55 protein-coding genes, 1 tRNA gene and 1 riboswitch (2 of these 57 only partly in view) are annotated in these 55,803 nt (G+C 72.5%); of the genes, 29 read left to right on the forward strand and 27 right to left on the reverse strand.

The genetic code is table 11. The features are described from left to right. The 4 genes from AB0H64_RS20245 to AB0H64_RS20260 form a co-directional block, all read left to right on the forward strand. Window positions 1–1,100, forward strand: the 3' portion of a protein-coding gene (locus tag AB0H64_RS20245) for an MFS transporter (RefSeq protein WP_357626453.1). Its footprint begins 511 nt before the window's first position; the window shows 1,100 of its 1,611 coding nt (coding positions 512–1,611); its start codon lies beyond the left edge, outside the window; the stop codon is at window positions 1,098–1,100. Window positions 1,101–1,204: 104 nt separating this feature from the next. Continuing rightward, on the forward strand, window positions 1,205–1,465 hold the full coding sequence (locus AB0H64_RS20250) for a DUF3039 domain-containing protein (RefSeq protein WP_310710620.1): 261 nt from the start codon (window positions 1,205–1,207) through the stop codon (window positions 1,463–1,465). 77 nt (window positions 1,466–1,542) lie between these two features. Next, window positions 1,543–2,526 carry a zinc metalloprotease gene (locus AB0H64_RS20255; protein ID WP_357626455.1) on the forward strand — a complete coding sequence of 328 codons (984 nt, stop codon included), beginning with the start codon at window positions 1,543–1,545 and terminating at the stop codon, window positions 2,524–2,526. A gap of 9 nt (window positions 2,527–2,535) precedes the next feature. Further along, window positions 2,536–3,927, forward strand: coding sequence for an MFS transporter (locus AB0H64_RS20260; protein ID WP_357626458.1), 1,392 nt, complete (start codon window positions 2,536–2,538; stop codon window positions 3,925–3,927). A 142-nt stretch (window positions 3,928–4,069) separates the two neighbouring features. On the opposite strand, the gene AB0H64_RS20265 is transcribed toward AB0H64_RS20260, so the two are convergent. Both AB0H64_RS20265 and AB0H64_RS20270 read right to left on the reverse strand, forming a co-directional pair. Beyond that, on the reverse strand, window positions 4,070–5,242 hold the full coding sequence (locus tag AB0H64_RS20265; RefSeq protein WP_357626461.1) for a transposase: 1,173 nt from the start codon (window positions 5,240–5,242) through the stop codon (window positions 4,070–4,072). Window positions 5,243–5,246: 4 nt separating this feature from the next. Beyond that, a complete protein-coding gene (locus AB0H64_RS20270) occupies window positions 5,247–5,396 on the reverse strand; it encodes a hypothetical protein (RefSeq protein ID WP_357626463.1) in 150 nt (49 codons plus the stop codon). A gap of 154 nt (window positions 5,397–5,550) precedes the next feature. On the opposite strand from AB0H64_RS20270, the gene AB0H64_RS20275 reads away from it, so the two are divergent. Both AB0H64_RS20275 and AB0H64_RS20280 read left to right on the forward strand, forming a co-directional pair. Next, on the forward strand, window positions 5,551–6,840 hold the full coding sequence (locus AB0H64_RS20275; protein ID WP_357626464.1) for a hypothetical protein: 1,290 nt from the start codon (window positions 5,551–5,553) through the stop codon (window positions 6,838–6,840). Window positions 6,841–6,985: 145 nt separating this feature from the next. Continuing rightward, window positions 6,986–8,737, forward strand: a complete 1,752-nt coding sequence (locus AB0H64_RS20280; protein WP_357626466.1) for a DEAD/DEAH box helicase — start codon at window positions 6,986–6,988, stop codon at window positions 8,735–8,737. Between the two features lie 126 nt (window positions 8,738–8,863). On the opposite strand, the gene AB0H64_RS20285 is transcribed toward AB0H64_RS20280, so the two are convergent. Beyond that, window positions 8,864–9,646 (reverse strand): hypothetical protein, encoded by a 783-nt coding sequence (locus tag AB0H64_RS20285; protein ID WP_357626469.1) that lies wholly within the window; start codon window positions 9,644–9,646, stop codon window positions 8,864–8,866. A gap of 156 nt (window positions 9,647–9,802) precedes the next feature. Between AB0H64_RS20285 and AB0H64_RS20290 the strand changes: the two genes are divergently transcribed. Then, window positions 9,803–10,048, forward strand: coding sequence for a hypothetical protein (locus AB0H64_RS20290; RefSeq protein WP_357626472.1), 246 nt, complete (start codon window positions 9,803–9,805; stop codon window positions 10,046–10,048). A 33-nt stretch (window positions 10,049–10,081) separates the two neighbouring features. Here the strand turns inward: AB0H64_RS20290 and AB0H64_RS20295 are convergent, their stop codons facing one another. Continuing rightward, window positions 10,082–10,651: an isochorismatase family protein gene (locus AB0H64_RS20295; protein WP_357626474.1), complete on the reverse strand. Its 570-nt coding sequence runs from the start codon at window positions 10,649–10,651 to the stop codon at window positions 10,082–10,084. Between the two features lie 14 nt (window positions 10,652–10,665). Next, window positions 10,666–11,955, reverse strand: coding sequence for a nicotinate phosphoribosyltransferase (locus tag AB0H64_RS20300; RefSeq protein WP_357626476.1), 1,290 nt, complete (start codon window positions 11,953–11,955; stop codon window positions 10,666–10,668). 40 nt (window positions 11,956–11,995) lie between these two features. Here AB0H64_RS20300 and clpS point away from each other — a divergent pair, with 40 nt between their 5' ends. The 5 genes from clpS (at window position 11,996) to AB0H64_RS20325 (ending at window position 14,594) form a co-directional block, all read left to right on the forward strand. Further along, window positions 11,996–12,289, forward strand: coding sequence for an ATP-dependent Clp protease adapter ClpS (gene clpS / locus AB0H64_RS20305; RefSeq protein ID WP_357626478.1), 294 nt, complete (start codon window positions 11,996–11,998; stop codon window positions 12,287–12,289). Between the two features lie 10 nt (window positions 12,290–12,299). Next, window positions 12,300–12,824 (forward strand): DUF2017 domain-containing protein, encoded by a 525-nt coding sequence (locus tag AB0H64_RS20310; protein ID WP_357626481.1) that lies wholly within the window; start codon window positions 12,300–12,302, stop codon window positions 12,822–12,824. 9 nt (window positions 12,825–12,833) lie between these two features. Beyond that, window positions 12,834–13,235 (forward strand): M67 family metallopeptidase, encoded by a 402-nt coding sequence (locus tag AB0H64_RS20315; protein WP_310710632.1) that lies wholly within the window; start codon window positions 12,834–12,836, stop codon window positions 13,233–13,235. Between the two features lie 137 nt (window positions 13,236–13,372). Beyond that, the gene (locus AB0H64_RS20320) at window positions 13,373–13,645 is read left to right on the forward strand and encodes a MoaD/ThiS family protein (protein WP_357626484.1); all 273 of its coding nucleotides are present in this window, start codon (window positions 13,373–13,375) and stop codon (window positions 13,643–13,645) included. Window position 13,646: 1 nt separating this feature from the next. Then, window positions 13,647–14,594 (forward strand): cysteine synthase, encoded by a 948-nt coding sequence (locus tag AB0H64_RS20325; RefSeq protein ID WP_357626486.1) that lies wholly within the window; start codon window positions 13,647–13,649, stop codon window positions 14,592–14,594. A 145-nt stretch (window positions 14,595–14,739) separates the two neighbouring features. On the opposite strand, the gene AB0H64_RS20330 is transcribed toward AB0H64_RS20325, so the two are convergent. Both AB0H64_RS20330 and AB0H64_RS20335 read right to left on the reverse strand, forming a co-directional pair. Then, entirely contained in the window at window positions 14,740–15,348 is a 609-nt protein-coding gene (locus AB0H64_RS20330; protein ID WP_357626489.1) for a hypothetical protein, read from the reverse strand. 238 nt (window positions 15,349–15,586) lie between these two features. Beyond that, the gene (locus AB0H64_RS20335) at window positions 15,587–17,563 is read right to left on the reverse strand and encodes a DUF3352 domain-containing protein (protein WP_357626669.1); all 1,977 of its coding nucleotides are present in this window, start codon (window positions 17,561–17,563) and stop codon (window positions 15,587–15,589) included. 233 nt (window positions 17,564–17,796) lie between these two features. On the opposite strand from AB0H64_RS20335, the gene AB0H64_RS20340 reads away from it, so the two are divergent. The 3 genes from AB0H64_RS20340 (at window position 17,797) to AB0H64_RS20350 (ending at window position 20,224) form a co-directional block, all read left to right on the forward strand. Further along, window positions 17,797–18,588, forward strand: a complete 792-nt coding sequence (locus AB0H64_RS20340) for a thioesterase family protein (RefSeq protein ID WP_357626492.1) — start codon at window positions 17,797–17,799, stop codon at window positions 18,586–18,588. A 63-nt stretch (window positions 18,589–18,651) separates the two neighbouring features. Beyond that, on the forward strand, window positions 18,652–19,503 hold the full coding sequence (gene murI, locus AB0H64_RS20345) for a glutamate racemase (RefSeq protein ID WP_357626493.1): 852 nt from the start codon (window positions 18,652–18,654) through the stop codon (window positions 19,501–19,503). Beyond that, a complete protein-coding gene (locus tag AB0H64_RS20350) occupies window positions 19,472–20,224 on the forward strand; it encodes an MBL fold metallo-hydrolase (protein ID WP_357626496.1) in 753 nt (250 codons plus the stop codon). The genes murI and AB0H64_RS20350 overlap by 32 nt, the downstream gene beginning before the upstream one ends. A gap of 19 nt (window positions 20,225–20,243) precedes the next feature. Here the strand turns inward: AB0H64_RS20350 and AB0H64_RS20355 are convergent, their stop codons facing one another. Beyond that, window positions 20,244–21,485, reverse strand: coding sequence for an MFS transporter (locus AB0H64_RS20355; RefSeq protein WP_357626499.1), 1,242 nt, complete (start codon window positions 21,483–21,485; stop codon window positions 20,244–20,246). Window positions 21,486–21,553: 68 nt separating this feature from the next. On the opposite strand from AB0H64_RS20355, the gene rph reads away from it, so the two are divergent. The 5 genes from rph (at window position 21,554) to AB0H64_RS20380 (ending at window position 26,694) form a co-directional block, all read left to right on the forward strand. Next, on the forward strand, window positions 21,554–22,273 hold the full coding sequence (gene rph, locus AB0H64_RS20360; protein ID WP_357626501.1) for a ribonuclease PH: 720 nt from the start codon (window positions 21,554–21,556) through the stop codon (window positions 22,271–22,273). Then, window positions 22,270–22,866, forward strand: coding sequence for an RdgB/HAM1 family non-canonical purine NTP pyrophosphatase (rdgB, locus tag AB0H64_RS20365; RefSeq protein ID WP_357626504.1), 597 nt, complete (start codon window positions 22,270–22,272; stop codon window positions 22,864–22,866). The genes rph and rdgB overlap by 4 nt, the downstream gene beginning before the upstream one ends. A gap of 191 nt (window positions 22,867–23,057) precedes the next feature. Beyond that, window positions 23,058–24,734 carry a molybdopterin-dependent oxidoreductase gene (locus AB0H64_RS20370; RefSeq protein ID WP_357626506.1) on the forward strand — a complete coding sequence of 559 codons (1,677 nt, stop codon included), beginning with the start codon at window positions 23,058–23,060 and terminating at the stop codon, window positions 24,732–24,734. 963 nt (window positions 24,735–25,697) lie between these two features. Continuing rightward, a complete protein-coding gene (locus tag AB0H64_RS20375) occupies window positions 25,698–26,399 on the forward strand; it encodes a toxin glutamine deamidase domain-containing protein (protein ID WP_357626509.1) in 702 nt (233 codons plus the stop codon). Between the two features lie 16 nt (window positions 26,400–26,415). Then, entirely contained in the window at window positions 26,416–26,694 is a 279-nt protein-coding gene (locus AB0H64_RS20380) for a hypothetical protein (RefSeq protein ID WP_357626512.1), read from the forward strand. A gap of 27 nt (window positions 26,695–26,721) precedes the next feature. Here AB0H64_RS20380 and AB0H64_RS20385 read toward each other — a convergent pair whose 3' ends face one another. The 4 genes from AB0H64_RS20385 to AB0H64_RS20400 form a co-directional block, all read right to left on the reverse strand. After that, window positions 26,722–29,232, reverse strand: coding sequence for an FtsX-like permease family protein (locus tag AB0H64_RS20385; protein WP_357626515.1), 2,511 nt, complete (start codon window positions 29,230–29,232; stop codon window positions 26,722–26,724). Window positions 29,233–29,289: 57 nt separating this feature from the next. Beyond that, entirely contained in the window at window positions 29,290–30,054 is a 765-nt protein-coding gene (locus AB0H64_RS20390; protein WP_357626517.1) for an ABC transporter ATP-binding protein, read from the reverse strand. A 133-nt stretch (window positions 30,055–30,187) separates the two neighbouring features. Further along, window positions 30,188–30,859 carry a response regulator transcription factor gene (locus tag AB0H64_RS20395; protein ID WP_357626520.1) on the reverse strand — a complete coding sequence of 224 codons (672 nt, stop codon included), beginning with the start codon at window positions 30,857–30,859 and terminating at the stop codon, window positions 30,188–30,190. Then, window positions 30,859–32,010 (reverse strand): sensor histidine kinase, encoded by a 1,152-nt coding sequence (locus AB0H64_RS20400; protein ID WP_357626522.1) that lies wholly within the window; start codon window positions 32,008–32,010, stop codon window positions 30,859–30,861. The genes AB0H64_RS20395 and AB0H64_RS20400 overlap by 1 nt, the downstream gene beginning before the upstream one ends. Before the next feature lie 193 nt (window positions 32,011–32,203). Here AB0H64_RS20400 and AB0H64_RS20405 point away from each other — a divergent pair, with 193 nt between their 5' ends. Together AB0H64_RS20405 and AB0H64_RS20410 are read left to right on the forward strand one after the other, a co-directional pair. Then, window positions 32,204–32,749 carry a hypothetical protein gene (locus tag AB0H64_RS20405; RefSeq protein WP_357626524.1) on the forward strand — a complete coding sequence of 182 codons (546 nt, stop codon included), beginning with the start codon at window positions 32,204–32,206 and terminating at the stop codon, window positions 32,747–32,749. A gap of 121 nt (window positions 32,750–32,870) precedes the next feature. Further along, on the forward strand, window positions 32,871–33,803 hold the full coding sequence (locus AB0H64_RS20410; protein WP_357626526.1) for an HNH endonuclease: 933 nt from the start codon (window positions 32,871–32,873) through the stop codon (window positions 33,801–33,803). 3 nt (window positions 33,804–33,806) lie between these two features. On the opposite strand, the gene AB0H64_RS20415 is transcribed toward AB0H64_RS20410, so the two are convergent. Further along, window positions 33,807–33,889 (reverse strand) — tRNA-Leu (locus tag AB0H64_RS20415). Window positions 33,890–34,019: 130 nt separating this feature from the next. Then, complete coding sequence (bcp, locus tag AB0H64_RS20420) at window positions 34,020–34,493, reverse strand: thioredoxin-dependent thiol peroxidase (protein ID WP_357626529.1); 474 nt, start codon at window positions 34,491–34,493, stop codon at window positions 34,020–34,022. A gap of 179 nt (window positions 34,494–34,672) precedes the next feature. On the opposite strand from bcp, the gene AB0H64_RS20425 reads away from it, so the two are divergent. Then, window positions 34,673–34,996, forward strand: coding sequence for a DUF3618 domain-containing protein (locus tag AB0H64_RS20425; RefSeq protein WP_357626531.1), 324 nt, complete (start codon window positions 34,673–34,675; stop codon window positions 34,994–34,996). Between the two features lie 85 nt (window positions 34,997–35,081). Here AB0H64_RS20425 and AB0H64_RS20430 read toward each other — a convergent pair whose 3' ends face one another. After that, window positions 35,082–36,275: an amino acid deaminase/aldolase gene (locus AB0H64_RS20430; protein WP_357626534.1), complete on the reverse strand. Its 1,194-nt coding sequence runs from the start codon at window positions 36,273–36,275 to the stop codon at window positions 35,082–35,084. Between the two features lie 139 nt (window positions 36,276–36,414). Here AB0H64_RS20430 and AB0H64_RS20435 point away from each other — a divergent pair, with 139 nt between their 5' ends. Then, the gene (locus AB0H64_RS20435; RefSeq protein WP_357626536.1) at window positions 36,415–37,014 is read left to right on the forward strand and encodes a DUF6286 domain-containing protein; all 600 of its coding nucleotides are present in this window, start codon (window positions 36,415–36,417) and stop codon (window positions 37,012–37,014) included. A 71-nt stretch (window positions 37,015–37,085) separates the two neighbouring features. Further along, the gene (locus tag AB0H64_RS20440; protein ID WP_357626539.1) at window positions 37,086–37,586 is read left to right on the forward strand and encodes a hypothetical protein; all 501 of its coding nucleotides are present in this window, start codon (window positions 37,086–37,088) and stop codon (window positions 37,584–37,586) included. Between the two features lie 69 nt (window positions 37,587–37,655). Here the strand turns inward: AB0H64_RS20440 and AB0H64_RS20445 are convergent, their stop codons facing one another. The 7 genes from AB0H64_RS20445 to AB0H64_RS20475 all read right to left on the reverse strand — a co-directional run bounded on the left by AB0H64_RS20445 (window position 37,656) and on the right by AB0H64_RS20475 (window position 45,034). Next, entirely contained in the window at window positions 37,656–39,032 is a 1,377-nt protein-coding gene (locus AB0H64_RS20445) for an L-serine ammonia-lyase (RefSeq protein ID WP_357626541.1), read from the reverse strand. A gap of 51 nt (window positions 39,033–39,083) precedes the next feature. Beyond that, the gene (gene gcvH, locus AB0H64_RS20450; RefSeq protein ID WP_357626543.1) at window positions 39,084–39,473 is read right to left on the reverse strand and encodes a glycine cleavage system protein GcvH; all 390 of its coding nucleotides are present in this window, start codon (window positions 39,471–39,473) and stop codon (window positions 39,084–39,086) included. Then, window positions 39,470–40,555, reverse strand: a complete 1,086-nt coding sequence (gene gcvT, locus AB0H64_RS20455) for a glycine cleavage system aminomethyltransferase GcvT (protein WP_357626545.1) — start codon at window positions 40,553–40,555, stop codon at window positions 39,470–39,472. Before gcvT ends, gcvH begins: the two co-directional genes overlap by 4 nt. A 128-nt stretch (window positions 40,556–40,683) precedes the next feature. Further along, window positions 40,684–40,781: riboswitch (glycine riboswitch) on the reverse strand. A 74-nt stretch (window positions 40,782–40,855) separates the two neighbouring features. Continuing rightward, complete coding sequence (locus tag AB0H64_RS20460; RefSeq protein ID WP_357626547.1) at window positions 40,856–41,545, reverse strand: gamma-glutamyl-gamma-aminobutyrate hydrolase family protein; 690 nt, start codon at window positions 41,543–41,545, stop codon at window positions 40,856–40,858. Window positions 41,546–41,559: 14 nt separating this feature from the next. Continuing rightward, complete coding sequence (locus AB0H64_RS20465) at window positions 41,560–42,324, reverse strand: 3-oxoacyl-ACP reductase (RefSeq protein WP_357626550.1); 765 nt, start codon at window positions 42,322–42,324, stop codon at window positions 41,560–41,562. A gap of 8 nt (window positions 42,325–42,332) precedes the next feature. Continuing rightward, on the reverse strand, window positions 42,333–43,676 hold the full coding sequence (locus AB0H64_RS20470; RefSeq protein ID WP_357626553.1) for an aldehyde dehydrogenase family protein: 1,344 nt from the start codon (window positions 43,674–43,676) through the stop codon (window positions 42,333–42,335). 20 nt (window positions 43,677–43,696) lie between these two features. Further along, complete coding sequence (locus tag AB0H64_RS20475) at window positions 43,697–45,034, reverse strand: glutamine synthetase family protein (RefSeq protein WP_357626672.1); 1,338 nt, start codon at window positions 45,032–45,034, stop codon at window positions 43,697–43,699. Window positions 45,035–45,221: 187 nt separating this feature from the next. Between AB0H64_RS20475 and AB0H64_RS20480 the strand changes: the two genes are divergently transcribed. Beyond that, window positions 45,222–45,926 (forward strand): FCD domain-containing protein, encoded by a 705-nt coding sequence (locus AB0H64_RS20480; RefSeq protein WP_357626555.1) that lies wholly within the window; start codon window positions 45,222–45,224, stop codon window positions 45,924–45,926. Between the two features lie 74 nt (window positions 45,927–46,000). Beyond that, entirely contained in the window at window positions 46,001–46,756 is a 756-nt protein-coding gene (locus tag AB0H64_RS20485; protein ID WP_357626557.1) for a hypothetical protein, read from the forward strand. A 230-nt stretch (window positions 46,757–46,986) separates the two neighbouring features. On the opposite strand, the gene AB0H64_RS20490 is transcribed toward AB0H64_RS20485, so the two are convergent. The 5 genes from AB0H64_RS20490 to AB0H64_RS20510 form a co-directional block, all read right to left on the reverse strand. Next, entirely contained in the window at window positions 46,987–47,793 is an 807-nt protein-coding gene (locus AB0H64_RS20490) for an SGNH/GDSL hydrolase family protein (RefSeq protein ID WP_357626560.1), read from the reverse strand. A 61-nt stretch (window positions 47,794–47,854) separates the two neighbouring features. Next, window positions 47,855–48,463: a PadR family transcriptional regulator gene (locus AB0H64_RS20495; RefSeq protein ID WP_357626563.1), complete on the reverse strand. Its 609-nt coding sequence runs from the start codon at window positions 48,461–48,463 to the stop codon at window positions 47,855–47,857. Window positions 48,464–48,549: 86 nt separating this feature from the next. Next, window positions 48,550–50,181 carry a High-affinity nickel-transporter gene (locus tag AB0H64_RS20500; RefSeq protein ID WP_357626566.1) on the reverse strand — a complete coding sequence of 544 codons (1,632 nt, stop codon included), beginning with the start codon at window positions 50,179–50,181 and terminating at the stop codon, window positions 48,550–48,552. After that, window positions 50,178–51,548, reverse strand: a complete 1,371-nt coding sequence (locus AB0H64_RS20505) for a hypothetical protein (RefSeq protein ID WP_357626569.1) — start codon at window positions 51,546–51,548, stop codon at window positions 50,178–50,180. Before AB0H64_RS20505 ends, AB0H64_RS20500 begins: the two co-directional genes overlap by 4 nt. A gap of 168 nt (window positions 51,549–51,716) precedes the next feature. Beyond that, window positions 51,717–53,093: a DUF4331 domain-containing protein gene (locus AB0H64_RS20510; protein WP_357626571.1), complete on the reverse strand. Its 1,377-nt coding sequence runs from the start codon at window positions 53,091–53,093 to the stop codon at window positions 51,717–51,719. A gap of 237 nt (window positions 53,094–53,330) precedes the next feature. Here AB0H64_RS20510 and AB0H64_RS20515 point away from each other — a divergent pair, with 237 nt between their 5' ends. Both AB0H64_RS20515 and hutU read left to right on the forward strand, forming a co-directional pair. Then, a complete protein-coding gene (locus AB0H64_RS20515; RefSeq protein WP_357626572.1) occupies window positions 53,331–55,052 on the forward strand; it encodes an ABC transporter ATP-binding protein in 1,722 nt (573 codons plus the stop codon). 53 nt (window positions 55,053–55,105) lie between these two features. After that, a protein-coding gene (gene hutU, locus AB0H64_RS20520; protein ID WP_357626575.1) for a urocanate hydratase crosses the window boundary here: on the forward strand, window positions 55,106–55,803 show its beginning. Its footprint extends 952 nt past the window's final position; only the first 698 of its 1,650 coding nucleotides appear in the window; it begins with the start codon at window positions 55,106–55,108; its stop codon lies off the right edge, out of view.

The following is a 55,803-nucleotide window of genomic DNA, read 5'->3' on the forward strand; positions in this document are numbered from 1 at the left end:
TGTCCAGCGCCGCCGGTCCGATCGTGGGCGGCGTGCTGGTCGAGAAGGTCAGCTGGGAGTCGGTGTTCTTCATCAACGCGCCGGTCGGCATCGTGGCGCTGCTGATGGGCCTGCTCATCATCAAGGAGAACCGCTCGCAGACCTTCGCCCGCATCGACTGGCTCGGCGTGGTCCTGCTGTCCGGCGCGATGTTCGCCCTCGTCTGGTCGATCATCAAGGCCCCCGAGTGGGGCTGGGGCGACACCAAGACCATCGGCTTCCTCGTCGGCTTCGCCGTGCTGGTCGCCGGGTTCATCTTCTGGCAGAGCAAGGCCAAGCAGCCGCTGGTCCCGCTCTCCCTGTTCCGCAACCTGTCGATCTCGATCGGCACCGTGCTCATGATGATGGTCGCGTTCGCCATGTTCGGCGCGATGTTCTTCCTGGGCTTCTTCTTCCAGGGCGTCCACGGCCTCAGCCCGCTCGACGCCGGCCTGCGCATGCTTCCGATGAGCGCCGGCATGATCGTCGCCTCGCCGCTGGCCGGCATGCTGATCGGCCGGCTCGGCGCGAAGATCACGATGGCCATCGGCCTGGTGATCACCGCGACGGCGATGTTCCTCATGTCGCAGCTCAGCATCGACGCATCGTTCATCGAGAGCGGCATCCCGTTCGTCCTGCTGGCGTTCGGCCTGTCGCCGGTCTTCGTCGGCGCCACGGAGATCATCGTGGGCAACGCCCCGATCGAGCTCAGCGGCGTCGCGGGCGGTCTGCAGCAGTCGGCCATGCAGGTGGGCGGCGCGCTCGGCACCGCCATCCTGGGCGCCGTCATGGCCGCCGAGATCTCCAGCAAGCTGCCCGGTTACCTCGGCCCGGCCGCCCAGCAGATCCCGGCCGAGCAGATGTCGCTGCTGGAGAAGGCCGCCGCGTTCGGCGGGCTCCCGCCGGGCGTGCCCGAGCAGGTCAGGCGGACGCTCGGGCCGGCCGTGCACAACGCGTTCATGGACGGCATGCACCTGGCGTTCCTCGTGAGCACCGGTGTCGCGCTGCTGACGGCGGTCCTCACGCTGTTCGTCAAGGCGGGCCGCAAGTCCGAGCAGGGCGCGCCGGTCCACATGGGCTGACGACGTCCCCGCCCGTCCCGTACGGCCCCCGCCAGGAGAACGGCTCCTGGCGGGGGCCGTACGGCTGCCCGGTGCAGGAGGACGCGGGGCATAGACTCGGTGGGGTGAGTACGAAGATCCTCCCTGAGCAGGAAACGACGCCGCGGACGTCGCACGGCGACGGCGATCATGAGCGGTTCTCGCACTACGCGGACAGAAACAAGATCACCGAGAGCATGGTGACCGGCACGCCGATCCGCGCCCTGTGCGGCAAGGTCTGGGTGCCCAGCCGCGACCCGAAGAAGTACCCGGTGTGCCCGGAGTGCAAGGAGATCTACGAGGGTCTCCCGCCGGGTGGCGGCCCGGGCGACGACAAGAACCAATGAGTGTTGCTCACGTGTGATCCTCTCCCGTCGAGTTACGGTCGGTAATCTGACCAACTCGATCGGTAACGGGGGATTGCATGGCCCGGCGCGCGACCGCCGTCACTTTGGCATGCCTGCTGGCGACCGGTCTGGCGCCCCCGCATCGCGGCGAGGCCGCGATCCGTCCCGCCCGGGCGCCGGACACCGGCGGCCAGGCGGGCTGCGAGCCCGCCGCCCGGCTCGGCCGTGACACCCCGCGCGGCCCCGAGCCGCGCCAGCCGCACCCCCAGGACGTCGGCCGCGTCCTCACCGAGCTGGACAAGGGCCTGGCCGGCTCCCGGGCGCCCGAGCACGTCACCGTGCCGGTCTGGGTGCACGTCCTCACCGACGGCGTCGCCCGGGCGTCCACCGCCGCCGTCAAGGCCCAGTTCGCCACGCTCAGGGACGCCTACTCCGGCCGGTTCGGCGGCGCGGACTCCGGCGTCACCTTCCGCCTGGCCGGGGCGCGGCTCGTGCGCAACGCCGACTGGTTCACCGACCCCACCACCCACGAGCAGGCCATGAAGCAGGCGCTGCGCAGGGGCGGCCCCGAGACGCTCAACCTCTACATCGCCCAGCTCGACCGGCAGGTCCTCGGCTTCTCCACGTATCCGTACTGGTACAAGGACAACCCCCAGATCGACGGCGTGGTCATCGACTGGCGCACGCTGCCCGGCGGCACGTTCGCCGACTACGACCGCGGCTACACCGCCGTCCACGAGATCGGCCACTGGCTCGGCCTCTTCCACACCTTCGAGAACGGCTGCGAGACCCCCGGCGACGGCATCGAGGACACCGCGCCGGAGGCCAGACCCACCGAGGGATGCCCCGAGTCGAAGGACACCTGCCAGCCCGACGGGCGGCCCGACCCGTTCCACAACTTCATGGACTACGCCAAGGACCCCTGCATGTGGGAGTTCACCCCGGGCCAGGCCGCGCGGATGCGCGAGATGTGGGCCGTCTACCGGGAGCCCGCGCCCGCCCAGGCGGCGGCCCGTGTGGGAAGCGGAGGCCGCCTCACCGGGCGATCGCCGCGCACTTAGGATGTCCCGGTGACAGGACCGAAGGCGCTCGACACTCCATACGACTCCCGCACCGGCATCCTCGGCGCCGCCTACCGCGCCGCGACCGTCGGCATCCTGCTCGTCGTCACGCTCGTCGCCTTCGAGGGCATGTCGGTCAGCGTCGTCATGCCGGAGGTCTCCCGCCAGCTCCAGGCGCTGGACCTGTACGGGCTGAGCTTCTCGGCCTTCCTCATCGCCAGCCTGTTCGCCAACGTGGTGTCCGGCCTGTGGTCGGACCGGCGCGGCTACACGGCGCCGTTCCTGCTCGGCCTCGTGCTGTTCGTCACCGGCATGGTGCTGGCCGGGACCGCGGACGGCAAGATGACGTTCCTGGTCGCCAGGGCCGTGCAGGGGCTCGGCGCGGGCTCCACGATCGTCGCCCTCTACGTGATGATCGCCCGGGTCTACCCGGCGGCGATGCGGCCCAAGGTCTTCGCGGCGCTGTCGGCCGCCTGGGTGGTGCCCGCCATGGTCGGCCCCGCCGTGGCGGGGTTCGTCGCCGGCCAGTGGGGCTGGCGGTGGGTGTTCTTCGGCATCGTCCCGCTCGTCGTGCCCGCCCTCGTCATGCTGATCCCCGCGCTGCGCCGGCGGAGCGCGGAGGAGGAGACCGCGCCGCCGGAGGGCCCGCGGTCGCGGCCGCTCCCCATGACGATCGCCGCCACCTCGGCCGCGGGCGGCGCCGGCGTTCTGCTGTACGGGGTCGACCGGCTGCACGTCACGCCGCTGCCCAGCGCGGTCGCGGCCGTCGCGGGCCTCGCCCTCCTCGCGTACGGGCTGAGCAGGCTGCTGCCGCCCGGCGCGCTGCGGTTCGGCCGGGGGCTGCCGACGACCATCATGATGCGCGGCATGTTCTCGGCGCCCTTCCTGGGCGTGAACGCCTTCATCCCGCTCGCCCTCCAGTCCGTCAAGGGCTTCGACGCGACGGCCGCGGGCATCGCGCTGACCACCGGCGCGCTCGGCTGGTCGGCCGGGTCGTTCCTGCAGAGCCGGCGCGCCGCCGAGCCGGACCGGCGGTTGCGGGTGGGCGCGGCCTGCGTCACGACCGGGGTGCTGCTGGCGCTGCTCGCGGCGCTGCCGGGCGTCACCGGGTGGGTCGCGGTGCCGGCGTGGGTGATCGCGGGATTCGGCATGGGCCTCGGGATGACCACGGTCAGCGTCACCGCGCTGAAGCAGTCGCCGGTCAACGAGCAGGGGGCCAACAGCGCCGCGCTGTCGGTGACCGACATGCTCGGGTCCGCGCTGTCGCTCGGGGTGGGCGGCGCGCTGATCAACGTGATCGGGCACAGCCCGGCGGAGATCGCGCGCGGGTACGTCGTCATCTGCTGCCTCATGGGCGCCCTCGCGCTCTGCGCCACCCTGCTCGCCTCCCGCGTCCGCTGACCCCGTCCTCCGACTCTTTCCGCCCCACCTGTCACAGCGGTCACGGTTCGCCAGATCTCGGGCGCGAGGAGTGATAGGACAGGAAGGACAGCGGCCAGGAGGTGTCGTGACTCCTCCGCTCCCTGGAGGGAGCGGCTTCTCGTTAAGCCGCTTCCGCGACGTCGCGAAGGGCAAGCCCTGCCCTGAGGATGTTTATTGCCGCGTTGACGTCGGCGTGCGCTGTATGAGCGCACCGCCGACAGTGGAACTCGGCTTGGGTGAGGCGGTTCTCTTTCGCGCAGTGCCCGCAATGCGAGCAGGTGCGGGAGGTGTTGGCGGGGTTCACCGCGATCAGCTCTCGACCGGCGCTTTCAGCCTTGTCCGCGAGGACCTGCAGGAACACCCCCCAACCCGCGTCCAGGATGCTGCGGTTCAGGCCGGACTTCTGAGCGACGTTCCGGCCGGGCGCCTCGGCTGTGCCGGACGCCGAGCGGGTCATGTTGGTGATCCTCAGGTCCTCGTGGGCAATGACGTCGTAGTCGCGGACCAGGCGCAGGGCCGCTTTGTGGGCGCCGTCGAGGCGCTGACGGCGCACCTTGCGGTGCAGGGCCGCGACCTTGACCGCAGCCTTGAGGCGCCGCTTCGAGCCGCGCTTGGTGCGGGCCAGGTCCCGCTGTACGGCAGCCAGCCGGTTCGCGGAGCTGGCCAGGTAACGCGGGTTGTTCAGGTGCTCGCCGTCGGAGGTGGTGACGAGCGACGCCACACCCATGTCGATTCCGGCGGCGGCGCCCGTAGCGGGCAGGGCTTCAGCGGGCACGTCATCGCACGACAGGATCACATACCAGCGCGAGCCCTCCCGCTTCACGCTGATCGTCTTGACGGTGCCGCGTACGGGGCGGTGCTGGTGGACCCGGACGTGGCCGACGCCCTGGAGGCGAACGTAGGTCGCTGGCGGGTGTTCGGGCTGGGAGTCCCAGCGGCAGCCATCACCGTCTTTCGGCCACTCGACGGTGTCGAACCAACCCCTGCCTTTGAAGCGGGGGGACCCCGGTGTGCGCCCGGCCCTGACCCGGGCGAAGAACGCGGCGAACGCCTTGTCGAGACGACGCAGCGTGGCCTGCTGGGAGGAGAACGACCACCGGCCTTGGCCGCCGGTGTCGTCGGCGCGGATGTGCTTGAGGTCAGCCGATTGGTCGCTGTAATTGATGCTCACGCCCGCTTTGGCGTAGGCGGTGCGGCGGTGCTCCAGCGCGGCGATGTACAGGGCGCGGTGGTCATCCAGGCACGAGGTCAGCGCGGCTGCCTGGCGGGCGGTGGGGCGCAGCAGGAACTTCAACGACCTACGCACGAGCACCCCCGCCCTTGGGGACGCGCTCGTAGGGGGTCTCGATGTAGCGCTGCACGGTATCGGCGGGCACCGCGCCGACCGTGGCCAGGAAGTATCCAAGGTCGTACGCCGGGCCGGAAGAGGTGTGCGCCTGACGAACCACACGATCATTACAACAGCACCATCCATCTAACGGGTGACGATCGGAGATCTTCAATGCGCAGACCTGATCGGCCAGGGCATGCTCGGGCCTTGACGGCCCTCCCGCTCCCGATTCCCCCGTCGCCAAAAGGCGACGGTCCCTTCGGGAGGATCTGATGGAGGACGACCACCTGGTCTGGCCGCCGAGCACGGGGGCCAGGCACCGCCGCACCCCTCCCCAGGACCGGACGGGCGCCCCGGCCCGGGGCCGCGCGGGCGAGCCGCCGTACCCTCCGGTGACGGGCGTGCCCGGCCCTCCCGGGGGCTCCGGGCGGAGCCGTGGCGCCCAGCCGCCGTACCCGCCCGTGAGAGCCGTACCGGACCCGCCCCGGGACCCTCTGTCCGACGCCGGGGACGAAGCGCCCGCTCCCCGGAAGGGCCAGCAGGACCGGCAGGACCGGCAGGACCGGAAGGACCGGCAGGACCGGAAGGACCGGCAGGGAATGTCCGCTGCCCGGAGAGACGTGCCCGCCGTCCGGGAGGAGGAGCCGGACGAGGAGTTCTGGGGCCCGGAGGACGACGACCCGGACCTGGAGCACGGAACCTGGGCCCCCGTCTTCCGCCGGAAGCCGGGAGCCGGTGACGACTCCACGGAGCGCCCGTGGAGCCCCAGGACGGTACGGCCCGCTGAGGACGCCCTCCCGGCCCCGGCCCGCGGCGGCCTCTCCCACTGGCTCACGGGCCGTCCCCGCCGCGAGGAGCCCCCCGAGACCGACGCCTGGGACGGCCCGGAAGACCTCGGCGACCAGGAGGACGTCTGGCAGGACCAGGGAAGGGACGACGGGCGCCGCCCGTGGGACTCCCTGCCGCCCTCCGCCCGCATGTACGGCGCGCCCGCCGACCCCGGGCTGCCCGGGAAGGCGAGCGGCCACCTCTGGCGGCGGGCCGGCACGGCGCTCGCGCTGCTGGCCACCGTCGCCGCCGTGGCCGTCCTCGGCGTGACCGCCCTGCGACGGACGGACGGCCCGGAGGCCCGGCAGGAGAGCCTGGCCGACGCCCGGGCCAAGGTCGTCATCCCGCTGCCCGACGGGTGGCACGCGGGGGCGGTGCCGCCGGTGACCGGATTCACCTCGGTCGCCCGCGACGGCGACGGCGGCCTCGTCATGGCCAGGCCGGTCGGCGAGCCGGTGGGCGACCCCAGGAAGGCCGCGGCCCAGGCCGCCGAGCTGTACTCCCGGCTCCTGCTCAAGGGCGACCGGGTCGGCGTCGTCGAGGACAGGAACCTCGCCGGCGGGCACACCCGCGCCCTGCGCGCCGAGTACCAGGACGTCGTGAACCGGCCCGCGTACCTGAGAGTGATCCTGCTCACCCGCGACGGCGGCGCGGTGCTCGTCGTCGGGCTGCTCCAACCCGAGGAACCCGCACGCAGACAGGCGCTGGACGCGCTGCTCGCGAGCGTGCGATAAGCCACCGGAAAGCCACCTGACGCCCATTAGCACGCAAGGACGACCTTGGCCAGGATCCGCGGTGCACGGCACGTCTTGTCGGTGTGCGCGATTACCCTTGGGTCACTGTGAGAGAGCGAAGCACACGAACCCCAGAGGTGATGCGGTGAGCACCTTCGCCGCGTCCCACCTATCGCCTTCCTATCCCGCCCGTGCCGCTTGGGGCACCGCCCAGAAGCTCCGGGCATGGCAGCAGGAGGCGTTCGACCTCTATTCCAGGCTTGAGCCGCGTGACTTCCTCACCGTGGCGACCCCGGGCGCGGGCAAGACGACCTACGCCCTGCGGATCGCCAGTGACCTGCTGGACCGGGGAGTGATCAAGGCGATCACCGTCGTCACCCCCACCGAGCACCTCAAGCGGCAGTGGGCCGACGCCGCGAGCCGGGTCGGCATCGGCATCGACCCCGAGTTCAAGAACAGCCAGGGCACCACCTCCCGCGACTACATCGGCGTGGCCGTCACCTACGCCCAGGTCGCCATGCATCCGGCCCTGCACCGCGCGCGGACCGAGGCCCGCAAGACCCTGGTCATCTTCGACGAGATCCACCACGCCGGCGACGCCAAGTCGTGGGGCGACGGCATCCGTGAGGCGTTCGAGCCGGCCACCCGGCGGCTCCAGCTCACCGGCACGCCGTTCCGCTCCGACGACAACCCCATCCCCTTCGTCGGCTACCAGGAGGACGCCGAGGGCCTCAAGCGCAGCGTCGCCGACTACTCCTACGGCTACGGCCCCGCCCTCGACGACGGCGTCGTCCGTCCCGTGATCTTCCTCGCGTACTCCGGCGAGATGAAGTGGCGCACCCGGGCCGGCGACGAGATCGCCGCCACGCTCGGCACGCCGCTCACCAAGGACCAGCTCTCGCAGGCGTGGCGGGCCGCGCTCGACCCCAAGGGCGACTGGATCAGGCAGGTCATGCAGGCCGCCGACCGGCGGCTGACCGAGGTGCGGCGCGGCGTGCCCGACGCCGGCGGCCTGGTCATCGCGACCGACCACGAGACGGCCCGCGCCTACGCCCGCCATCTGCGCGCCATCACCGGCGAGGGCGCCACGGTCGTGCTCTCCGACGATCCGGGCGCGTCCAAGAAGATCAAGGCGTTCGCCGCCTCGCAGGACCGCTGGCTGGTGGCGGTCCGCATGGTGTCGGAGGGCGTCGACATCCCGCGCCTGTGCGTCGGCGTCTACGCCACCTCCACCTCGACCCCGCTGTTCTTCGCCCAGGCGGTCGGGCGCTTCGTCCGGGCCCGCAAGCGCGGCGAGACCGCCTCGGTGTTCCTCCCCTCGGTGCCCACCCTCATGGGGCTGGCCAACGAGATGGAGGTGGAGCGCGACCACGTCCTCAACCGCCGCCCGCCCGAGGACGGCCTCGACGACAGCCTCCTGGAGCAAGCCAACCGCAAGCAGGACAACCCCGACGTCCTGGGCGACGAGCTGCCGTTCGAGACGATGGAGACGTCGGCGACGTTCGACAGGGTCCTGTTCGACGGCGGCGAGTTCGGCACGGGGGCTGCGGTCGGCTCCGCCGAGGAGGAGGACTTCCTCGGCCTGCCCGGGCTGCTGGAGCCCGATCAGGTGGCCACACTGCTGCGCAAGCGTCAGTCGGACCAGCAGGCGGCCAAGCGCCGCGAGCCCAAGGACGAGGGGCCGCCGGAGCTGGCGCCGCACGAGCGGATCGCGGAGCTGAGGCGGGAGCTGAACGGACTCGTGGGCGCCTGGAACCACCGCACGGGCCAGCCGCACGGCGTCATCCACTCGGAGCTGCGCCGCGCCTGCGGCGGCCCGCCGATCGCCCAGGCGACGGCGGAGCAGATCAAGGAACGCATCGACAAGATCCGCCACTGGGCCACCCAGCGCCGCTGACCTGCCCGGCCGCCCGCAGCCTCACGAGCGGCCTGTCCGCAGTCTCGCGTACGTACGGGTGGCCGCGCGTCCGGTGAACGGCGGCCCCGGCCGAGCGGGCCGGGCGCGTGGCGTCCGGCCCGGACCTCAGGTGGCGCGCCGGTGATCCGCGCCCGGGGCCTTCGAGACATCGGGGGCCTCATGGGCGCCGGAGGTCCTGTGGGTGGTGGTGGCGGTGTCGGGGGCGTTCAGGTCCGCGGAGCCGCCGGGGGCGGGGATGCGGTGGCCGGTCCGGCCGTCGATCAGGACGTAACGGTCGGCGTGCCCATGTCCGTGCCTCGCGTCGCCGGATGCCTGGGCGCGACGGACGCCCGCCGCCGCGAGCGGCACCCGCAGCGACGCCTCACCCTCCTCGACCCGCACAGGCACGGTCCGCCCACCCGCGCCCCCTGAGCCCGGGGCGCCTGAGACCGAGCCGCTCGCGCCGCGTGAGCCGCCTGGGCCACCCGGGCCCCTTGAGCCGGCGTCGCCGGTCGCGCCCGGAGCGGTCGCGCCCGGCGCGGGCCCCTCGTGGACCCACACCGTGAGCCGGCGTCCTTCGGCCCGCACCATCACGTCGGCCTTGGCGCACTCCCCGGCCGCCGCCGGCCAGGACAGGACGAGCCCGCCGCGCCGCCCCTCCACCCGGCCCGTCCGGGGCAGCGGCTCCCGCTCGGCGCAGTCCGCGCGGGTTCCAGGGGAGGCCGCCACGGCCCCGCCGTACGGATCGGGCACGGGGACGCGGACGGCGTTCGTGGCGATCGTCGCCACCTCCAGCATCGTCAGCGCCAGCACCGCGCCGGCCCGGGCCCAGACCCGGCCGGACACGAGTACCCACAGGCTGAACGGGCCGAGGACCAGCCAGGCCAGTCCGAGAGAGAAGGCGAGCATGAAGAGACCTCACACCGGGATGAGACACGTGACTCTCCGTGTTACTTCTCCCTCGGCCCGGCCGCTCCGGCTTGACGATCCCCTGAACGTTCCGTGCCTGATCGTGTACGTTGCGTCGCGACCGGCGTCGAAGGGACGCCGGGTTACCGTGCAGGGGTGCCTGAAGTGAGCCTGTACCTTCCGGAGGACATCCAGCAGCGGGTCGCGGAGGCGGCACGGGTGCACAGGATGACCGAAGAGGACTACATGCGCGACGCCATCCGGCGGGCGCTGGTGGAGGACGCCCTCGCTGAGCGCCCCCGGCCCAGGCTTCCGGTGTTCGAGCTCGGCGGCGAGACGCTCACGGCCGAACGCGTCGATGAGATCCTCACCGAGGGCTTCGGCGAGGACAGGCTCGCCTGATCCTGGCCCTCGCCACCAGCGGCGCGGCAGGGGTCAGCCGACCGCGGGGGCGCCCTCGAGGGTGATGCCGGCGGCGGCGAGTTCGGCCAGGGCCGCCTCCGTGGTGTGGCGGGCGACCCCGGCCGTCAGGTCCAGCCGCACCCGTACGGCCAGGCCGTTCTTGACCGCGTCCAGCGCCGTGGCGCGCACGCAGTGGTCCGTGGCGATGCCCACGATGTCCACCTCGTGCACCTGGTGCTCGGCCAGCCACGCTCCCAGGCTCACCCCGTCGCCCGAGGTGCCCTCGAAGCCGCTGTAGGCCGCCGCGCGGGCGCCCTTGCTGAACACCTCCTCGACCGCCGCCACGTCCAGTGCCGGGTGGAAGTCGGCGCCCGGTGTGCCGGCGACGCAGTGGCGGGGCCAGGTCGCGACGTAGTCGGGGTGGTCGGAGAAGTGGCCGCCCGGATCGACGTGGTAGTCGCGGGTGGCCACCACGTGGTCGTAGGGGTGGTCGGCCACGTGGCGGGTGATCGCCGCGGCCACCTGCGAGCCTCCCGCCACGGCGAGACTGCCGCCCTCGCAGAAGTCGTTCTGCACGTCAACGATGATCAACGCGGTGCCCATAAAAGCACGATACTTCAGGCGAATTCGGTGGGAATCGCCGCGTACCCGCGGCCGATCTGCAGCGCCTCCTGGGGCAGCGTCGCGACCGTCTCGGCGTGGCGCGCGCGGGCGTCCGCCAGCGGCTCCCTGCCGACGGGCTCGCCGCCGCGCACGAGCTGCCGCAGCAGCGGCACGCCGCCCTCCGGCGCCTCTCCCGAGGTGGTGATCAGCTCGGTCTCCGCCCGGCCCTGGCCGTCGAACAGCCGGTACGCGTGCTTGCGCCCCCCTCGCGACGGCTTGCCGACCGAACGCTTGGCGACCGGCTCCATCTCGCCCGCGGCCGTCTCGCGGGCCACCAGCTTGTAGACGAGCGCGGCCGTCGGCACGCCGGACCCGGTCACCAGGGACGTGCCGACCCCGTAGCCGTCCACGGGGGCGGCGGCGAGTGCGGCGATGGCGTACTCGTCGAGGTCGGAGGTGACCAGGATGCGCGTGTCGAAGGCGCCCAGCGCGTCGAGCTGCTCGCGGACCTCCTGCGCCGCGGCGGCGAGGTCGCCCGAGTCGATGCGGACCGCGCCCAGCTTGGTGCCGGCCAGCTCGACGGCGGTCCGCACGGCATCCGGCACGTCGTAGGTGTCGACGAGCAACGTGGTCTCGGGCCCCAGAGAGGCGATCTGCGCCTCGAACGCGGCCCGCTCCGAGTCGTGCAGCAGCGTGAACGCGTGCGCCGCCGTGCCGGCCGTGGGGATGCCGTACACGTGGCCGGCCATGAGGTTGGACGTGGAGGCGAACCCGGCGAGGTAGGCGGCGCGGGCCGAGGCGATCGCGGCGCGCTCGTGGGTGCGGCGCGAGCCCATCTCGATGAGCGGCCGCCCGCCCGCCGCGTTGCGCATGCGGGACGCGGCCGAGGCGATCGCGCAGTCGTGGTTGAGAATGGACAGGATCATGGTTTCGAGCAGCACGGCCTCGGCGAAGGTGCCCTCGACGACCATGATCGGGGAGGCCGGGAAGTAGAGATCGCCCTCGGCGTAGCCGCAGATGTCGCCCGTGAAGCGGTACCCCGCCAGGAACTCCAGGGTGGACGCGTCGACCACGCGGTTGTCCCGCAGGAAGGTGAGCTGTTCCTCGCCGAAACGGAAGTTCTCCAGCTCGTCCAGGACGCGGCCCGTCCCCGCGACGACCCCGTAACGCCTGCCCCCGGGGAGATGCCGGGCGAACACCTCGAAAACGGCGCGCCGGTGGGCGGCGCCGCTTCGCAGAGCCGCCTGCAACATCGTCAGCTCATAGTGATCGGTCAGCAACGCGGTGCTCATGCTCAATGTCACGACTCGAAGACTACGGCGGAGGTAGGGCAGGATGGTGAATGTGGGTAGCACCGCTCCAATCGCCGTCGAGCGTCCGTCATCGGACGTCCGGCCCGATCTGCCTTGGGTGACGATCGTCTGGAACGACCCCGTGAACCTCATGTCGTACGTGACGTACGTCTTCCAGACCGTCTTCGGCTACACCCGCGAGAAGGCCGAGAAGCTCATGCTGGACGTCCACCACAAGGGGAGGGCCGTCGTGTCCAGCGGCACGCGCGAGGAGATGGAACGAGACGTGCAGATCCTGCACTCCTACGGCCTGTGGGCGACGGTCCAGCCGGACTCGGTCAAGTGAGGCGGTACGGGTGAGCTCGGGGTTCTCGTCGAAGCGCGGCGTGGTCATCGCCCAGTTCGAGGCGCCGGAGGTGGCGATCCTCCGCTCGCTGGTGTCACAGGTCCTGGGCCTGGTCGAGCCGGGGGAGACCGGCGACGACCCGCTGGAGCGCGCCCTCGGCATCGGCGGCCGGGGCCAGGCGCCGTCGGACCCGGTGCTGGCGAGGCTGTTCCCCTCGGCGTACGAGGACGCGGGCGACGCGGCGGAGTTCCGCCGCTACACCGAGGCGACGCTGCGCGACGGCAAGCGCGCCGACGCGCGCACCATGCTCGACACGGCCCGGCCCGGACGCACCGAGCTGACGCCCGAGCAGGCCCAGGCGTGGCTGCGCGCGCTCAACGACGTGCGGCTGGCCCTCGGCACCAAGCTGGAGGTGACCGAGGAGATCCACGACGAGATCGCGACGATGTCCGAGGACGACCCCCGCTACCCGGCCTACGTGACCTACGACTGGCTCACCTACCTCCAGGACACCCTGGTCCGGGCCCTCTGGTAGCTTCCGGGCATGCTGACGATCTCGCAGGAACTGGTGGACAGGATCGTTGCCCACGCGCGGGCCGACCACCCCGACGAGGCGTGCGGTGTGATCGCGGGACGCGACGGTGTGCCGGAGCGGTTCGTCCCGATGGAGAACGCCGAGCGCTCGCCGACCTTCTACCGCTTCGACTCGATGGAGCAGTTCCGCGTCTGGCGTGAGATGGACGACCGTGACGAGGAGCCGGTCGTGATCTACCATTCGCACACGGCGACCGAGGCGTACCCGTCGCGCACCGACGTCTCCTACGCCTCCGAGCCCGGCGCCCACTACGTGCTCGTCTCGACCCGCGACGAGCAGGAGGTGGAGTTCCGCTCCTTCCGGATCGTCGACGGTGTCGTCACCGAGGAAGAGGTAAGGTTCATCCCATGATGGTCCGGCCGGTGCAGAGCTTTCTCTTCGCCCACACCCCGGCTGTCGTCGTCTACGACTGTCACTGACCTGGAATTCGCATCCAGCCGTCGGCGTTGCCGCCGATGGGACGACCTGACCTGAGGAGACTGAGCGAGATGGCCATCGAGGTTCGCATTCCGACCATCCTGCGTAACTACACCGGCGGCGCCAAGGCGGTCGCCGCCGAGGGCGCCACCCTCGACGAGCTGATCAGCAACCTGGAGTCCGCCCACCCCGGCATCAAGGAGCGCCTGGTCGACCAGGGCAACCTGCGCCGGTTCGTCAACGTGTACCTGAACGACGAGGACGTCCGCTTCCTCGGCGGGCTCGGCACCCCCGTCTCCGACGGCGACACGGTGACCGTCCTCCCGGCCGTCGCCGGCGGGTGACATGCGGTTCGATTCGCTGATCGAGTCGGTCGGCCGCACTCCTCTGGTCGGCCTGCCCCGGCTCTCGCCCGCGCCCGACGTCCGCGTCTGGGCGAAGCTGGAGGACCGCAACCCGACCGGCTCGATCAAGGACCGTCCGGCGCTGTGGATGATCCAGCAGGCCGAGAAGGACGGGCTGCTCACCCCGGGCTGCACGATCCTGGAGCCGACCAGCGGCAACACCGGCATCTCGCTGGCCATGTCGGCCAGGCTCAAGGGCTACCGGCTGATCTGCGTGATGCCGGAGAACACCTCCGAGGAGCGCCGCCAGCTCCTGCGCATGTGGGGCGCGGAGATCATCTCCTCGCCCGCCGCGGGCGGCTCCAACGAGGCCGTGCGCCGCGCCAAGGAGCTCGCCGCCGCCAACCCGTCGTGGGTGATGCTCTACCAGTACGGCAACCCGGCCAACTGGCGCTCCCACTACGAGACGACCGGCCCGGAGATCCTCGAGGACCTGCCCACGGTCACCCACTTCGTGGCCGGGCTCGGCACGACCGGCACCCTCATGGGCGTCGGCCGGTTCCTGCGGGAGCGGGTGCCCGGGGTGAGGATCGTGGCGGCCGAGCCGCGCTACGGCGAGCTGGTGTACGGCCTGCGCAACGTCGACGAGGGTTTCATCCCCGAGCTGTACGACGAGTCGGTGCTGACCACCCGCTACTCGGTGGGCTCGGCCGACGCGCTGCGCCGCACCCGCGAGCTGCTGGCCGCCGAGGGCATCTTCGCCGGCGTGTCCACCGGCGCCGCCCTGCACGCGGCGCTCGGGGTGGCGGCCAAGGCCGTCAAGGCGGGGGAGCGGGCCGACGTGGTGTTCGTGGTGGCCGACGGCGGGTGGAAGTACCTGTCGACGGGCGCGTACGAGGGCACGCTGGACGAGGCGGAGGAGCGGCTGGAAGGCCAGCTCTGGGCGTGACGCCCGCGTAACGAGGCTTGCGCTGTCGGATCGAGGCGACGGCGGATGGTCCGATGGCGCAGGGCTCGTACCGGTGACGCGAATCCCCGTGGTGCAGCAGCCGCGAAACCGGCAGGCCAGGTGGCCTGCCGGTCAGTGCGCTTCCTCATACCCCGGCCGGGATGGGCTCGGTAGCCGAGGGAACCGGACGGGAGGTGGTCGGGGTGGCTCGGTGGGAGATGGAGGCGAAGGAGACGAGCAGGAGGACGGCGCCGAGCGGGATGAGGTCCTTGTCGATGTTCGGCATGATGAGGTCGCACAGGACCAGGAAGGGCGTCCACACCTTGATCCGGCGCATGATGGCGAGCTGGACCACGAGGGCGAACTGGCCGACGTAGAACAGGTACGGGCCGACGTCGTAGGCCGCGAGGGTGACCCCCGGGGTGTCGCGGATCTCACGGATGAGAAGGCTCATGCTCAGGTTGTCGACGGACAGCAGTCCAGCCACGACGTCGATGGTGAACTGCGTGGTCAGAGCGAGGGCGCCGGCCGTGGCGATCACTGCGATCACAGTGGACAGGGCGTTGCCCCCGGCCATCCGGCGCATCTGCCAGAAGATGTACACGAACAGCCCCATCGCCGCGATGAAGGCCAGATGGCCGGAGGTCCAGGCGAGGCCGGGGCCGCGACTGCCGTCGAGCCCGTCAAGGATCCGGATCACGCCGTAGGCGAGGGTGAGCAGTGGGGCGGCGACGAAGGCGATGCGCGGGTTCATCCGGGGCTCCTAGGCGAGGGGTGCTTACGCCCTCAATCCTGGATTTTCACCCGCCGAAAGTAATCGCCGCCGGGAGCGATCTCTGCCATCCCTCTCACGGTGGATCAGGCATCCCTCCTGCCGGCGAGGTGTCCGGGTCCGACGCTCGATCACCTCAGGTCAAGGCACCAACACAAGCCGTACGCAAGAAGAAGGCGGCCGGCGTGGAGCCGGCCGCCTCTGTCACGTCCTGAGCCGATCAGTTGAACAGCAGCCGCAGCGAGAACGTGGCGTCCGAGTCGGTCTGGGTGCCGCTCAGGCCCACCGCGCGCAGCACCTGGGCGTTGGTCTTCTCCTCGCCGCTCAGGCTCTGCAGGTAGTACTTCTCCACCTTGTCCAGGTCGACGAAGACCGCGAACGTGGCCTTGTCGGCGTCCGGGACGGCCGTGGTGAAGGTCTCGCTGTCGCCCAGCGTGCCCTCCTCGGCTAGCTTCTTGGCGTACTCGTCGGTGGTGGCCAGCGTGAACGTGCCGTCACCGGCCACCTTGGCGACCTTGGGCGCGGGCTGGCCGCCGGCGGTCATGGCCTTCTGGACCTTGTCGAAGACGGCCTGCGCCTTGGCCGGGTCCGTGACGATGCGGACGCCGCCCTTGACCTGGTCGCTGTCGAGGCCCTCGCTGTCCACGGCCACCGTCAGGTTCTTGCCGAAGAACGTGGCCAGGTCGTCCGGAAGCTGGAGGCCGTAGGTCTGCTTGGCCTGGTCGATGAACTGCTTGAACTCACCGCCGCCGGCCGCCGTCATGGACTTCTCGACGTCGGCCCACTTCTTGGTGATCATCTGGTCGAGGCCGGAGACGGACAGCGCGCCGGCCGTCGAGGCGGGCAGCGTGCTCAGCTTCGCGCCCTCCAGGTCGCCGTCCACGAGGCCCTCCGCGCCGCGGACCACGCCGGCCAGCTCCGCGTACGCGCTGTCGAAGCGCAGCGCGCCGGCGAAGCGGGCGTTCTTCACCTGCTCCAGCGCCTTGGCCTGCTCGGCGTCGATGTCCTGGGTGGCCAGCTTGCCGACCTCGCCGAGGCGGGCCCAGAAGGACAGCACGCCCTGCTCGCCCACGGCGTCGAGGTCGTCGGAGAAGTCGGCGGCGGTCGCCAGGCTGGCGGTCTCGGCCGCGTACTTGTCGGCCTTGGCCTGCTCGTCGGTGAGCAGCGCGTAGTCGTCGCGGAAGGCGATGCCGTACTTGTCGTCGCCCATCAGCTTGGCGATGCCGGTCTTGGCCGCGGCCTCGTCCTTCACCTGGACGGCCACCGCGAACTCCGCCTCCTTGCCGGCCGCCGCGGGCGGCATCAAGGCCACACCGATGCGGCTGCCGAGCCACGGGTCCACGTCGCGGGCGAAGTCGACCTTGGCCAGGCTGTCGGCGTCCTCCTTGATGGAGTTGAACAGCGCCTGGCGCGGGTCCTCGCCGGTGAACGCGTCCTTGGTCACCGAGAACTTGCGGGCGATCTGGAACAGCGCCACCTTCTGGTTGGCGGCCGGGTCCAGGTCAAGGCGGACGTAGGCGATCGCGTTCGGCGGCAGCACCTCGTGCGGCTGCGTGCCGCCGCCGCCGATCGCGCCCGTGGCCCAGACGGCGCCGCCGCCGAGCAGCACCACGGCCAGGGCGGCGGCGATGGCGATGATCCAACCCTTGCGGCCCTTGCCGGCCGGCTGCGCGGGACCGAACCCCTCGGGCCCCTGCTGCTGCCAGCCGTGCTGCTGCCCGTAACCCTGCTGCGCGTACTGCTGCTGCCCATAGGTCGGCTGCTCGTAGCTGGGCTGCTCGTAGCCCTGCTGGCCCTGGGGCTGCTGTCCGTAGCCCTGCTGGAGGTAGTCCTGCTGGCCCTGGTTCTGCTGGCCGTAGCCGGACTGCTGACCGTAGCCCGGCTGCTGCTGGCCGTACGGCTGCTGGCCGTAGCCGGCCTGCTGGCTGAAGGCCGCCTGGCCGTGGTCCGGCTGGCCGTACGCGGGTTGGCCGTACGCGGGCTGGCCGTAAGACGCCTGCTGCCCGTACCCGGGCTGCTGACCCGACGACGCCTGCTCGCCGTACGGCTGACCGTGCTGCTGGCCCGCGTAGGGCTGCTGCGGCGGGTACGGCTGGCCGAGCGGCGTGGTCGGCGGGTTGGGGGACTCCTCCGAGCCCCAGCGGTAAGCCGTCGTCCGATCAGGATCCTGGCCACGGGGGGGATTATTCGCAGACATCACTCAACTCACAATGTGGACTTATGACCACAGGAAAGGTAACGGATGTTGCTGTACGGGCGCTTGCAATGCACTGAAGACGGTGTTCAGGCGGTGGGGTGACCCGGTGACACCTGCCATGACCGAACTGCCCCTCTCGCTACTCGTTTCCCCTGCTAGGCGTGCTCGGAGGGGGATGGCGTAGAGTATGCGGGCTACTAGAATATAGTTCGGTATCTTGTGAGGCGGGACTGATGACCAAGTTCGACGAGGCCACGCAGGCGATCAGGGTCGACGAGACCACCTACGACGTCTGCCTCGACCCCGGCTACGCCATCGGCGGCCCGCTCAACGGCGGTTACCTGATGGCCGTGGTGCTGCGAGCCGTGGTGGACTCCTCGCCGTTCGAGCACCCGGTGAGCACGACCGTCCAGTTCCTCCGGTCCCCGGCGGCCGGTCCGGCGCGGGTGCGGGTCGAGCAGCTCAAGGCGGGCAAGACCGCCGCCTTCACCCGGGCCACACTCGTCCAGAACGACGCCGCCCAGATCGCGGCACTGGTGACCACCGCCACGCTCCAGGACGCGGAGCCCACGTATGCCGATGAATCCGGATATGTCATGCCGCGCCCCGAGGACTGTGTCCGGTTGCCCGACCCCAAGCCCGAGTCCGGCATGACGCTCAACGCCCAGCTCGACCTGCTCTTCGACCCGCCCACGATCGGCTGGCTGAGCGGCCGGCCCACCGGCCGGCCCGAGTCGCGGGCGTACTTCCGGATGGCCGAGCCCCAGGACCCCGACCCGTACGTGCTGGCCCTCGCGGTCGACGCGCTGCCACCCGTGGTGTTCTCGACGGGGGCGCGCGGCTGGGCGCCCACCGTGGACCTGACCTGGCACCTGCGCGCGCTGCCCGCACCCGGCTGGCTCACGCTCATCGGCGGCGGCCGGCTCGTCTCCGGCGGCTGGTTCGACGAGGAGGTCGAGGTGCGCGACTCCCGGGGACGCCTCGTCGCCCAGGCCCGGCAGCTGGCGCGCGTGGGACGGGGGTGACACGAAGGCAGTGTGAGCATTCTTACGCAGTGCGCAGGTCGCGGGTCGCCTACCCTCTGAAACGTGCCGGACGCGAGCATTGGGATCTTCGACAGCGGGGTGGGCGGCCTGACGGTCGCCCGGGCGATCATCGACCAGCTTCCCCATGAGTCCATCACCTATGTGGCCGACACGGCGCGCCAGCCGTACGGGCCGAAGAGCATCGCCGAGGTGCGCGCGTACGCGCTGGAGGTGATGGACCACCTCGTCGAGAACGACGTGAAGATGCTCGTGATCGCCTGCAACAGCGCCAGCGCCGCCGTGCTGCGCGACGCACGCGAGCGATACGACGTCCCGGTGGTCGAGGTGATCCAGCCCGCCACCCGGCGCGCGGTGCGGGCCACCCGCACCGGCGAGGTGGGCGTGATCGCCACCCGCGCCACCATCCAGTCGATGGCCTACCACGACGCCTTCGCCGCCGCCCCTCATGTGCGCCTGACCAGCGTGGCCGCCCCACGCCTGGTCGAGTACACCGAGCGGGGGGACACGACGAGCGAGGAGGTCATCGAGGCGGTCCGGGAGTACCTGGCGCCCATCCGCGAGGCCGGCTGCGACACGCTCATCCTCGGCTGCACCCACTACCCGCTCCTCGCCGGCGCCATCTCCTATGTCGCCGGCGACGAGGTCACGCTGGTCTCCAGCGCCGACGAGACGGCCAAGGACGTCTATCGGATCCTGCACGACCGTGGCCTGGCGGCCGCAAGCGACGTCACCCCCCGGCACCGCTTCCGCGCCACCGGCGACTCCACGCTGTTCGCCCACCTGGGACGGCGTTTCCTGGGCCCGGAGATCGACGCGGTCGAAGTCACACCGGTGGGGGGTACTACCACCAACGGAGGCCCACATGAAGGTGACCATCATCGGCTGCTCGGGTAGCTACCCGGGCCCCGACAGCCCCGCGTCGTGCTACCTGCTCGAAGCCGAGGGCTTCAGGATGCTGCTCGACCTCGGCGCGGGCGCCCTGGGCGCCCTCCAGCGGCACATCGGCCTGTACGACGTGGACGCCATCTGCCTGTCCCACCTGCACGCCGACCACTGCCTCGACATGTGCGGCTACCACGTGGCCCGCACGTACGGCCCCGAGGCGCCGTACCCGCGCGTGCCGGTCGTCGCGCCCGCCGACGCGTCGAAGCGGCTGGCCGCCGCGTACGGCATGCCCGACGAGCCGGCGCTGGAGACGGCCTTCGACTTCCGGACGCTGACGGCCGGCACGTTCGAGGTGGGACCGTTCACGCTGACGGCCCGGCTGGTCAACCACCCCATCGAGGCGTACGGCTTCCGTGTCTCCCACGCCGGGCGGACGGTCGCCTACTCCGGCGACACCGGCGAGTGCGGCGAGCTGGTGAAGCTCGCCGAGGACGCCGACCTGATGCTGTGCGAGGCGTCCTTCGTGGACCGGCCCGGACTGCCCACCGATCTGCACCTGTCCGGCCGGCAGGCCGCCGTCCACGCGGCCAAGGCCGGCGCCGGCAGGCTCGTGCTCACCCACCTGGTGCCCTGGAACGACCAGGCGACCGTGCTCGACGACGCCAGCCGGGGCGGCTACGACGGCCCCATCGAGCTGGCCAGGAGCGGCGCCGTCTACGAACTGGCCTGACCTTGCGGGATCGGCTGCTTCAGGGGTCGGTGCGCACCTGGGCGAAGTCGCGCATCCGCGGCAGTGGCGAGAACAGCAGCGGCAGGAACGACACCAGCCGGCCGGCCATGAACAGCCACAACGCCTCCCGCACGCCGATCTGCTGGGCCACGAGCCCGCCCAGCAGCGCGCCCAGCGGCATCGTGCCCCACACCACGAACCGCACCGTGGCGTTGATCCGGCCCAGCATGTGCTCCGGCGCGACCGTCTGCCGGTAGGTGATCTGGCCCACGTTGTAGAGGATCGCCCCCCACGACAGCGCGATCGAGGTGACGCTGAAGAACGCCACCCGCCAGTCGGCCTGCGTCATCGGGAGCAGCAGGCCGAACGGCGACGTCACGGCGATCGCCAGCCAGGTCACCCGGGCCGTGCCGTACCGGGTGAACAGCCACGTCCCGGTGAGCCCGCCGAGCAGCCCGCCGACCGCGCCCGACATGAGCAGCACGCCGATCACCCCCGGCGCCAGCCGCACCTCGTCGGCGAGGAACAGCACCGACAGCCCGAGCACGGCGCTGACGCACAGGTTGGTGCCGGCGGTCGTGGTGACGATCGCCCGCAGCAGCCGGTCGCCCCAGACGAACGCGAGCCCCTCCCGGATGTCCCGCAGCATGCCGGTGCGCTCGCCGCCCGCGGGAGCCCGACGGTCGGGCGTCCTGATCGAGGTGAGCAGGATCGCCGAGCCGAGCGAGGCCAGCGCGGTGGCGAACACCGTCAGCGGTGCGCCCAGGGACTGCACCAGCAGCCCGCCCAGGCTGGGGCCGGCCAGCGCGCCGCCGGAGCGCACGAACTCCAGCTTGGAGTTGCCGCTGCTCAGGCTCTGCTTGCTGACCAGTTCGGGCAGGTAGGTCTGGTCCGCCACGTCGTCGAACACCTGCGCCATGCCCGCCAGCAGCGCCACCGCCAGCATCATCCCCATGGACAGCAGCCCCAGCGTGTACGCGAGCGGGATGCTCGCCAGCAGCGCGCACCGGACCAGATCCGCGGTGATCATCACGCGGCGCTTCGACATGCGGTCCACCCACACCCCCGCGGGTAACCCGATCGCCAGGAACGCCGCGGTCTGTAACGCGGACAGCAGGCCGACCTCCAGCGCGCCGGCGTTCAGGACCAGGACAGCGACCAGCGGGAGCGCGACTCGGGAGATGTTGACCCCGAGTTCGTCGGCCACATGTGAGCTGAGGAACCTGATGAAGTCAGGGCTCCGCAACACCCCCGTTGTCATTGCGTAAGGATCGCTGTGGTGGACACTTTCGGTCAAGAGCGTCACGGTGCGGAGATAGGGTGAACTGCATGTCTCGACAGGATGGCCGCGCTCCCGACCAGCTACGCCCGATCACCATCACCCGCCAGTGGCTCGCCCACGCCGAGGGCTCGGTGCTCGTCGAGTTCGGCGGCACCCGCGTGCTGTGCGCCGCCTCGGTGCAGGACAGCGTGCCGCGCTGGCGCCGGGGCAGCGGCCAGGGCTGGGTCACCGCCGAGTACGCCATGCTGCCGCGCGCCACCAACACGCGCAACGACCGCGAGTCGGTCCGCGGCAAGATCGGCGGACGCACCCACGAGATCTCCCGGCTGATCGGCCGGTCGCTGCGGGCCTGCGTCGACTACAAGGCCCTCGGCGAGAACTCCATCGTCCTCGACTGCGACGTCCTCCAGGCCGACGGCGGCACCCGGACCGCCGCGATCACCGGGGCGTACGTCGCCCTGGCCGACGCCGTGGCCTGGATGCGCGAGCGCAAGATGTGCCCCGGCGACCCGCTGGTCGGCTCCGTCGCGGCCGTCTCGGTCGGCGTCGTCGGCGCGGTGCCGATGCTCGACCTCTGCTACACCGAGGACGTGGCCGCCGAGACCGACATGAACGTCGTCATGACCGGCGTCGGCAGCTTCGTCGAGGTGCAGGGCACCGCCGAGGGCGCGCCGTTCGACCGCGGGACGCTCGACCAGCTGCTCGACCTGGCCGCGGCCGGCTGTGAGGAGCTGACGCTGATCCAGGGGGAGGCGCTCGGCCGATGAAGATCGTGCTCGCCACCCGCAACCCGGGCAAGATCGCGGAGCTGCGCCGCATCCTGTCGGGGTTCGACATCCTGGGGCTGGAGGAGTTCCCCTCGATCGGCGAGGTCGCCGAGACGGGGGTCACGTTCGAGGAGAACGCCCTGCTCAAGGCGCACGCCGTCGCCCAGGGGTCCGGGCTGCCCGCGGTGGCCGACGACTCCGGCCTGTGCGTCGACGTGCTGAACGGCATGCCGGGCGTCTTCTCCGCCCGCTGGTCCGGCCGCCACGGCGACGACCAGGCCAACCTCGACCTGCTGCTGGCCCAGGTCTCCGACGTGCCCGCCGAGCGGCTGACGGCTCACTTCGCGTGCGTGGCGGCGCTGGCGCTGCCGTCGGGGGAGACCTGCGTGGTCGAGGGCGACCTGCCGGGCCGGCTGATCTCCGTGCCGCGCGGGTCCCACGGGTTCGGGTACGACCCGATCTTCGTTCCCGACGGTGAGACGCGGACGACGGCGGAGATGGCGCCCGAGGAGAAGGACGCGATCAGCCACCGGGGCCGCGCCTTCCGCGCCCTCGCCCCGCAGGTCCGCGACCTGCTGTCACCGTCGCCCTGACGCTCGCGTGGCGGTTCTGACGTTCGCTTGGCGGTTCTGAGGTGTGCGTGGGCGGTCCTGACGTGCGCTTGGCGGTTCTGAGGTGTGCGTGGGCGGTCCTGACGTCGGCGCGGCTGTCCTGACGTTCGCGTGGTCGTCCCGTAACCGGCGCGTAAGAACCGGGCGGGCGCCGCGGGCGTAGCGTCGGAACCGTGCAGAGGCAAGACATGGCGCCCGCCTGGACGGGTGCGCTGGCGGGGCTGACGGCCGGGGCGGTGGCGCTCGGCGTCGCCCAGCTCGTGGCCGGGATCGCGGGGCCGGAGACGTTCCCGGTGGTGGCCGTGGGCGATGTGGTCGTCGACCTGACGCCCGCGCCGGTCAAGGACTTCGCGATCGAGGCGTTCGGCGCCAACGACAAGGCGGTCCTCGTCGGGGGTGTGCTCGTGGTGCTGGCCGTCATCGCGGCCGCCCTGGGGATCGCGGCCCGGCGGCGGCCGGTGGTCGGCGACGCGGGGCTGCTGGCGTTCGGGGCCGTGGGGGTGCTGGCGGTGCTGACCCGGCCGGGGGCCGGGATCACGGGGGTGCTGCCGACGGTGGTGGGCGTGGCGGCGGGCGTCTGGACACTGCGCCTCCTCGAACGGCGAGCGCGTCTCCACCCGGCGCCCGCCGAGGAGCCCGCGGTCCTGGCAGGAGAGGCGGGCTTCCGTGGCGAGGCCGGCGCCGGGGAGCACGGGCGGCCGTCCGAGGTGGAGCAGCCCGAGGTGGAGCAGCCCGGGGTGGAGCGGCCCGTGGTGATGCGCCCCGGGGCGTCCGGGGCCGGTGGGTTCGACCGGCGCAGGCTGCTGACCGGGGTAGCGAGCGGGGTGGTGGTGGCGGGGGCGACCACCGTACTCGGGCGGGTCCTGTCCGAACGTCAGGCCGTGGACACCGCCAGGGGCGGGCTGGCCCTGCCGGCGCCCGCCACGCCCGCCGCGCCGCTGCCCGCCGGGACGGACTTCCGCATCAGCGGCCTGTCCCCCTTCACCACGAGGAACCGGGACTTCTACCGGGTGGACACCGCGATCGTCGTCCCCCAGGTGAACCCGCAGACGTGGCGGCTGCGCATCCACGGCATGGTCGACCGGCCGATCGAGATGACCTTCGCCGACCTGCTCAAGCGGCCTCTCACCGAGGCCGACATCACACTCACCTGCGTGTCCAACCCGGTCGGCGGCGAGTACATCGGCAACGCCCGCTGGCTCGGCGTCCGGATGGCCGACGTGCTGCGCGAGGCCGGGCTCCAGTCCGGCGCCGACATGCTCCTGTCCACCTCCGCCGACGGCTTCACCTGCGGAACCCCGGTGGACGTGGTCATGGACGGGCGCGACGCGCTGTTCGCCGTGGCCATGAACGGCGAGGTGCTGCCCGTGGACCACGGCTTCCCGGTGCGGCAGGTGGTGCCGGGGCTGTACGGGTACGTCTCGGCCACCAAGTGGGTGGTGGACCTGAAGGTGACGAGGTTCGACCGGGACGAGGCGTACTGGACGCCGCGCGGCTGGGCCGCCAAGGCGCCGATCAAGACGCAGTCGCGCATCGACCTGCCCCGGCAGGGCACGACGCTGCGCGCGGGCCGCACGACGGTCGCCGGGGTCGCCTGGGCGCAGCACACCGGGATCGACGCCGTGGAGGTGCGCGTGGACCGCGGCGAGTGGCGGCAGGCGCGCCTCGCCGCGGCGCCGGGGCCCGACACGTGGCGGCAGTGGGCGCTCGACTGGGACGCCACACCCGGCCGCCACACGATCGAGGTACGCGCGACCGACGCCGCCGGCCGCACCCAGGCGGAGCAGGAAGCGCCGCCCGCACCGGACGGCGCGACCGGCTGGCACACGATCACGGTCCAGGTCTCGTAACGCTCCGACGCACCCTTTCTTCGCGTTTGTGCAGGTACGGCGGGTGGATCGTGGTGGCCGAACTTGCCGAGTGGCCCTCCTGGCCGGGGCGGCGGCCCTACGATCGGCGTCGAGCACGACAGGAGGCAGGACGTGACCCGCGACCGCAAGCCCCGCGTCCGATGGGTCCTTCCCGGAGGGCGCTACGACCCGGTGGTCGGCGACGGCGTGCGGTGGCGCGACTACGAGCGCGCCGCCGATCCGCCGGACTCCGGCCCGCCCGACCCCACTCCCCTCGCCGCCCGACCACCGGCATCCGGGCGGCCGGTGGGGGAGCAGAGGCCCGGAGAGGAGCGGCGGCCCATTGCCGCCGCGCCCAGTGCCGTCACGCCAACGGGTGCCACGCCAACGGGTGCCATGACGGCGAACGTCGCGACGGCGAACGTCGAAACGCCGGGCGTCGCTCCCACGGGTGCGATGACGCCTGAGGGCATGTCGGCCGGTGTGCCGGCGGCTGGGGGCACGACGGTTGGTGGCGTGTCGGCTGGTGTGATGGCGGTTGACGGCACGACGTCCGGCGTCACGAGTGCTGGTGGCACGACGTCCGGCGTCACGACGGCGAGGCACCGGTCACCCGCGGCGGACGCGGCAGGTGGCGTCGCCCCCGGGCACGTCTCCGCCCTCACCTCCATGCCCACCGCAGCCCCTGCCCCCGCACCGCCGGACACCGGCTCCGCGGCGGTCCGCGAAGGCGGCGGTCTCCTGCCCACGTCTCCGGACACGGCCCCGGACGGGCGCCGATCCGCTCGTCCGGCCCCTGCGCCACCTGAGGGTCGGCCGGGCGTGCCGTCGGCCCCCGGTGCAGCCGCCTCGTTGCCCCCGGGGCCGCTGGATGTCGCCGCCCCGCCTCCTGCTGCGGCCACGGCGCCCACGGTGGAGGAACACGGCGACGGCCCCGCGCTCGGAGGAGAGCCCGGATGGATCATGCCCACCCGGGGGGAGGCCCCGGGCTGGGCCGGCTGGGCGATGCCCGCCGGGGGAGCGGCCGGCAGGCGGGCGAAGACGGCCGACTGGTTCGACGGTCCCGCGAGGCCGCCGCGGCTCGCCGACTGCCGGCCGTACGGGATGGCAGGAGGGCTGGCGCGTCCCGATCCGCAGGTCGAGCACGACCTGCGGCGCGCGGTGCCGCCCGGCACGCGCTTCCCCGACCCGCGCGGCACCTGGGTCAGGCTGATCAACGGCGGCGGCCCGGCGGACGACCCGTTCCGGGCCTCCAACGCCGCCGACTGCGCCCTGGCCGTGCTGTCCACGTGGCACGGCGAGCCCGCCGCCGCGGCGGCCCGGCACCCCGAGTACGACCGGCTCGGCAGGCCCGTGCTGAGCGGCGAGACGGGCGGGGCCGCCAGGATCGAGCGGTGGGTGGGGCAGCGTTTCCAGTACGCCGGTCACGGGCGGCACGCGTATCCGCTGGTGGCGCGGCGGCTGATCGAGGCCGGCCACGGGGCCGCGGCCGTCATCGTCGTGCGCTGGCCCGGCGGCGGCTCCCACGCCTGGAACGCCGTCAACTTCGGCGGCGAGGTCATCTGGATCGACGCGCAGCGCGGCCACATGGCGGTCGATCCTCCCTACACGACGGTGACCGGGGTGTTCTGCGTCGTCGTCGACCGGTACGGGAGACCACGATGAGTCGCGACGGGCAGGGGTGAGCGCGGTGGACCTCGACCAGGCCAGGGCGGTGGCGGAAGAGTACTTCAACGGGGTGCGGCCGGTGGACGACCCGGTGCGGGTGGGGGTCCACGCGTTCGGCGAAGGCTACGTGGCCTGGGTGCGGGAGCCGGGCTCCGACGACCCGGCCACGCTGCCGGCCACGGTCGGGGGCGGCTGCATCGTGATCGACCGGGTGACCGGGGAGATCGTGAGCCGCCCTCTGCTCGACCCGGAGACGGTCGCCGAGCTGTGGCCGGGCCGCACCCCCCGCTGAGGTGACTCCCGGGGGCCGACGGGGTCGTCAGCCGCTCGCCAGGGCGCCGACGATCGAGGCGCGGGCCGCGCGCCGGGCCGGCAGCAGCGCCGCCAGCACCCCCGCCAGCCCCGACAGCACCACGAACAGCGCGACCTGCCCGTACGGCACCACGTACACCGCACCGTCGATCATCGCCCGCACCGCGGCCCAGCCGAACACCGCGCCGAGCACCACCCCGACGAGCGCGCCGATCAGCCCGAGCACCAGCGCCTCCACCGACAGCATGCGCCGCAGCTGCGGCCGGGTGAGGCCGAGCGCCCGCAGCAGCGCCGACTCCCGGGTCCGCTCGTGCACCGACAGCGACAGCGTGTTGGCGATGCCGAGCAGCGAGATGAGGATGGCCAGCCCCAGCAGCCCTGTGACGATCATCAGCAGCATGTCCAGGGCCTCGTCGAACTCACCGCGCACCTCGGTCGAGCTCGACACCTTGACCGTCGGGTACGCGGCCGTAGCCGCGTCCACCACCGCCCGGGACCTGTCCGCCGCCACGTCGCTCTTGGCGTCGACCATCACCCTGGAGTCGGGCAGCGCGCCGAAGTACCGGTCGAACGCGGTCGCGGCCACGGTGAGGTCCGGCAGCGTCGACTCGGAGCCGTTCAGCATCGCGACGACGGCCAGCGTGACCGCGCCGGCCTCCTTCGTCGTCAGCGAAAGCGAGTCGCCCACGCGAACGCCGAGCCTGGCGGCCACGTCGTCCTCGACCGCGACCTGGCCGTCGCCGAGACCGCGCATGGAGCCCGCCGTGACGGGCGGGTCCATCGGGCCGTCGTAGGCGCCCACGTCGAAGCGGCTCGCGCCGCCCTTGGGCCCGCTGACCTTGGCCTCGATGTCGCGGATCTGCACCACCGAGGCGAGCTCCGGCCGCCGCCGCAGCTCCTCGCCGACCGAACGGGGAATGGCCGAGTCGCGCTCCTGGGTGGCCAGCAGGTAGTCGATGGGGAACTGGTCGTCGAGCTTGTCGGTCAGCGTCACCCGGGTCGAGGTGGTGAGCACGGAGATGAGCGTCATCAGCGTCACGCCCACGGTCAGGGCGACCGTCGTGGTGGCGGCCCGCCTCGGGTTGCGGCCGGAGTTGTCCACGGCCAGCCGTCCCGGCACGCCGAACAGCCGGGCCGGCACCGCCCCGACCAGCGCGCTGAGCGGCCTGACCAGCACCGGCCCGAGGATGAGCACGCCGAGGAAGGTGAGCGCGCCCCCGCCCATGACCACGAACAGCGACACCTGCTGCCCCGGCTCCAGCACCAGCGCTCCGACACCGGTCGTCCCCAGGCCCGCCAGCAGGAACACGCCGGCGGCGACCATCCGGAGCAGCCCCGTGCGGAACGCCTGCTCCTCCAGCTGCGTGCGCAGCGCCGCCACCGGCGCGACCCGTGTGGCCGTGCGCGCCGGCAGCACCGCCGAGCCGATGGTGACGAGCAGCCCGACGGCCAGCCCGACGCCGATGGTGCCCGGCGTCAGCCGGACGGCGGCCCCGGTCGGCAGCGGCGCGTCCAGCGCGCCGAGGACCGCGAGCGTCCCCGCGCCCAGCCCGTACCCGGCCAGCAGGCCCAGGACGGCCGACAGCAGGCCGATCACGACCGACTCCAGCAGCACCGAGCCGAACACCTGGCCCCGCGTCGCGCCGATGCAGCGCAGCAGCGCCATCTCCCGGGTGCGCTGCGCCACCAGGATCGTGAACGTGTTGTAGATGACCAGCGCCGCCACCAGCATGGACACCAGCCCGAACATGAGCAGCCCCACGGTCAGCGCCTTGGTCTGCACCCCGGCCTGCCGGGCCAGCCGATCGGCGAGCTGCGTCCCTGTGAGCACCTCGCGGCCCTCGCCGCCCGCGGCCGCGGCGACCGTCCGCCGCAGCGCGTCAGGGTCGGCCCCCGCGACGTCGATCTCGCGGAACCCCTTCTCGTCCGTCATCCGCTGCGCCATGGCCGGGGTGAAGCCGACCACGCCGGTGTAGGCCAGCTCCTGGTCCACCCCCGGGTCGAGCAGGCCGACCAGCTTGAACATCCGCTTCCGCCGCTGCGGGTCCAGCACGGTGATCGTGTCGCCCACCTTGACGCCCTGGGCCTTGGCGGTGTTCTCGTCGAGCACGGCCGCCAGGTCGTCGGAGCCGGGGCCCGTACCGGACACGATCACGGCGCGGCTCAGCGGGCCGGACGAGATCGACAGGCCCGTCGTCGGAGCGTCGCCGGCCGCCTTGCCGTCCTTGCCGATCAGCGGCGCCGGCCCGCGTACGACGCCCTGCGCGTCCGTGACGCCCGGCAGGCCCCGCACCTTGCCGAGCAGCGCCGCGGGCAGCCGGCCGTCCGGCCCCTCGGCGATTACGGCCACGTCCACCTTGCCGGCGTCGGCCGTCACCTTCTGCGCGAGCCCGGCCTCGATGGTGTCCGTCAGCACGAACGTGCCCGCGATGAAGCCCACGCCCAGCGTGATGGCCAGCGACGTGAGCAGCAGCCTCAGCCGGTGCGCGCGCAGCCCGGCCAGCGTCGTCCTCAGCACGCCGCGCCTCCGTTGCGACGGATGACGGACGCCGCGCGGGGATGGGTCGTCGCCATCTCAGCCCTCCAGCTTCATCAGCGTGTCGAGCACCGACTGCGACGTTGGCGCGGCCAGCTCCGTGACCAGCTCGCCGTCCCGCAGGAACACCACGCGGTCCGCGTACGCGGCGGCGACGGGGTCGTGCGTGACCATGACGATGGTCTGCCCCAGCTCCCGCACCGAGGTGCGCAGGAACGACAGCACCTCGGCGCCGCTGCGCGAGTCCAGGTTGCCGGTCGGCTCGTCCGCGAAGATCACCTGCGGCTTGCTGATGAGCGCCCGCGCCACGGCCACGCGCTGCTGCTGGCCGCCGGACAGCTCCGTCGGCCGGTGCCCGAGCCGGTCCCGCAGGCCGACCGTCTCCACCACCCGGTCGAGCAGCACTTGGTCCGGCTGCCGGGCCGCGATCTCCAGGGGGAGTCGGATGTTCTGCTCGGCGGTCAGCGTCGGCAGCAGATTGAACGCCTGGAACACGAACCCGATCCGCTCCCGGCGCAGCAGCGTGAGCCGCTTGTCGCTCAGGCCGGTCAGCTCCACGTCGCCGATGCGCACGGTGCCCGACGTGGCCGTGTCCAGCCCGGCCAGGCAGTGCATCAGCGTGGACTTGCCCGAGCCGGACGGGCCCATGATGGCCGTGAACGCGCCGGTCTCGAACGCCACGTCCACCTCGCGCAGGGCGTACACCTTCGCGTCTCCCTGGCCGTACACCTTCGTCAGGCCGTGCGCCACGACGGCGGGGGCGGCCCTGCGGCGGCTCCCTGCCTCGGTCTCGGTGATGGTCACGTCCGCTCCTTCAAGGGGTTGGGGAACGCGACTCACGCTACGAGCGAGATGTGCGGAAAAAATGGGCCCTGAGGAGGGATTTCGTATAGGCCGTGAGATGACGTCGGTCAAACTTTCGGCCGATGCACCCGGATCAGGTTCGCGGCCGGTGGGAGGGCACGACCAGCCCCGCCTCGTACGCGTACACGACCGCCTGCGCCCGGTCCCGCAGCCCCAGCTTGGCCAGCACCCGGCCCAGGTGTGTCTTCACGGTCGCCTCCGCCACCTCCAGCCCGGCGGCGATCTCCAGGTTCGACAGGCCGCGCGCCACCATCAGCAGCACCTCGCGCTCGCGCGGCGTCAGCCCGGCCCCGTCGGGCAGGTCCTGGTCCGGGAGGTTCGCGGCGAACCGGTCGAGCATCCGGCGCAGCGTGCTCGGCGCCATGACGGCGTCGCCCGCGTGCACCGCCCTGATCGCGTTCAGCAGGTCGTCCGGCGGCACGTCCTTCAGCAGGAACCCCGACGCGCCCGCCTTCACCGCCGCCAGCGCGTACTCGTCCAGGTCGAACGTCGTGAGGATGAGCACCTTGGGCCCCTGGATCCGGGCCGTCGCCTCGACGCCGTCCATGCCCGGCATGCGCACGTCCATGAGGACGACGTCCACGTCGGTGCCGCGCAGCACCTCCAGCGCCCGCGCGCCGTCGCCCGCCTCGGCGACCACCTCGATGTCGGGCTGCGCCGCCAGCACCATCCTGAACCCGGCGCGCAGCAGCTCCTGGTCGTCGACCAGCATCACCCGGATGGGGGCGCCCTCCCCGCCGCTCATCAGGCGGCCCTGGTCGCGGGGACGGGCAGCCGGGCCAGCACCTCGAACCCGCCGCCGGGACGCGGCTCCGCCGACACCGCCCCGCCGTACATGCCGACCCGCTCCCGCATCCCGACCAGCCCGTGGCCGTCGTGGCTGCGCGGCGCCGCCGCGCCCCGCCCGTCGTCGCTCACCCGCACCACCAGCTCCGGCCCTCCGTACGTGAGCTCCACCAGCGCGCGCGCCCCCGGCCCGCCGTGCTTGAGCGCGTTCGTCAGGGCCTCCTGGACGATCCGGTACACCGCGAGCTGCTGCCCCTCCGGCAGGTCGCGCGGCACGCCCGACACCCGCAGCCGCGCCGGCACGCCCGCGCCGCGCACCAGCTCCTCAAGCTGGGCGAGCCCCGGCTGGGGCGTGTAGTCGGTGCCCGTCGCACCGCTGCCGCGGTCCTCGGGGTCCTCGCGCAGCACGCCGACCAGCCGCCGCATCTCGGCCAGCGCCTCCCGGCCGGTCCTGGAGATGTTCCGCACGGCCTGACGGGCCTGCTCGGGGGAACGGTCGATGGCGTAGCCGGCGCCGTCGGCCTGGACCACGATGACGCTCACGTGGTGGGCCACCACGTCGTGCAGCTCCCGGGCGATCCGCGCCCGCTCCGCCGTGGCCGCCAGCCGCGCCTGCTGGTCGCGCTCGCGCTCGGCCCGCTCGGCGCGCTCCTCCAGGCCTTCCAGGTAGCGGCGGCGCGTGTTGGCGTACAGGCCGGTCAGCCAGGTGGTCACGACGAAGATGGAGCCGCTGAAGAACATGCTGAACGAGACCTGGTTCCAATGCACCAGCACGAGGTACACGCCCAGCTCGGCCACCAGCCCCGCCGCGAGCGCCCACCAGAACGCGCGCTGGTAGGCCACCGACCACAGCGCCACGAGCACGGCGAGGTTCGCCGGCACGGGATCGAACCCCAGCGCCCACTGGACGAAGCAGACCAACGCCACGGCCCCGAACACCGCCAGCGGCCTGCGCCGCTGCCACAGCAGCGGCACGATGAGCAGCGCCGACAGCACCAGGTATCCGGCCAGGTCCGGCGTGGCGCCGGGGCCCTGAACGGTGCCGTCCGCGTACGGCCGGACGGTGATCAACGCCAGCACCGCGAGCGGCGCGCCCCGGAGGGCATCCATGACCTTCGCATGGCGCTTCGACCACGCATGTACCCTGCCGAACACATCCTTACGATACGTACGGCCTGCCGGGAGTTTGTCCGCCTGAAGGGGGAAGTGCGCGTACGACCCAGGTCTTACGCCAGCCTTACGACGGTATGGGCATAGTTGACCTTGGGAGCGCCCCCTTATGGGGCAGTAAAGGGAGATCGTGATGGCGGATCATGATCGCGAAGCTGGGTCGCGCGGCGAAGAGGAAGCGCCGCGCGACCCGGTGTCCGGACAACGACCTCCCCCATCAGGAGCGGACGCCCCGCGCGAGCAGCCCCCCGCGGCGCACACGAGCCCCGGCTGGGGACCGCCTTCTCCGCCTCCGCGGCCGGACCCGTCCTTCCGCGACTTCCTGCGCCAGAAGCCGGCCCAGATCATCGGCGCGGGCCTGATCGGTCTGGTCATCGGCGGCCTGCTGGGCGGCACCGCGGTGGCGCTCGTCGCCGGTGTCACCCACCACGACCGCGCCTCCCACTGGGACGACCGGGCCCGCCGGGGCCCCTACCGCGGCTGGGAGCTCCACCCGGGCCTCCACCCGAACTGCCGCCCGGTCCCCGGTGGCACGTACTGCGGCGACGCCGCCCCGTTCCCGCCGGGGCTCACCGCGCCCGCCGTCCCGCCGACGCCCGTCCCCAGCGCCTCGCTTCCCCCCACCTCGCTCCCCACCGCCCCGCCCCCGTTCACCCCGACCCCCACCCGCACGGGCTGACCCGGAGCGCCAGGCCACCACGGCGGCCGGAAATGTCGGTGGGAATTCCTAAGGTGCTTCCATGCCATCCGCGCATCCATCTTCGGAAGAGCTGGCCCGCCTGGTGAGTCGCGTCACGTCCGTGAGCGGGCTCCTCGCCGAGCTGGGGCTGAAGAACTCGGGTGGCCGCCGCGCCGGCATGCGTCGGAAATTGGACCAGTTGGGCATCGACACCACGCATTTCCGGCGAGGGGCCGCAGTCACGTATACGCCGGAAATCCTCGCCGGGGCGGTCGCCGCGTCGACGAGTGTCAACGGAGTTCTGGATTATCTCGGCATCACGCGCAGCGGTGGCGCGCATTCGCACATCAGCCGGCGCATCAAGGCCGCCGGCATCAGCACGTCCCATTTCTCGGGCCTTTCCGGTGCGTTGAATCCGGCGGCCGAGTTCGGTGACGACGCCCTGGCTGAGGCGGCTCGCGGCGCGAAGAGCATGCGAGAGATTCTCCGGCGGCTGGGCCTGCCCGGAAGCGCTGCGGCACGCGAGCGCGTCCGGCGGCGGTTGCGCGCGGCGGAGATACCGGAGCCCACCGCCTACCGGCGGCTTGGTCTTGACGAGGCGGAGGTCCGGTCGGCCGCCAGGGACGTGCGCTCCGTCGCGGAGCTGATGCGGCGACTGGGGCTCGCCTCCGGAGAGGCGAACCGGAGGCGCGTGCTGCGATGCCTGGGACGTCACGGCATCGACACCACGCACTTCCGGCGCGAGCTCACCAGCGTCGCGCTCGGCGGCTCCTACCGCGATCCGACGGCCGTCCTGGTGGTGCGTCCACCTGGCACGGGCCGAACTCCCGGCGCCAGGCTACGCCGTGCCCTGCGGGCGCTGGGGGTGCCTGCGGTGTGCGCGCGATGCGGTGGTGGAGAAACCTGGCAGGGGCAGCCGTTGACGTTGGAGGTGGATCACGTCAACGGCGATCCGCTGGATAACCGCAGCGATAACCTTCGGCTGTTGTGCCCGAACTGTCATTCGCAGCCCCCGACATTTGCGGGCAGGAATCGTGGGTCAACGCGTCGATGAATGTGCGGGCGGGGGGACTCGAACCCCCACAGTGTCGCCACCAACAGGACCTAAACCTGCCGCGTATGCCATTTCGCCACGCCCGCTCAACTCCCGCCGTGGCGGGCTCCGGACAGTTTAGCGTCCCGGCGGGAGCGTGGGCATACCTGTTCGCGCCCTACGCTGCGGAGGTCCAGCCCCGGGCGGGCCCCGGAAAGGGCCCGCCGGGTGGGGTGGTCAGGCGAGGCCGAGCTTCTTCTTCAGGGACGCGACATGGCCCGTCGCCTTCACGTTGTAGAGCGCCTGCTCGATCTTGCCGTCCGCGTCGATGACGAAGGTCGAGCGGATGACGCCGACGACCTCCTTGCCGTACAGCTTCTTGGTGCCGTACGCGCCGTACGCCTGGTGGACGTCCAGCTCCGGGTCGGACAGCAGCGGGAACGTCAGCGCGTCACGCTCGACGAACTTGTCCAGCTTGCCGGGCTTGTCCTTGGACACGCCGAGGACGGCGAATCCCTCCCCGGTGAGCTGCGCGAGGTTGTCGCGGAAGTCGCACGCCTGCTTGGTGCAGCCCGGTGTCATGGCGGCCGGGTAGAAGTAGAGGATCACGCGCTTGCCGCGGAAGTCGCCCAGGGAGACGGTGTTTCCGCCCGCTGCGGGTAGCGTGAACTCGGGCGCGGCGTCGCCGGGCGCGAGCTTGGTTTCGGTCATGGGCCCTCCTGAGTTCGTCCAGCAAAACCTACCGGGCCGGTACGCCGGACCGCCCGCCGTGCCGCGCGGGATGCCGACCTGACAGACTGATCACGACCAGAGCCGGCGTGCTCGTCCGCGACCCCCGAAGCGGGCGCCGACATGAGCCGGCCGACCGGAGCGTGGTCGAGAGGAGAGCCATGGCAGACACCGATCCCGACGAGCTGGAGCGGCGGATCGCGCGGACCCGCGCGGAGTTGGCGCAGACGGTCGACGCCATCGCCGATCGCGTGAGCCCCAAGCGGGTGAAGGAGCGCACGGTCGCCGATGTGAAGGCGCGGGCCGGGCAGTTCGTCGTGTCCGTGGGCGACGCGCTGGGAGTGACGCAGCGGCCGGCGCCGGGCGAGGACTCCGAGCGGCTGTGGGACGACGAGCCGCCCGAGCTGGGGCCCGTGCTGATCGGGGTGGGGGCCGTGCTGGTGATGGGTGCCGCGATCGCGCTGTGGCGGCGCCGCCGCCGCTGAGGCCGGGCGCCCCCGGCGGGACCGGGCCAGAAGGCCAGAGGATCAGAGCGCCAGGGGCCAGGGAGTAGAGGGGCGGAGGGCAGGGTCAGAGGAAGGTCTTGCCCTCGCCCCGGTACGTGGGGGCCGTGCCGACGACCTCGTCGCCGTCGATGAGGTGGAGCTCTGCGAAGCGTTCGCACAGCTCGCCCGCCTTGGCGTGGCGGAACCACACCCGGTCGCCCACCCGCAGGTCCTCCGCGGCCTTGCCGAGCAGCGGGGTCTGCACCTCCCCGGCGCCCTCGTCGGGCGCGTAGCGCAGGCCCGGCGGCAGGTACGGCTGGGGGAGGCGGCTGGGACCTGGCGGGCCTGAGGCGAGGTAACCGCCGCCGAGGACCGTGATCGTGTCCGGGGCCGGCCGGCGGACCACCGGCAGCGCGAAGAGCGCCGCGGGACGGCCGGTGAAGGCCCGGTAGAAGTCGAACAGGCGCGGGTGGAAGAACCCGGAGCCGGCCGCGACCTCGGTGACGGCCTTCTCGCGGACCGTGCGCTCGATGGAGCCGGTGCCGCCGCCGTTGACGAAGTCGAGGTCGCAGAGCCGGCTGACGGCGTTGACGACGCGGCCGCGGCGCAGGACGAGCTCGCGGGCCGAGCGCCGCTGCATGACGCGGATCGCGCGGGTCATCGCCGGGTTGCCGGGCGGGTCGTCGCCCACCCCGGCGATCTGCGCCTCGTACGCCATGAGGCCGGACAGCCGGAACCCGGGCCGCTTGGCGATCTCGGCGGCCAGGTCGGCGGCCTCCTCGGGCTCGCGGATCGTGGAGCGCAGCGCTCCCGCCCGAAATTTCCCGCCAAGGGCGACATACCCAGCGTCGATGTCGAGACATATCCGTATCTCGGGGCGGGGATGGACGGCCGCCACCGCGTCGTCCACGTAGTCCAGGTGCTCGGCCGAGTCCACGGTCACCGTGATCTCCCGCGCCAGGCGCGGATCGCCGGCCAGGGTCGCCAGCGCGGCCCGGTCCGCCGTGGGGTAGGCCACCAGGATGTCGGCGAACCCGCAGCGCGCCAGCCACAGCGCCTCCGGCAGCGTGAAGGCCATCAGCCCGCGGAAGCCCTCCATGGCCATGATGCGTTCGAGCACGGGACGGCAGCGGATCGACTTGGTCGCGACGCGGATCGGCTTGCCGCCCGCGCGCCGTACGAGGTCGGCGGCGTTGGCCCGCAGGGCGTCGAGGTCGAGGACGGCGAACGGCGGGTCCAGCGTCGCGGTGGCGCGGTCGTAACGCGGGCGGGCGTCCATACCAGCAGCGTAACCGCATATCGGGCAATTGAACATGAGGGAAATTCATGTTGCCCGGACACCCTTGTAATGATCGGGCAAACCGGCGGCGAGGGCATGATCCATGCGATGCCCGGCCCGTGTACCTGTGGTCGGTGTGATGAGCACGCTCCAGCAGCTTCTGCCCGGAGCCCTCCTGCCCGCGCAGGAGAGCCCCCTCCTCCGCTCCACCCGCGCGCTGAGACCGGCGCGCACCCCGGCCGGTGCGGTGGTCGCGCTGGCGCTCACCGTCTGCCTCGGCCTGTCGGCCGCCGAGATCGTCACGGCGTTGGTGGGCAAGCCCCTCGGCCTGCTGCCGCTGGAGCGCCTGATCGACCTGGCGGGCCGGCACGCCTGGGCCGAGCTGCGCACGGGCGCGCTCTGGACCGCCGGCGCGGGCGCCGCCCTGCTGCTGCTCGCCGTCGTCCCGGGCCGCTGCCGCCTGGTGCCGGTCGAGACGTCCGACCCGAACATCGTCATCGGCATCACGCGCGTCGGCCTGCGCCGCACGCTGCGCGCCGTGGCACAGGAGGTCGAGGGCGTGTCACGGGCCCGCGTACGGCTGCGCCGGCGCACCATCGAGGTGACGGTGACGACCGGCGCGGAGAGCACCGGCGCGATGCTCCGCCAGGTGGGCGCCGCCGTGGGCGACCGGCTGGCAGGCGTCGGCACGCTCGGCACGGGAGAGGTCGTGGTCCGGCTGCGCAGGAGGCGGTGGTGAACCACAAAAGGGGGGCGCTGGTGAGCCCGAAGTGACCGGAGGGAGACGCTGGTGAGCCGGGAGGGGCACGGGTGAGACAGTACGCAGGCAACCGGGTCGGGCTGGCCGTCGTGGGCGCGGTGCTGGTGCTCCTGGGCGCGTACGCGTGGCTGCGCGCCGATGACAGGCTCGGGGGCCTATCGCCGCGGGCCAAGGTGCTGCCGGAGCAGACGGCGCAGATCGTCGCCGCCCAGTCGTGGACGCTGTGGGCCGCAGCCCTCGGGCTGATGCTGCTCGGCCTGGTCTCGCTCCGGTGGCTGCTGCTCTGCCTGGGATGGGGCCGCCGCGGGGTGCGCTCCGGCACGGGCACGGCCATGCTCTGCGTGGGGCTCAAGGACGTGGACGGGCTGAGCCGTACGGGGGTGCGCGTCGTGGGTGACGGCGACCACCTGCGCATCGCCGTCACCTGCGCGCCGTCGGCGGACGTGGGCGCGATGGTGGGCAAGCTGGACAAGGAGGTCGTGGGCCGCATCCGCCGCGAGGTCCGCGACGACGACATCGGCACGGTCGTCCGCCTCCACGTCCGCCGCTGAGCATGACGGGGGACGACCGCGCCGCAGAAGCCCAGCGGCCCGTGACGGGGGACGACCCCCCAGCAGCGCTCAGCACTCGATGACGTTGACGGCCAGGCCGCCGCGCGAGGTCTCCTTGTACTTGTCGAGCATGTCGGCCCCGGTCTGCCGCATCGTCTTGATCGCCTTGTCGAGCGCGACGAAGTGGCGGCCGTCGCCGCGCAGCGCGATGCGGGCCGCGGCGATCGCCTTGATGGAGGCGACCGCGTTGCGCTCGATGCACGGGATCTGCACCAGGCCGCCGATCGGGTCGCAGGTCAGCCCGAGGTTGTGCTCGATGCCGATCTCGGCCGCGTTCTCGACCTGCTCGGGGGTGCCGCCGAGCACCTCGGTCAGCCCGGCCGCGGCCATGGAGCAGGCCGAGCCGACCTCGCCCTGGCAGCCGACCTCGGCACCCGAGATGGAGGCGTTCTCCTTGAACAGCACGCCGATCGCCGCGGCCGTGAGCAGGAAGCGGATCACGCCCTCGTCGTCGGCGCTCGGGACGAACTTGGAGTAGTAGGTCAGCACGGCCGGGATGATGCCGGCGGCGCCGTTGGTGGGAGCGGTGACGACGCGCCCGCCGGCGGCGTTCTCCTCGTTGACGGCCAGGGCGAACAGCGACACCCAGTCCATCGCCCGCAGCGGGTCGTCGCCGGACGCCTCCGCCTGGAGGCGGCGGTGGAGCTGGTTGGCCCGGCGCTTGACCTTCAGGCCGCCGGGCAGGACGCCCTCCTTGGCGATGCCCCGCCGCACGCACTCGGCCATGACGCGCCACAGGTTGAGGATGGCGGAGCGGATCTCCTCCTCGGAGCGGCCGAACGCCTTCTCGTTCTCCAGCATCAGCGCCGAGATCGACAGGCCCGAGGCGGAGCAGTGCTTGAGCAGCTCCTCGCCGGTGGTGAACGGGTACGGCAGGACGGTGTCGTCGGCCTTGATCCGGTCGGCGCCCGTCGCGGTCTCGTCCACCACGAAGCCGCCGCCGACGGAGTAGTAGACCTTCTCGCGCAGCACCGAGCCGTCCTCGGAACGGGCGGTGAAGCGCATGCCGTTGGGGTGGCCCGGCAGCGAGATCTTCCGCTCGAAGACGAGGTCCTCGCCCACGACGAACGGGATCTCGCGCGTGCCGTAGAGCTTGACCGTGCCGGAGGCGCGCATCGCGGCCAGGCGTTCGTCGACCGTGTCCACGTCGACCAGCTCCGGCTTCTCGCCCGACAGGCCGAGCAGGACCGCCTTGTCGCTGCCGTGGCCCTTGCCGGTCAGGCCGAGCGAGCCGTACAGGATGGCCTCGACGCGGCCCACCTGGTCGAGCAGGCCGTCCTCGTCCAGGCCGCGCGCGAACTTGTGCGCGGCGGCCATCGGGCCGCCGGTGTGGGAGCTCGACGGGCCGATGCCGATCTTGAAGAGGTCGAAGACGCTGATCGCCATTGATGTGCGCCCTTCAGCAGGGCCGGGGCCCGGTGGGCCCCGGCGGATGGGTCAGGACTCGCCCGAGGTCAGGGCTGTGTACTCCTCGGCCGAGAGCAGGTCCTCGGGGTCGCCCTCGACGCGCACGCGGAACATCCAGCCATCCCCGTACGGGTCGTTGTTGACCAGCGAGGGGTCGTCCACCACGGCCTGGTTGACCTCGACGATCTCGCCGCCGACGGGGGCGTAGATCTCGCTCACCGACTTGGTCGACTCCACCTCGCCGACGGAGTCACCGGGCTCGACCGTCGCGCCCACGTCGGGGAGCTGGACGTACACCACGTCACCAAGGGCCTCGGCGGCGTACGCCGTGACGCCGACGGTCACCGTGATGGCCTCGTCAAGGCCGGCCACCCACTCGTGCTCCTTGGTGTAGCTCAGCTCGTCAGGGATGTTGCTCACTTGTTCCTCCTGTAGAAGGGCAGCTCCACGAGGTCCATGGCCTCATGGCTGCCCCGGATGTCCACGGCCAGACCTTCGTCCGCCCCGGTGTCGACGTAGGCCATCGCGATGGGCCTGCCCAGGGTCTGGGAGGGGGCACCGCTGGTGACCTCGCCGACGACGGCACCGTCCTTGGTGACCGGGAACCCGTGGCGGGGCACCCGGCGGCCCCGGGCGACGAGACCGACGAGCCGGCGCTGCGGCGGCGTGTCCTTGACCGCCTCCAGCGCCGGCCTGCCGACGAAGTCGCCCGGCTTGTCGAATTTCACCACTCTGCCCAGCCCCGCGTCGAACGGGGTCAGCTCGGCGCTCAGCTCGTTGCCGTACAGCGGCATGCCGGCCTCCAGGCGGAGCGTGTCGCGGCTGGACAGGCCCGCGGGGCGCAGCCCGTACGGCTCGCCGGCTCGCGTGAGGGCGTGCCAGAGCGGCACGGCGTCCTCGTTGGCCACGAACAGCTCGAACCCGTCCTCGCCGGTGTACCCGGTGCGGGCGATCAGTGCCTGCCGCCCGTCGACCACGCCGGGCAGTCCCGCGTAGTACTTGAGGCCGGGCAGGTCGGCGTCGGTGAGGGTGGCGAGGATCTCCTGGGCGCGCGGCCCCTGCACGGCGATCAGCGCGTACTGCTCCGAGCGGTCCTCGACCACCGCGTCGTACGACTTGGCGCGCCCGCCCAGCTCGGCGGCGACCTTCTCGTAGTTGGAGGCGTTGGCCACGACCATGAACTCTTCTTCGGCCAGCCGGTAGACGATGAGGTCGTCGAGCACCCCGCCCCGCTCGTTGACGATCATGGTGTAGCGGGCCCGGCCGGGCGCGAGCGCCGACAGGTGGCCGACCAGCGCGTAGTCGAGCGCCTCGCCCGCCTGCGGTCCGGTGACGAAGATCTCGCCCATGTGCGAGAGGTCGAACAGCCCGGCCGCGCCGCGGACGGCGTTGTGCTCGGCGGACTCGCTGCCGTAGCGCAGCGGCATCAGCCAGCCGGCGAAGTCGGTGAGCGTGGCGCCGAGACTCTCGTGAACGTCTCGCAACGGTGTGGGTCGGGACATTTCGCACCTCAGGGCAGGGTCGGATGCCAGGATCCTCCCCCTCTGTCATGGTTGCCTGAGAGCTTCGCCCGGGCTTTGCCGGACTTTCACCTTCGGCGAGGCCCGAAGGCCTGCTTTCCAGAGGTCACCTCGTCCGTGCGGTCCTTTGCCTTGAGAGGTTCGCGGGGAGGGCTTGCTCCTTCAGGGACCCTGGATGGCTGTCAGGGTGCTCTCCCGCACGGGTTCGCCGGTGATGTCCGCAAGCCTAGTGCCGTGACGGGGCTGTTGTCGCGTGCGCCCCCTCGGACCGGCGGGTCCGTATCAGCAGGCGCCCACCAGGGCCTCGAACAGCGCGCAGTCGGCCGCCGCCTCCGGATGCCACTGGACGGCCAGGGCGAACGGGTGCCCGTCCAGCTCCACCGCCTCCACCGTGCCGTCGCCGGCCGTGGCCGTCACGGCCAGCCCCCGCCCGAGACGGTTCACGGCCTGGTGGTGGTAGTGCGGCACCTCCACCGGCGCGGCGCCGAGCGCCTTGGCCAGCCGCGAGCCCGGCGCGGGCCGTACCGGCAGGTGGCCGAACACGCCCGGCCCGGGGGAGTGGTCCGTGTGGCCGACCACGTCCGGCAGGTGCTGGTGGAGGCTGCCGCCGAGCGCCACGTTCAGCACCTGCAGGCCGCGGCAGACCCCCAGGTACGGCAGCCCACGCTCCAGCGCCGCCGTCAGCAGCGCGAACTCCGCGTCGTCGCGGAAGCCCCGCACGTAGCCGGTGCGCTCGTGCGGCTCCTCGCCGTAGCGGGCGGGGTCGATGTCGCCCCCGCCGGCCAGGACGAGCCCGTCCAGCCGCGCCGCCACCGGGCCGGGCTCGCCGGCCGGCGGCAGCAGCACCGGCTGCCCGCCGGCCCGCACCACCTGCTCCACGTACATGAACGGCAGGAGCGCGGCTTCCAGCTCCCAGACGGTGTAGCGCGCCGGCTCCACGTACGTCGTGATGCCGATGACCGGACGGGACACGTTCCTCGTCCCCCTCAGAGCGGCGTCACGTACGCGCCGGAGATGCCCCCGTCGACGAGGAACTCCGACGCCGTGACGAACGACGCGTCGTCGCTGGCCAGGAACGCCACCGCGGCGGCGATCTCCGACGCCTCGGCGAACCGGCCCACCGGCACGTGCACGAGCCTGCGCTGCGCCCGCTCCGGGTCCTTGGCGAACAGCTCCTGGAGCAGCGGCGTGTTGACCGGCCCGGGGCACAGGGCGTTGACCCGTATTCCCTCGCGGGCGAACTGCACGCCCAGCTCCCGCGACATGGCCAGCACGCCGCCCTTGGAGGCGGTGTAGGAGATCTGCGAGGTGGCCGACCCCATGACCGCCACGAACGACGCCGTGTTGATGATCGAGCCCTTGCCCTGCCGCCGCATGTACGGGATGACGTGCTTGCAGCACAGGTACACGCTCGTCAGGTTCACCTCCTGGACCCGCCGCCAGGCGTCGAGCCCGGTCTCCAGGATCGAGTCGTCGTCGGGCGGCGAGATGCCGGCGTTGTTGAACGCCACGTCCACGCTGCCGTACGTCTCGAACGCCGTCCGGTACATCCGCGCGACGTCGTCCTCGCTGGTCACGTCCGCCCGCACGAACAGCCCGCCGACCTCGGCCGCGGCCTTGGCGCCCGCCTCCTCGTCGACGTCCACGCACACGACCCGCGCGCCCTCCTGGGCGAACCGGCGTGCCGTGGCCAGCCCGATGCCGCTGCCCGCGCCGGTGACGACGGCGACCCGGTCCTGCAAACGCTGCATAGGTGAGCTCACTCCCAGGAGATGAAGACGTTCTTGGTCTCGGTGAAGGCGGACAGGGCGTCGGGGCCGAGTTCGCGGCCGAGGCCGGACTGCTTGAAGCCGCCGAACGGCGTCCAGTAGCGCACCGACGAGTTGGAGTTGACCGACAGGGCGCCGGCCTCGACCGCACGGGCCACGCGCAGCGCCCGGCCGACGTCGCGGGTCCAGATGGAGCCGCTCAGGCCGTAGCGGGTGTCGTTGGCGATCCGGACGGCCTCCGCCTCGTCGGTGAACGAGACGACCGACACGACCGGGCCGAAGATCTCCTCGGTGAAGGCGCGGTCGGTGACCTTCGAGGTCAGGACCGTCGCCGGGAACCAGTAGCCCCTGCCCTGCGGGCACGTCCCCTGAAGGTGGGGCTCGCCGTCCACGAAGCCGCGCACGCGTTCGAGGTGCTCGGCGCTGACCAGCGGCCCCATCTCGGTGCTCTCGTCGAGCGGGTCGCCCACCTTGACCCCCAGGACGGCCGGCGTGAGGCGTTCGAGGAACTCGTCGTAGACCTCGGCCTGGACGAGCAGCCGGGAACGGGCGCAGCAGTCCTGGCCGGAGTTGTCGAAGACCGCGTAGGGCGCGGTCCGGGCGGCCTTGTCGAGGTCGGCGTCGGCGAAGACGATGTTGGCCGACTTGCCGCCGAGCTCCAGGGTGATGCGCTTCACGTGGGCCGCGGCCTTGGCGGCGATCTCCTTGCCCACCTCGGTCGAGCCGGTGAACACGATCTTGGCCACGTCCGGGTGCTCGACCAGCCTGGCTCCCGCGACCTCCCCTGCCCCAGGCAGGACCTGGAGCACCCCCTCGGGGAGGCCCGCCGCCAGGGCCAGCTCGGCCAGCCGCAGCGCGGTCAGCGGGGTCCACTCGGCGGGCTTGACGATCACCGTGTTGCCCGCCGCGAGCGCCGGGGCGACGCCCCAGCTCATGATCAGCATCGGGAAGTTCCAGGGCACGATGACCCCCACGACGCCCAGCGGCTCCTGGAACGTGACGTCCACGCCCCCGGGCACCGGGATCTGCTTGCCGTGGTTGCGCTCGGGTGCGCCCGCGTAGAAGTGGAGGACGTCACGGACCGCGCCCGCCTCCCAGCGGGAGTTGCCGATGGGGTGGCCGGCGTTGGCCGTCTCCAGCCGGGCCAGCTCCTCGCCGTGCCGGTCCACCAGGTCGGCGAAGCGGCGCAGCAGCCGCGCGCGGTCGCCGGGCGCCACCTCCCGCCAGGACGCGTAGGCGCGCCTGGCACGCTCCACCGCCCGGTCCACCTCGGCCGCGTCGGCCATCTCGACGTCGGCGACGACCTCCTCGGTCGCCGGATTGATGATCTTCATATCGTGTCCGTCACAGTCCGTCACATCCGTTCGAAGCCGCGGAACAGCTCCCAGTCCGTCACCGCCGCCTCGAAGGCGGCCAGCTCCACTCGGGCCGCGTTCGCGTAGTGCGCCACCACGTCCTCGCCGAACGCCTCGCGGGCCGGCTCGGAGCGCTCGAACAGCGCCAGCGCGTCGCGCAGCGTGTGGGGCACGGTCTCTGCGTCCGAGGCGTAGGCGTTGCCCTCGAACGGGTCCTCCAGCGGCAGCTCGTTCTCGATGCCGTACAGCCCGGCCGCGACCAGCGCCGACACGGCGAGGTACGGGTTGACGTCGCCGCCCGGCACGCGGTTCTCCACGCGCAGCGACTCCCCGTGGCCCACCAGGCGCAGGGCGCAGGTGCGGTTGTCCAGGCCCCACTTGACCGCGGTCGGTGCGAAGCTGCCCGGCACGTACCTCTTGTACGAGTTGATGTTGGGCGCGAACAGCAGCATGAGCTGCCGCAGGCAGGCGAGCTGCCCGGCGACGAAGCGGGCGCCGAGCTGCGACATCCCGTGCGGCCCGTCGCCCGCCATGACCGGCTCGCCGTCGAGGCCGCGCACGGAGATGTGGACGTGGCAGGAGTTGCCCTCCCGCTGGTTGGGCTTGGCCATGAAGGTGATCGAGCGGCCCTCCTGGGCGGCGATCTCCTTGGCGCCGTTCTTGTAGATCGCGTGGTTGTCGCAGGTGCGCAGCGCCTCGGCGTAGCGGAAGGCGATCTCGTGCTGGCCCAGGTTGCACTCGCCCTTGGCCGACTCGACGTACAGGCCGGCGCCCTCCATCTCGCGCCGGATCCGGCGCAGCAGGGGCTCCACGCGGGCGGTGCCGAGCAGGGAGTAGTCGACGTTGTAGAGGTTCGCGGGCGTCAGGTCGCGGTAACCGCGCTTCCAGGCGTCCTCGTAGGTGTCGTCGTAGACGACGAACTCCAGCTCGGTGCCGACGTAGGCGGCCAGGCCGTGCTCGGCCAGGCGGGCGAGCTGGCGGCGCAGGATCTGCCGGGGTGAGGCGGTCACGTCCGTGCCGTCCTCCCACACCAGGTCGGCCAGGAGCATGGCCGTGCCCTCCTGCCACGGGACGCGGCGCAGCGTGGACAGGTCGGGCCGCATGACGAAGTCGCCGTAGCCGCGCTCCCAGGACGACATGGCGTACCCGGAGACGGTGTTCATGTCGACGTCCACGGCCAGCAGGTAGTTGCAGCCCTCCGAGCCGTGGTTCAGGACCTCGTCCAGGAAGAAGCGCGCGGACAGCCGCTTGCCCTGCAGACGGCCCTGCATGTCGGCGATCGCCAGCAGCACGGTGTCGATCCGCCCGGCCGACACCTCCTCGCGCAGCTCCTGCACCCCGAGGAGGCCCGGGGTGTAACCGGGTCTGTCGCTGGGCCTGCCGGGCGTGCTCGGCTCGCTCACGTGCTCACTCCCGTCCGGCCGACGCGCTTTCCCGCTGATTGGGCTAGTGTCAGACCATTGATGTGCATGATGCGATGAATTGTCAAGACCCGAGGACACGTTGGACGAGTCTGCGCGTTTGATGACGGTGCTCCGCCCGGTACGGGCGGGCAACGCCTTCGAGGAGACCGTGGAACGGCTGCTCCAGGCCATCAAGCTCGGCGTGGTCCCGCCGGGAGCCAAGCTTCCGCCCGAGCGCGAGCTCGCCGTCCGGCTCGGCATCAGCAGGGTGACCCTGCGCGAGGCCATCCGCGCGCTCCAGGAAGCCGGCTATCTCGACGTACGGCGGGGCCGCTACGGCGGCGCGTTCGTCACCTATGTCCCGCCCCAACCCGGCGCGGGCGACCTGCGCCGCGTCGTGGCCGACATGGGCACCGCCGACCTGACCGACGCGCTGACGTTCCGGATGGCGGTGGAGTGCGGCGCCGCGGCCGTGCTCGCCGCGAGCGAGCTCACCGACGAGCGGCGGGCGGTGCTGCGCCGCCGGCTCGCCGACCTCGACGGGGCCCGCGTCGAGGACTACCGCCGCCTCGACACCGCCTTCCACCTGTCCATCGCCGAGCTCACCGGCTCGGCGCTGCTCGCCGCCACCTGCGCGGACGCCCGCCTGCGGGTCAGCGACCTGCTCAACGCCATCCCGATGCTCCAGGTCAACCTGGAGCACGCCGCGAGCCAGCACCAGGCGATCGTCGCCGCCATCCTCGCGGGCGATCCCGAGGCGGCCCGCCGCGCCGTCGCCGAGCACCTGGAGGGCACCGCCGCGCTGCTCCGCGCGTTCCTCTCCTGACGCCCCGTCCGGGGCGGCCGATTGGGTACAAGCCCGCCCATGGCGGCAGACTCGTAGCATCGAGGACGAAGGTCATGGGGAACTGGTTCCAGCAGAGCATCATCGCGACGGGACGGCTGCCGCTGTTCTGTTACTTCGTCGCGCTCATCGTCTCGTTCATCGCCACCCGCATCAACGTGCGCCTGATCAGGGCGAAGGTCGGCTGGTTCCGCGACGTCAACGTCGGCGAGATGCACATCCACCACGTGGTCTTTGGCGTGGTGCTGATGCTCGTGGGCGGGGTCACCGGACTGATCGTCTCGTCGGCGTCGCAGGTCGGCTACGCCGCCGCGGCGTCGATCTTCGGGATCGGCTCGGCGCTCGTGCTCGACGAGTTCGCGCTCATCCTCCATCTGCACGACGTGTACTGGGAGGAGGAGGGCCGCACGTCGGTGGACGCGGTGTTCGTCGCGGTCGCCGTCGCGGGGCTGCTGCTCACCGGCCTCCGGCCGCTGACCTGGGACTACGGTACGCCGGTCAACCCCGCGCTGCTCATCGTGGCCAACCTGGCGCTGGCCGTCGTCACGCTGCTCAAGGGCAAGATCTGGACCGGGCTCGTGGGGCTGTTCGTCCCGGTGCTGCTGGTGGTCGGAGCCGTACGGCTGGCCCGGCCGGGGTCGCCATGGGCGCACTGGTTCTTCGTGGGGCGCTCGCCGCGCAAGATGGCCAAGGCGGTCCACCGGGAGGAGGTGTGGCGGCGCCCCGTGATCACCGCCAAGATCGCCTTCCAGGAGTTCCTGTCGGGCCGTCACGACCTGCCGTCCACGCGGCGCGGGCGGCGGCTGCCCTGACGCCCGCGGACCCGGACGTGCCCGAGGCCGGCTGACGGCGCACCTCCGTCGCGGAGTCCCGCGCGTCAGGCGCCGATCCTGAGGAGCTTGCCGAGGAGCGTGCTCAACTGGCCACGCTCCTCGGCGAGGGAGGAGGTCCTGCACTGGGACCGGTGGTGATCGAGCGGGGCGTCCCTCTCACCTCCGACCGGCTCCCGTAGGTGGCATCCGCCATGACGGCGATCCCGGTCTCAGGCCGATGCGCTGGGGGGTCTGGAGTTCGCCTGCTCGGTGTGGATGACGGGCAGGAGCGCGGGGCGCTTGGCCGTGCGGCCGTCGCCGGAGGAGCGGCCGCGCAGGCGCCGGTGGATCCAGGGCGCCACGAACCCCGTCACCCAGCGCAGCTCGGCGCCCGCCGCCCGCCACGGCGCTGGCCGGGGGAGCACGGGCAGGGGAAGCGTCCACGAGTCGTCGCTGCCGGGCAGCCCGAGCGCGTGCGCCATCGCGGCGGCGATGCGCGCGTGGCCGAGCGGGGTGGCGTGCAACCGGTCGCTGCCCCACAGCCGCGCGTCCGTGATCGCCGGGTGCGCGAACGAGTCCACCACCAGGACGCCGTGGCGCGCGGCGGCGGCCACGATCCGGGCGTTCAGGTCGATCACCCGGGGCAGCAGCGGCCTGGCCAGCGGCACGAGCCTGCCGAAGTCCGGGAAGGTGACGGTGACGACGGTCGCGCCCGCGCCGGTGAGCGCGGCGAACATGTCCTCCAGCGCCCCCGCCACGGCGGCGGCGTCGAACCGGGGCCGGATCAGGTCGTTCATGCCCGCCATGACGGTCGCCAGGTCGGGCCGGAGCGCGAGGGCGGGGGCGAGCTGCTCGTCGCGGATCTGGGCGGCTAACCGGCCGCGCACGGCCAGGTTCGCGTACAGCAGGCCGGGCTCCTCGCGGGCGAGGTCCTCGGCGAGCCGGTCGGCCCAGCCGCGCAGGCCGGCGGCGTCGTCGCCGTCGCCCAGGCCCTCGGTCTGGCTGTCGCCGAGGGCGACGTAACGCGCATAGCTCATCGCGGTCTCCTGTCGGTGGTCATCGCGGAGTCCTCTCGGCTCCTCGCGGAGTTCTCTCGGCTCATCGCGGGGGCCTCTCGGTGGCCGGGGCGGGGATCGGTGCGGGGACGGGTGCGGTGGAGGCGCGTTCGGTGAGGACGCGGGCGGTGGACAGGCACCAGTCGCGCACCTCGCGCTCCAGGCGGCGGCCCGCCAGGCACGACAGGTACGGGCCGACGCGGTCGCCGTGGCGCAGGAACTCCTCCTCGGCCAGGTCGCCCCGCAGGTGGCGCAGCGTCCGCTCGAACAGCTCCAGCTTGGCCGCGGCCTCCTCCGCCCGCTCGCGGAGCTGGGCGATCACGGGGGCCGGGTCGAGCCGGTCCACGGCGTGAACCTTGACGGTCAGGTCGTAGCGGATCAGCAGCGGCTTGCCGGGCGCGGCGGCGAAGGCGGCCAGCTCGCCGATCCCGGCCTCGGTGACCGTGAAGACCCGCTTGTTCGGGCGGCCCCGCTGCACGATCTCGCGCCCGCTGACCAGGCCGTCGGCCTCCAGCCTGGTCAGCTCGCCGTAGAGCTGCTGGGGAGCGGCGTACCAGAAGTTGGCGACGCCCACGTCGAAGATCTTGGCGAGCTGGTAGCCGCTGTACTCCCCGTCGAGCAGCGCCGCCAGGACGGCGTGTCGCAAGGCCATCGGCTACCTCAGATAGTCATGTCGATGACTAGTCACAGGCATGACTATAGGGAGGTCGCCGCCGGTACGCCAGGCCCTTGGCGCGTTCAGAGAGCGGTGACCGAGCGCAGGGCGAGGCCGGCGCCCAGCAGCACGACCATGACGGCCGTGCCGGCCGGGGCCAGGCCCGACAGGCGGGCCGCCAGCCGCTGCCCGGCCGAGGCCCGCCGTTCCAGACGGCCGACGAGCTTCACCAGCAGGAGGCCGGTGGCGGTGAGGGTCGCCGCCATGCCGAGGCCGTACGCCGTGACCAGTGCGACGCCGAACCAGGTGCGGCCCAGGCCGATCGCGCCGAGCAGCACGATCAGGGCCGACGGGCTGGGTACGAGCCCGCCCGCGATCCCCATGCCGAGCAGCCCGCCCCGCCCGCCTCCGTTCCGGCCTTCCCCCCGTTCGCCGTGTCCGTGCCCGTGTCCGTGCCCGTGCCCGTGTCCGTGCCCGTGCCCGTGTCCGTGCCCGTGCCCGTGTCCGTGCCCGTGCCCGTGCCCGCGCCCGTGCCCGTGGTCGTGGTGATGGTGATGGCGGTCGCGGCGGGAGGACAGCAGGAGGCGGGCGCCGATGACGGTGATCAGCACGCCGCTCGCCACCCCCAGCCAGGCCAGCACCGACTCGCCCGCCAGCGCCGTGAACGCGCTCAGCACCAGCCCCACCAGCAGCACCCCCGCCGTGTGGGTGGCCGTCACCGTGGCGCCCACCACCAGCGCGTCGCGCGGCCGGCCCCGGCGCCCGGCCAGGTACGCCGCCATGATCGTCTTGCCGTGGCCGGGGATCAGCGCGTGACCCGCGCCCAGCACCACCGCCAGGGCCAGCGCCAGCAGCCCCAGCGGCGCCGTCAGCCGGTCCGCCCCGACGAGCCCGGTGAACGTCCCGTCCACCGCCGCCAGCGCGTCACCGACCGGCCCGCCGATCGTGATCCCGCCCAAGGAGGACACTCCGGGCGCCGCGGCCCCGGTCGCCGCCTCCGAGCCCGGGACCGCGCCGGTGCCCGCGCCGCTGATCGTGCCGGTGACGGTGAAGGTCGCCGTGCGCTGGTCCAGGGGGTCGGCCAGCAGGTCCTGGGGGTACGCGCGCAGCTCGTGGCTGACGCTGACCGCGGGCACCGACGACGCGGCCAGCCGCACGCCGTCGCCCACGGCGGTGATCTCCCGCCAGCCGATCCGTTCCTGCTCGAACCCGTCCGCGAACGTCACCGCTCCGCCCCTCGGGAAGGCACCGGAGGCGGCCGGTGCGGTCAGCTCGCAGGTGAGGCGGCTGGTGCGCAGGCCGCCCTGGCCGGGCTGGTAGGCGAAACCCGCCCGCTCCACCCGCCACGGGACCGTCGCGCCGTCCACGGTCAGCCGCTGCGCGGCGGCCAGGTCCGCGCACCGCCGGCTCGCGTACGAGGCGTCCATCTGGGCCTGCGCCTGGAGGGTGGGCAGCTCGGCGGCGTCCACCACGGCCACGTTCCGCACCCGGCCGGGCTGGAAGCGCAGGCCGTTGTAGTGGTTCACGGTGAAGTTGCCCAGCGGGTGCGCCGGCACGGTCCCCGCCGCGACGGGGTGGGCCGAGGCGGGCCGGGCGAGCAGGACGGCGCCGGCCGGCGCTCCGAGGACGGCGGCGAGCAGCACGACGGCCACCGCGACGGCCACCGCGCGGCCCGAGGCCGCGAACGGCGGGAAGGTGGTGCCGGGCAGGGTCATGAGAACCTCGCGAGGGCGGGTAGGGACGGGTCGAAGCCGGGCCGCGACTCGGTCCCGCCGGTCGCCGGGCGCCCGGCGTCACCCGCGAGCGCGTGGTCACCACCGCCCCCGGGCGACGGCGAGGGTCTGTTCGCGAGCGCTTGCGTGGGTCCGTTTGCGAGCGCCTGCTCGGGTCCGTTTGCGAGCGCCTGCTCGGGTCCCCCTGCGAGCGCCTGCTCGACGCGGGCGCGGTGGTAGTGGAGCAGCGGGTTGCGCCAGCCCGTCGAGGTGGCCTTCACCGCGTACGGCAGCGCCGCCCGCGCGTCGCCCGCCCGGAACAGCGCCCAGGCCAGCGCGTCCGCCGCCACCAGGTTCGGGTTCCGGGCGTACTCGGCGCGGGCGTGCCGCACGGCCCGCGCCGGGTCGCCGTGGTCGGCCTCGAACTCGGCCCATGTCAGGTCGTCGCGCACCCCGGCCGACTCCAGCAGCCCGCGCTGGGCCCGCAGCAGCGTCCAGTCGGCGGGGCGGCCCGCCTTGGCGGCCGTCTCGCCCCGCTCGATGAGGTACTGGGGCAGCGGGAGCCGCTCGACCACCCGCTCGTACAACGACAGCGCCTCCGTCAGCCGGCCGCCGAGCGCCGCGACCCGCGCCTGCCCGGCCAGCGCCGGCGTGTACCCGGGGTCGGCCGCGAGCGCCCGGCCGTACTGGTCGGCCGCCTCCCGCAGGTCGCCGCCGTGCAGGGCCAGCTCGCCCAGGTAGTAGCGGACGTAGGCGACGTCGCCCGGGGTGTAGGCGTCGTCCAGGGCGTACTGGAGGAAGGACCGCGCGCCCTTCTGGTCGCCGCGCAGCTCGGCCGCGTACGACGCGCGGGCGAAGGAGGCGACGCCGGGCCGCAGGGCCATCATCCGGTCCACGGCCCGCCGGGCGCCGCGCAGGTCGCCGAGCTGGGTCCGCGCGTCGGCCAGCACCCCGTACGCCGCCGCCCCGTACGGGTTGACGGCGGTGGCGCGCTCGGCGAGGCGTACCGCGTCGGAGAACTCGTGGCGGCCGGCGGCGAGCGCGGCCCGCCCGGTGAGCACCGCGTCGTCCTCGGGGGCGAGCCTGGTGGCGGTGGCCAGCGCCCCGTCGGCCTTGACGTAGTAGGACGGGTCGCCGGTGACCCTGGCCTGGTCGACGTACTGGAGGCCGAGCAGCGCCCAGCCGCGGTGGTCGCCGGGCAGGCGCCTGAGCCGGGCCTGCAGCGTCTCGGCGGCCCGCGGCGTCCCGGCCGGGGGTGCCGCCCGCAGCCGCGGCGCGGTCGGCTGCGCGGGCGGGGCCGAGACCGCGACGGCGGTGAAGACCAGCGCGCCGGCCAGCACCGCGCCGCAGGCGAGGACGAGCGATCGCATCGAGTGCTCCGATGAGTCGTGGGGCGGCCGGACGGGCCGGACGGCGGGAGGCCGGCCGGTCGCGACGGGGAGGACGCGGCCGGCCGGCGGGCGGCGGACCCCAGGGTGGACGGGTCCGCCGGGAGGCCGCCCGGCCAGGAGAGGGAGCCGTGGGAGGGGCAGGGGCGGTCAGCGCTGGTTGACCGCGACGCCGCTCGGCAGCGGGATGTACGGGAACGAGCGCAGGATCGGCTTGTCGTTGGCGTCCACCTTGTCGGTCAGGGCCGGGATGAGCTTGCCCGACCGGGCGGCCCCGGCCAGCGCCTGGAGCTCGATGTCCACCACGTCGTCGCCGAGCCGCCGCCCGTTGGGGAAGCCCTGGAGGTCGCCCGCGAGCACGCCGAGCCGGTTGGGGTCCTTGGCCGGCGGGACCGTCATGTTGAGCCGCAGCATCTCGGCGGGGCGCAGCCGGCCGGCGTCCCTGTTGAGGGTCTGGGAGTTCAGGTCGGCCGCGATGGGCCCGTTGCCCTTGGCGACGCCGGTCAGGAAGATCTCCACCAGGTCGGCGCGGGGGGTGGCGGGTGCCTTGATGCCGTAGAGGGACTCCAGCAGCCGTGGCACCTCGGGGTCGGTGACCCGCTGGACCAGGGCCGCCACGTCGGCGTCCTTGGCGGGGGGCAGGGCGTTGAAGGCGTCCTTCAGGCCGGCCGGCGCCACGACCTCGTTGACCAGCGGGTTGCCGAGGCGGGAGACCTGGGTGTAGCCGCGGGGCCCCCACTTGTCGGTGGTCGACCAGACGCCGATCACCGGGTTGCGCCTGACGTCGCCCTTGAGCGCCAGGTCCGCGGCGGGCACCTGCACGGCCAGCGAGCTGACGTTGTAGCCCTTGGTGGTGTCCTGGCCGACCTCGGACAGGTTGCCGCCGTACAGCAGGTCGAACACCCGCAGGTCGAGGAAGAACGCCTCGTCGGCCTGGCCGGCGAAGACCTTGCCGCCGCCGGGCAGCCCGCGGACCGCCTGGGTGCGCAGCGTGCCGTAGTCGGGCATGGAGGCGGGGCCGACGTTGCTGGGCGCCACGACGCCGCCGGAGACGAGGGTCCTGACGCCGTGACGGGTGATGCGCCTGAGGGTGTAGCGCTGGCGGAAGAGCAGGTTCTCATCGTCGAGGGAGGTCACGGGGCCGTTGTTGTAGAGGAACGTGGAGGTGCCGCGGCGGTCCTCGTCGCGGAACGTCCACTGGTAGGTGATGTCGGGCCGGGCGTCGCCGTCGTTGTCGATCTTGATGTTGTAGCGCGACCTGGTGTCGAACGAGTAGAAGTTCGGCCCGCCGTTGGGCTCCTGGAACGGGATCCAGTTGGCCAGGAGCGTCACCGTGTCGGCCTTGTCGGGGCTGACGAAGGCGTACACGTCGGTGTTGTCGTTGCGCGGGTCGCCCGCGATCATCGGGGCCTCGCGGTGCGAGGAGGCCGTGCCCGCGTCCGTCCGGAGCAGCGCGAACGAGGAGGCGGTCAGCGCCGCCGCGACGCCCAGCCCGATCAGTGCGCGCCGGTTGATCCGGAGCTCCATGTTCGGTCCTTTCAGGGGTGCTGATGTTCGAGAGGTTCCGGCCGGGTTCCTCGAAGGGTGATACGTCGGCGAAGCGCGTTCGGATGTAAACGATCACCAGGTCTCCTCCTCGGGGAGGAGGCGTCAATCAAAGTTGACATACTTTGGTCGTCAATTTAGGTTGACGGGTGCGGAACGCCCGCGGTCGTTCGTTGGGCGCTTCAGGATGAATCGAGATGTGTCGTGAAAGGGGGCGTAGTGATCAAGGACCTGCTCGCCTATGTGCGCCCGCACCGGAAGATCCTCGTCATCGGGGCGTTAGTGGGCCTGGTCGGCTCGGTGGCGGGGCTGGCCATGCCGTTGCTGGCCAAGTACGTGGTGGACGCCTTCGGGCGCGGCGGGTCGATCGCCGGGCCGCTCGCCGGGCTGACCGTGGCCGTCGTGGTCGGCGCCGTGGTGTCGGCCGGGGGCAACTACCTCATGGAGCGCACCGGCGAGGGCATCGTGCTCGACGCCCGGCGCGGGCTCGTCGACCGGATGCTCCGCCTCAGGGTGGCCGACGTGGACCGGCTCAAGCCCGGCGACCTGCTGTCGCGGGTGACCGGCGACACGACGCTGCTGCGCGCCGTCCTGACCAACGGCATCGTGAACTCCATCGGCTCGGTCTTCATGCTCGTCGGGGCCGTGGTCATGATGGCCGCCATGGACGGCGTGCTGCTGCTCGTCACGTTGCTCGTCATCGTCGTGGTCGGCGGCATGACGGGTCTGATCATGCCGAGGATCCAGCGGGCCCAGCAGGAGGCGCAGGCCGCCGTGGGCGACATGGGCGCCGTGCTCGACCGGGCGCTCCAGGCGTACCGGACGGTCAAGGCGAACGGGGCCGAGGAGCGGGAGATCGCGGTCGTCGGTGAGGCCGCCGAGCGCGCTCGCGACCGAGGGCTCCAGGTGGCCGGGTGGACCTCGCTGGCCGGGGTGGCCACGTGGATGGCCGTGCAGCTCGCGTTCCTCAGCGTGCTCGCGGTGGGCGGCGCCCGGGTCGCGTCCGGGGCGCTGGAGATCTCCTCGCTGATCGCGTTCCTGCTGTACCTGTTCTACCTGGTGGCGCCCATCGGGCAGCTCGTCGAGGGGGCCGTCCAGCTCCAGCAGGGCCTGGCCGCGATGAAGCGCATCAAGGAGATCGAGGACCTGCCCGGCGAGCCGGTCGCCGTGCCGGCTCTCCCGGTGGCGGCCCCGGCGGCGGCGGAGCCTGTCGGGGTGCGGTTCGAGGACGTGGTGTTCCGGTACGGCGAGGACCGGCCGGCCGTCCACGACGGGGTGACCTTCGAGGTGCCGGCCGGTGGCCTGACCGCGCTCGTCGGACCGTCGGGTGCCGGCAAGTCCACGGTGTTCGCCCTGCTCGAACGCTTCTACGACCATCAGGCCGGGACCATCCTCGTCGGCGGGCGGGACATCCGTGACTGGCCGCTCGGCGAGCTGCGCGCCGCGTTCGGCTACGTCGAGCAGGACGCGCCCGTGCTCGCCGGCACCCTGCGGGAGAACCTGCTGTTCGCCGCCCCTGGCGCCGCCGAGGACGAGCTGTGGAGCGCGATCGCCCGCACCCGCCTCGACGACCTCGTGGCCCGGCTGCCCGAGGGGCTGGAGACACCCGTCGGCCACCGCGGCGTGCTGCTGTCCGGCGGCGAGCGGCAGCGGGTCGCGATCGCGCGGGCGCTGCTGCGCAGGCCGCGGCTGCTCCTGCTGGACGAGGCCACCTCGCAGCTCGACGCGGTCAACGAGCTGCGGCTGCGCGAGGTCATCGCCGAGGTCGCCACCGAGACGACCGTGCTCGTCATCGCGCACCGGCTGTCGACCGTGACCAACGCCGGCCGCATCATCGTCATGGAGGGCGGCGGCGTACGGGCGTCCGGCACCCACGAGGAGCTGGTCGGCCACGACGACCTCTACCGGGAGCTGGCCGCCACCCAGTTCCTGGTGTCCTGAGGCATTGTTACTCTTCCAGAGACATAGATGAATGCCTTCATTCAGGAGGTCGCATGAGCCGGACCGTGCGCGCGCCGCGAGGCACCACGCTCACCGCGAAGGGGTGGCCGCAGGAGGCCGCCCTCCGGATGCTCCAGAACAACCTGGACCCGGAGGTGGCCGAGCACCCCGAGCAGCTGGTCGTCTACGGCGGCTCCGGCCGGGCGGCGCGCGACTGGCCGTCGTTCGACGCGCTGGTCAGGACGCTGACGACACTGGAGGGTGACGAGACGCTGCTCGTCCAGTCCGGCCGGCCGGTCGGGGTGTTCCGCACGCACGAGTGGGCGCCGCGGGTCCTCATCGCCAACTCCAACCTGGTGCCCGACTGGGCGAACTGGGAGGAGTTCCGACGGCTGGAGGCGGCCGGGCTCACCATGTACGGGCAGATGACCGCGGGCTCCTGGATCTACATCGGCACCCAGGGCATCCTGCAGGGCACGTACGAGACGTTCGCCGCCGTCGCGGAGAAGAGGTTCGGCGGGACGCTGGCCGGGACGGTCACGCTCACGGCCGGTCTCGGCGGCATGGGCGGCGCCCAGCCGCTCGCCGTCACCCTCAACGGCGGCGTCGCCATCTGCCTCGACTGCGACCCGCGCTCGGTGTCGCGCCGCATCGAGCACCGCTACCTCGACGTCCAGGCGTCCTCGCTGGACGAGGCGCTGCGCCTGGCCTACGAGGCGCGCGACGCCCGCCGGCCGCTGTCCATCGGCGT

Origin of the sequence: Nonomuraea sp. NPDC050733 (genome assembly GCF_040654215.1) — a bacterium.
Classification (GTDB): domain Bacteria; phylum Actinomycetota; class Actinomycetes; order Streptosporangiales; family Streptosporangiaceae; genus Nonomuraea.

Excerpts from the sequence above, each read along its gene's own strand:
- AB0H64_RS20500 (WP_357626566.1), bottom strand. The coding sequence starts at position 50,181 with ATGACCCTGCCCGGCACCACCTTCCCGCCGTTCGCGGCCTCGGGCCGC.
- AB0H64_RS20490 (WP_357626560.1), bottom strand. The coding sequence starts at position 47,793 with ATGAGCTATGCGCGTTACGTCGCCCTCGGCGACAGCCAGACCGAGGGC.
- AB0H64_RS20435 (WP_357626536.1), top strand. The coding sequence starts at position 36,415 with ATGAGCACGCTCCAGCAGCTTCTGCCCGGAGCCCTCCTGCCCGCGCAG.
- AB0H64_RS20295 (WP_357626474.1), bottom strand. The coding sequence starts at position 10,651 with ATGGGCACCGCGTTGATCATCGTTGACGTGCAGAACGACTTCTGCGAG.
- AB0H64_RS20510 (WP_357626571.1), bottom strand. The coding sequence starts at position 53,093 with ATGGAGCTCCGGATCAACCGGCGCGCACTGATCGGGCTGGGCGTCGCG.
- AB0H64_RS20445 (WP_357626541.1), bottom strand. The coding sequence starts at position 39,032 with ATGGCGATCAGCGTCTTCGACCTCTTCAAGATCGGCATCGGCCCGTCG.
- AB0H64_RS20375 (WP_357626509.1), top strand. The coding sequence starts at position 25,698 with ATGCCCACCCGGGGGGAGGCCCCGGGCTGGGCCGGCTGGGCGATGCCC.
- bcp (WP_357626529.1), bottom strand. The coding sequence starts at position 34,493 with ATGACCGAAACCAAGCTCGCGCCCGGCGACGCCGCGCCCGAGTTCACG.
- AB0H64_RS20430 (WP_357626534.1), bottom strand. The coding sequence starts at position 36,275 with ATGGACGCCCGCCCGCGTTACGACCGCGCCACCGCGACGCTGGACCCG.
- AB0H64_RS20495 (WP_357626563.1), bottom strand. The coding sequence starts at position 48,463 with ATGGCCTTGCGACACGCCGTCCTGGCGGCGCTGCTCGACGGGGAGTAC.
- AB0H64_RS20505 (WP_357626569.1), bottom strand. The coding sequence starts at position 51,548 with ATGCGATCGCTCGTCCTCGCCTGCGGCGCGGTGCTGGCCGGCGCGCTG.
- AB0H64_RS20395 (WP_357626520.1), bottom strand. The coding sequence starts at position 30,859 with ATGAGCGGCGGGGAGGGCGCCCCCATCCGGGTGATGCTGGTCGACGAC.
- AB0H64_RS20340 (WP_357626492.1), top strand. The coding sequence starts at position 17,797 with ATGACCAAGTTCGACGAGGCCACGCAGGCGATCAGGGTCGACGAGACC.
- AB0H64_RS20485 (WP_357626557.1), top strand. The coding sequence starts at position 46,001 with ATGGGGAACTGGTTCCAGCAGAGCATCATCGCGACGGGACGGCTGCCG.
- rdgB (WP_357626504.1), top strand. The coding sequence starts at position 22,270 with ATGAAGATCGTGCTCGCCACCCGCAACCCGGGCAAGATCGCGGAGCTG.
- AB0H64_RS20330 (WP_357626489.1), bottom strand. The coding sequence starts at position 15,348 with ATGAACCCGCGCATCGCCTTCGTCGCCGCCCCACTGCTCACCCTCGCC.
- AB0H64_RS20255 (WP_357626455.1), top strand. The coding sequence starts at position 1,543 with ATGGCCCGGCGCGCGACCGCCGTCACTTTGGCATGCCTGCTGGCGACC.
- AB0H64_RS20470 (WP_357626553.1), bottom strand. The coding sequence starts at position 43,676 with ATGAAGATCATCAATCCGGCGACCGAGGAGGTCGTCGCCGACGTCGAG.
- AB0H64_RS20350 (WP_357626496.1), top strand. The coding sequence starts at position 19,472 with ATGAAGGTGACCATCATCGGCTGCTCGGGTAGCTACCCGGGCCCCGAC.
- AB0H64_RS20480 (WP_357626555.1), top strand. The coding sequence starts at position 45,222 with ATGACGGTGCTCCGCCCGGTACGGGCGGGCAACGCCTTCGAGGAGACC.
- AB0H64_RS20335 (WP_357626669.1), bottom strand. The coding sequence starts at position 17,563 with ATGTCTGCGAATAATCCCCCCCGTGGCCAGGATCCTGATCGGACGACG.
- AB0H64_RS20465 (WP_357626550.1), bottom strand. The coding sequence starts at position 42,324 with ATGCAGCGTTTGCAGGACCGGGTCGCCGTCGTCACCGGCGCGGGCAGC.
- AB0H64_RS20400 (WP_357626522.1), bottom strand. The coding sequence starts at position 32,010 with ATGGATGCCCTCCGGGGCGCGCCGCTCGCGGTGCTGGCGTTGATCACC.
- AB0H64_RS20405 (WP_357626524.1), top strand. The coding sequence starts at position 32,204 with ATGGCGGATCATGATCGCGAAGCTGGGTCGCGCGGCGAAGAGGAAGCG.
- AB0H64_RS20425 (WP_357626531.1), top strand. The coding sequence starts at position 34,673 with ATGGCAGACACCGATCCCGACGAGCTGGAGCGGCGGATCGCGCGGACC.
- AB0H64_RS20285 (WP_357626469.1), bottom strand. The coding sequence starts at position 9,646 with ATGCTCGCCTTCTCTCTCGGACTGGCCTGGCTGGTCCTCGGCCCGTTC.
- AB0H64_RS20325 (WP_357626486.1), top strand. The coding sequence starts at position 13,647 with ATGCGGTTCGATTCGCTGATCGAGTCGGTCGGCCGCACTCCTCTGGTC.
- AB0H64_RS20355 (WP_357626499.1), bottom strand. The coding sequence starts at position 21,485 with ATGACAACGGGGGTGTTGCGGAGCCCTGACTTCATCAGGTTCCTCAGC.
- gcvT (WP_357626545.1), bottom strand. The coding sequence starts at position 40,555 with ATGTCCCGACCCACACCGTTGCGAGACGTTCACGAGAGTCTCGGCGCC.
- rph (WP_357626501.1), top strand. The coding sequence starts at position 21,554 with ATGTCTCGACAGGATGGCCGCGCTCCCGACCAGCTACGCCCGATCACC.
- AB0H64_RS20320 (WP_357626484.1), top strand. The coding sequence starts at position 13,373 with ATGGCCATCGAGGTTCGCATTCCGACCATCCTGCGTAACTACACCGGC.
- AB0H64_RS20315 (WP_310710632.1), top strand. The coding sequence starts at position 12,834 with ATGCTGACGATCTCGCAGGAACTGGTGGACAGGATCGTTGCCCACGCG.
- AB0H64_RS20275 (WP_357626464.1), top strand. The coding sequence starts at position 5,551 with ATGGAGGACGACCACCTGGTCTGGCCGCCGAGCACGGGGGCCAGGCAC.